General features: G+C 57.0%; 55 protein-coding genes (2 of these 55 only partly in view). 25 read left to right on the top strand and 30 right to left on the bottom strand.

The features are described from left to right. The 10 genes from MED193_RS12830 to MED193_RS12785 all read left to right on the top strand — a co-directional run. Positions 1 to 355 carry the 3' portion of a hypothetical protein gene (locus tag MED193_RS12830; RefSeq protein ID WP_009810159.1) on the top strand. Its footprint begins 263 nt before the window's first position, so only the last 355 of its 618 coding nucleotides appear in the window; its start codon lies off the left edge, out of view; its stop codon occupies positions 353 to 355. After that, complete coding sequence (gene mutM / locus MED193_RS12825) at positions 348 to 1,199, top strand: bifunctional DNA-formamidopyrimidine glycosylase/DNA-(apurinic or apyrimidinic site) lyase (protein ID WP_009810158.1); 852 nt, start codon at positions 348 to 350, stop codon at positions 1,197 to 1,199. The genes MED193_RS12830 and mutM overlap by 8 nt, the downstream gene beginning before the upstream one ends. 63 nt (positions 1,200 to 1,262) lie before the next feature. After that, a complete protein-coding gene (locus tag MED193_RS12820) occupies positions 1,263 to 2,039 on the top strand; it encodes an enoyl-CoA hydratase (protein ID WP_009810157.1) in 777 nt (258 codons plus the stop codon). Between the two features lie 256 nt (positions 2,040 to 2,295). Further along, positions 2,296 to 2,559: a 30S ribosomal protein S20 gene (gene rpsT, locus MED193_RS12815; RefSeq protein ID WP_009810156.1), complete on the top strand. Its 264-nt coding sequence runs from the start codon at positions 2,296 to 2,298 to the stop codon at positions 2,557 to 2,559. Between the two features lie 563 nt (positions 2,560 to 3,122). Continuing rightward, positions 3,123 to 4,541 carry a chromosomal replication initiator protein DnaA gene (gene dnaA / locus MED193_RS12810; RefSeq protein ID WP_009810155.1) on the top strand — a complete coding sequence of 473 codons (1,419 nt, stop codon included), beginning with the start codon at positions 3,123 to 3,125 and terminating at the stop codon, positions 4,539 to 4,541. A gap of 309 nt (positions 4,542 to 4,850) precedes the next feature. Further along, entirely contained in the window at positions 4,851 to 5,972 is a 1,122-nt protein-coding gene (gene dnaN, locus MED193_RS12805; protein WP_009810154.1) for a DNA polymerase III subunit beta, read from the top strand. 45 nt (positions 5,973 to 6,017) lie between these two features. Beyond that, complete coding sequence (gene recF / locus MED193_RS12800) at positions 6,018 to 7,115, top strand: DNA replication/repair protein RecF (RefSeq protein ID WP_009810153.1); 1,098 nt, start codon at positions 6,018 to 6,020, stop codon at positions 7,113 to 7,115. After that, positions 7,112 to 7,912, top strand: coding sequence for a nucleotidyltransferase domain-containing protein (locus tag MED193_RS12795; protein WP_009810152.1), 801 nt, complete (start codon positions 7,112 to 7,114; stop codon positions 7,910 to 7,912). Before recF ends, MED193_RS12795 begins: the two co-directional genes overlap by 4 nt. Before the next feature lie 198 nt (positions 7,913 to 8,110). Then, positions 8,111 to 10,528 carry a DNA topoisomerase (ATP-hydrolyzing) subunit B gene (gene gyrB, locus MED193_RS12790; protein WP_009810151.1) on the top strand — a complete coding sequence of 806 codons (2,418 nt, stop codon included), beginning with the start codon at positions 8,111 to 8,113 and terminating at the stop codon, positions 10,526 to 10,528. 62 nt (positions 10,529 to 10,590) lie between these two features. Beyond that, the gene (locus tag MED193_RS12785) at positions 10,591 to 11,439 is read left to right on the top strand and encodes an alpha-1,2-fucosyltransferase (RefSeq protein WP_009810150.1); all 849 of its coding nucleotides are present in this window, start codon (positions 10,591 to 10,593) and stop codon (positions 11,437 to 11,439) included. A gap of 34 nt (positions 11,440 to 11,473) precedes the next feature. Here the strand turns inward: MED193_RS12785 and MED193_RS12780 are convergent, their stop codons facing one another. Further along, the gene (locus tag MED193_RS12780) at positions 11,474 to 12,127 is read right to left on the bottom strand and encodes an RluA family pseudouridine synthase (protein WP_009810149.1); all 654 of its coding nucleotides are present in this window, start codon (positions 12,125 to 12,127) and stop codon (positions 11,474 to 11,476) included. 125 nt (positions 12,128 to 12,252) lie between these two features. Here MED193_RS12780 and MED193_RS12775 point away from each other — a divergent pair, with 125 nt between their 5' ends. Further along, a complete protein-coding gene (locus MED193_RS12775) occupies positions 12,253 to 12,663 on the top strand; it encodes a nuclear transport factor 2 family protein (RefSeq protein ID WP_009810148.1) in 411 nt (136 codons plus the stop codon). 25 nt (positions 12,664 to 12,688) lie between these two features. On the opposite strand, the gene rarD is transcribed toward MED193_RS12775, so the two are convergent. The 5 genes from rarD to MED193_RS12750 form a co-directional block, all read right to left on the bottom strand. Further along, entirely contained in the window at positions 12,689 to 13,594 is a 906-nt protein-coding gene (gene rarD, locus MED193_RS12770; protein ID WP_009810147.1) for an EamA family transporter RarD, read from the bottom strand. Positions 13,595 to 13,709: 115 nt separating this feature from the next. Continuing rightward, positions 13,710 to 14,504 carry an IclR family transcriptional regulator gene (locus MED193_RS12765; protein WP_009810146.1) on the bottom strand — a complete coding sequence of 265 codons (795 nt, stop codon included), beginning with the start codon at positions 14,502 to 14,504 and terminating at the stop codon, positions 13,710 to 13,712. Between the two features lie 10 nt (positions 14,505 to 14,514). Beyond that, a complete protein-coding gene (locus MED193_RS12760) occupies positions 14,515 to 15,873 on the bottom strand; it encodes a TRAP transporter large permease (RefSeq protein ID WP_009810145.1) in 1,359 nt (452 codons plus the stop codon). Beyond that, positions 15,873 to 16,541, bottom strand: a complete 669-nt coding sequence (locus tag MED193_RS12755) for a TRAP transporter small permease (RefSeq protein WP_009810144.1) — start codon at positions 16,539 to 16,541, stop codon at positions 15,873 to 15,875. Before MED193_RS12755 ends, MED193_RS12760 begins: the two co-directional genes overlap by 1 nt. Positions 16,542 to 16,638: 97 nt before the next feature. Beyond that, a complete protein-coding gene (locus MED193_RS12750; RefSeq protein ID WP_009810143.1) occupies positions 16,639 to 17,871 on the bottom strand; it encodes a TRAP transporter substrate-binding protein in 1,233 nt (410 codons plus the stop codon). Between the two features lie 110 nt (positions 17,872 to 17,981). On the opposite strand from MED193_RS12750, the gene MED193_RS12745 reads away from it, so the two are divergent. Beyond that, positions 17,982 to 19,580 (top strand): GMC family oxidoreductase, encoded by a 1,599-nt coding sequence (locus MED193_RS12745; RefSeq protein ID WP_039966168.1) that lies wholly within the window; start codon positions 17,982 to 17,984, stop codon positions 19,578 to 19,580. A 72-nt stretch (positions 19,581 to 19,652) separates the two neighbouring features. Here the strand turns inward: MED193_RS12745 and MED193_RS12740 are convergent, their stop codons facing one another. The 8 genes from MED193_RS12740 to MED193_RS12705 form a co-directional block, all read right to left on the bottom strand. Beyond that, positions 19,653 to 20,102: a CoxG family protein gene (locus tag MED193_RS12740; RefSeq protein ID WP_009810141.1), complete on the bottom strand. Its 450-nt coding sequence runs from the start codon at positions 20,100 to 20,102 to the stop codon at positions 19,653 to 19,655. A 111-nt stretch (positions 20,103 to 20,213) separates the two neighbouring features. Beyond that, positions 20,214 to 21,047 carry an XdhC family protein gene (locus MED193_RS12735; RefSeq protein WP_009810140.1) on the bottom strand — a complete coding sequence of 278 codons (834 nt, stop codon included), beginning with the start codon at positions 21,045 to 21,047 and terminating at the stop codon, positions 20,214 to 20,216. Then, the gene (locus MED193_RS12730) at positions 21,044 to 22,228 is read right to left on the bottom strand and encodes a VWA domain-containing protein (RefSeq protein WP_009810139.1); all 1,185 of its coding nucleotides are present in this window, start codon (positions 22,226 to 22,228) and stop codon (positions 21,044 to 21,046) included. The genes MED193_RS12735 and MED193_RS12730 overlap by 4 nt, the downstream gene beginning before the upstream one ends. Next, a complete protein-coding gene (locus tag MED193_RS12725; protein ID WP_039966869.1) occupies positions 22,225 to 23,100 on the bottom strand; it encodes a MoxR family ATPase in 876 nt (291 codons plus the stop codon). The genes MED193_RS12730 and MED193_RS12725 overlap by 4 nt, the downstream gene beginning before the upstream one ends. A 54-nt stretch (positions 23,101 to 23,154) precedes the next feature. Next, positions 23,155 to 25,572: an aerobic carbon-monoxide dehydrogenase large subunit gene (locus MED193_RS12720; RefSeq protein ID WP_009810137.1), complete on the bottom strand. Its 2,418-nt coding sequence runs from the start codon at positions 25,570 to 25,572 to the stop codon at positions 23,155 to 23,157. Beyond that, positions 25,569 to 26,063, bottom strand: coding sequence for a (2Fe-2S)-binding protein (locus MED193_RS12715; protein WP_009810136.1), 495 nt, complete (start codon positions 26,061 to 26,063; stop codon positions 25,569 to 25,571). Before MED193_RS12715 ends, MED193_RS12720 begins: the two co-directional genes overlap by 4 nt. Positions 26,064 to 26,075: 12 nt before the next feature. Further along, positions 26,076 to 26,930 (bottom strand): xanthine dehydrogenase family protein subunit M, encoded by an 855-nt coding sequence (locus tag MED193_RS12710; RefSeq protein WP_009810135.1) that lies wholly within the window; start codon positions 26,928 to 26,930, stop codon positions 26,076 to 26,078. A gap of 138 nt (positions 26,931 to 27,068) precedes the next feature. After that, positions 27,069 to 28,265: an MHYT domain-containing protein gene (locus MED193_RS12705; protein WP_009810134.1), complete on the bottom strand. Its 1,197-nt coding sequence runs from the start codon at positions 28,263 to 28,265 to the stop codon at positions 27,069 to 27,071. Positions 28,266 to 28,776: 511 nt separating this feature from the next. Here MED193_RS12705 and MED193_RS12700 point away from each other — a divergent pair. The 3 genes from MED193_RS12700 (at position 28,777) to MED193_RS12690 (ending at position 31,508) form a co-directional block, all read left to right on the top strand. Further along, on the top strand, positions 28,777 to 29,085 hold the full coding sequence (locus tag MED193_RS12700; protein WP_009810133.1) for a hypothetical protein: 309 nt from the start codon (positions 28,777 to 28,779) through the stop codon (positions 29,083 to 29,085). Next, positions 29,073 to 30,653 carry a methyl-accepting chemotaxis protein gene (locus tag MED193_RS12695; protein WP_009810132.1) on the top strand — a complete coding sequence of 527 codons (1,581 nt, stop codon included), beginning with the start codon at positions 29,073 to 29,075 and terminating at the stop codon, positions 30,651 to 30,653. The genes MED193_RS12700 and MED193_RS12695 overlap by 13 nt, the downstream gene beginning before the upstream one ends. A gap of 417 nt (positions 30,654 to 31,070) precedes the next feature. Continuing rightward, a complete protein-coding gene (locus MED193_RS12690; RefSeq protein ID WP_009810131.1) occupies positions 31,071 to 31,508 on the top strand; it encodes a glyoxalase superfamily protein in 438 nt (145 codons plus the stop codon). A gap of 176 nt (positions 31,509 to 31,684) precedes the next feature. Here the strand turns inward: MED193_RS12690 and MED193_RS12685 are convergent, their stop codons facing one another. Continuing rightward, a complete protein-coding gene (locus tag MED193_RS12685) occupies positions 31,685 to 33,124 on the bottom strand; it encodes an aldehyde dehydrogenase family protein (protein ID WP_009810130.1) in 1,440 nt (479 codons plus the stop codon). A gap of 276 nt (positions 33,125 to 33,400) precedes the next feature. Here MED193_RS12685 and MED193_RS12680 point away from each other — a divergent pair, with 276 nt between their 5' ends. Continuing rightward, a complete protein-coding gene (locus tag MED193_RS12680) occupies positions 33,401 to 34,054 on the top strand; it encodes a peroxiredoxin (RefSeq protein WP_009810129.1) in 654 nt (217 codons plus the stop codon). Between the two features lie 194 nt (positions 34,055 to 34,248). On the opposite strand, the gene MED193_RS12675 is transcribed toward MED193_RS12680, so the two are convergent. Next, the gene (locus MED193_RS12675) at positions 34,249 to 35,112 is read right to left on the bottom strand and encodes an SDR family oxidoreductase (protein WP_009810128.1); all 864 of its coding nucleotides are present in this window, start codon (positions 35,110 to 35,112) and stop codon (positions 34,249 to 34,251) included. A 164-nt stretch (positions 35,113 to 35,276) separates the two neighbouring features. Between MED193_RS12675 and MED193_RS12670 the strand changes: the two genes are divergently transcribed. Beyond that, a complete protein-coding gene (locus tag MED193_RS12670; RefSeq protein WP_009810127.1) occupies positions 35,277 to 35,666 on the top strand; it encodes a helix-turn-helix domain-containing protein in 390 nt (129 codons plus the stop codon). A 146-nt stretch (positions 35,667 to 35,812) separates the two neighbouring features. Here MED193_RS12670 and MED193_RS12665 read toward each other — a convergent pair whose 3' ends face one another. The 3 genes from MED193_RS12665 to MED193_RS12655 form a co-directional block, all read right to left on the bottom strand. Beyond that, the gene (locus MED193_RS12665) at positions 35,813 to 36,529 is read right to left on the bottom strand and encodes a glycosyltransferase family 25 protein (RefSeq protein WP_039966867.1); all 717 of its coding nucleotides are present in this window, start codon (positions 36,527 to 36,529) and stop codon (positions 35,813 to 35,815) included. Between the two features lie 391 nt (positions 36,530 to 36,920). Next, positions 36,921 to 39,053: a polyribonucleotide nucleotidyltransferase gene (gene pnp, locus MED193_RS12660; RefSeq protein ID WP_039966167.1), complete on the bottom strand. Its 2,133-nt coding sequence runs from the start codon at positions 39,051 to 39,053 to the stop codon at positions 36,921 to 36,923. Between the two features lie 433 nt (positions 39,054 to 39,486). Further along, complete coding sequence (locus MED193_RS12655) at positions 39,487 to 39,855, bottom strand: helix-turn-helix transcriptional regulator (protein ID WP_009810124.1); 369 nt, start codon at positions 39,853 to 39,855, stop codon at positions 39,487 to 39,489. Between the two features lie 58 nt (positions 39,856 to 39,913). Between MED193_RS12655 and MED193_RS12650 the strand changes: the two genes are divergently transcribed. Next, complete coding sequence (locus MED193_RS12650) at positions 39,914 to 41,263, top strand: pyridoxal-dependent decarboxylase (protein WP_009810123.1); 1,350 nt, start codon at positions 39,914 to 39,916, stop codon at positions 41,261 to 41,263. Positions 41,264 to 41,359: 96 nt separating this feature from the next. On the opposite strand, the gene MED193_RS12645 is transcribed toward MED193_RS12650, so the two are convergent. Next, the gene (locus MED193_RS12645) at positions 41,360 to 41,581 is read right to left on the bottom strand and encodes a hypothetical protein (protein ID WP_009810122.1); all 222 of its coding nucleotides are present in this window, start codon (positions 41,579 to 41,581) and stop codon (positions 41,360 to 41,362) included. Between the two features lie 174 nt (positions 41,582 to 41,755). After that, positions 41,756 to 42,022 carry a DUF6525 family protein gene (locus tag MED193_RS12640; RefSeq protein WP_009810121.1) on the bottom strand — a complete coding sequence of 89 codons (267 nt, stop codon included), beginning with the start codon at positions 42,020 to 42,022 and terminating at the stop codon, positions 41,756 to 41,758. A 209-nt stretch (positions 42,023 to 42,231) separates the two neighbouring features. Here MED193_RS12640 and MED193_RS12635 point away from each other — a divergent pair, with 209 nt between their 5' ends. Further along, positions 42,232 to 43,434 carry a bifunctional 2-polyprenyl-6-hydroxyphenol methylase/3-demethylubiquinol 3-O-methyltransferase UbiG gene (locus tag MED193_RS12635; protein WP_009810120.1) on the top strand — a complete coding sequence of 401 codons (1,203 nt, stop codon included), beginning with the start codon at positions 42,232 to 42,234 and terminating at the stop codon, positions 43,432 to 43,434. A gap of 81 nt (positions 43,435 to 43,515) precedes the next feature. On the opposite strand, the gene rpsO is transcribed toward MED193_RS12635, so the two are convergent. From rpsO to rbfA, 6 genes are all read right to left on the bottom strand, one after another. Further along, a complete protein-coding gene (rpsO, locus tag MED193_RS12630) occupies positions 43,516 to 43,785 on the bottom strand; it encodes a 30S ribosomal protein S15 (protein WP_009810119.1) in 270 nt (89 codons plus the stop codon). 173 nt (positions 43,786 to 43,958) lie between these two features. Beyond that, positions 43,959 to 45,056 (bottom strand): calcium-binding protein, encoded by a 1,098-nt coding sequence (locus MED193_RS12625; RefSeq protein ID WP_009810118.1) that lies wholly within the window; start codon positions 45,054 to 45,056, stop codon positions 43,959 to 43,961. 178 nt (positions 45,057 to 45,234) lie between these two features. Then, positions 45,235 to 45,741, bottom strand: a complete 507-nt coding sequence (locus MED193_RS12620) for a DUF1643 domain-containing protein (RefSeq protein WP_039966166.1) — start codon at positions 45,739 to 45,741, stop codon at positions 45,235 to 45,237. A gap of 71 nt (positions 45,742 to 45,812) precedes the next feature. Further along, positions 45,813 to 46,727: a tRNA pseudouridine(55) synthase TruB gene (gene truB, locus MED193_RS12615; protein ID WP_009810116.1), complete on the bottom strand. Its 915-nt coding sequence runs from the start codon at positions 46,725 to 46,727 to the stop codon at positions 45,813 to 45,815. Positions 46,728 to 46,833: 106 nt separating this feature from the next. Beyond that, a complete protein-coding gene (locus tag MED193_RS12610; RefSeq protein ID WP_157041485.1) occupies positions 46,834 to 47,559 on the bottom strand; it encodes a phosphodiester glycosidase family protein in 726 nt (241 codons plus the stop codon). A 14-nt stretch (positions 47,560 to 47,573) separates the two neighbouring features. Beyond that, the gene (gene rbfA / locus MED193_RS12605) at positions 47,574 to 47,969 is read right to left on the bottom strand and encodes a 30S ribosome-binding factor RbfA (RefSeq protein WP_009810114.1); all 396 of its coding nucleotides are present in this window, start codon (positions 47,967 to 47,969) and stop codon (positions 47,574 to 47,576) included. Positions 47,970 to 48,079: 110 nt separating this feature from the next. Here rbfA and dapB point away from each other — a divergent pair, with 110 nt between their 5' ends. Further along, the gene (gene dapB / locus MED193_RS12600; RefSeq protein ID WP_009810113.1) at positions 48,080 to 48,889 is read left to right on the top strand and encodes a 4-hydroxy-tetrahydrodipicolinate reductase; all 810 of its coding nucleotides are present in this window, start codon (positions 48,080 to 48,082) and stop codon (positions 48,887 to 48,889) included. Between the two features lie 130 nt (positions 48,890 to 49,019). Here the strand turns inward: dapB and MED193_RS12595 are convergent, their stop codons facing one another. The 3 genes from MED193_RS12595 to MED193_RS12585 form a co-directional block, all read right to left on the bottom strand. Continuing rightward, positions 49,020 to 49,352 carry a putative quinol monooxygenase gene (locus tag MED193_RS12595; protein WP_009810112.1) on the bottom strand — a complete coding sequence of 111 codons (333 nt, stop codon included), beginning with the start codon at positions 49,350 to 49,352 and terminating at the stop codon, positions 49,020 to 49,022. Positions 49,353 to 49,390: 38 nt separating this feature from the next. Next, on the bottom strand, positions 49,391 to 50,206 hold the full coding sequence (locus MED193_RS12590) for a hypothetical protein (RefSeq protein WP_009810111.1): 816 nt from the start codon (positions 50,204 to 50,206) through the stop codon (positions 49,391 to 49,393). Between the two features lie 90 nt (positions 50,207 to 50,296). Further along, positions 50,297 to 50,509 carry a DUF1674 domain-containing protein gene (locus tag MED193_RS12585; protein ID WP_009810110.1) on the bottom strand — a complete coding sequence of 71 codons (213 nt, stop codon included), beginning with the start codon at positions 50,507 to 50,509 and terminating at the stop codon, positions 50,297 to 50,299. Between the two features lie 115 nt (positions 50,510 to 50,624). On the opposite strand from MED193_RS12585, the gene MED193_RS12580 reads away from it, so the two are divergent. The 5 genes from MED193_RS12580 to MED193_RS12560 all read left to right on the top strand — a co-directional run. Further along, entirely contained in the window at positions 50,625 to 51,887 is a 1,263-nt protein-coding gene (locus tag MED193_RS12580; RefSeq protein ID WP_009810109.1) for an RsmB/NOP family class I SAM-dependent RNA methyltransferase, read from the top strand. 105 nt (positions 51,888 to 51,992) lie between these two features. Next, complete coding sequence (locus MED193_RS12575) at positions 51,993 to 53,747, top strand: heparinase II/III family protein (protein WP_039966165.1); 1,755 nt, start codon at positions 51,993 to 51,995, stop codon at positions 53,745 to 53,747. A gap of 33 nt (positions 53,748 to 53,780) precedes the next feature. Further along, positions 53,781 to 55,370 carry a bifunctional phosphoribosylaminoimidazolecarboxamide formyltransferase/IMP cyclohydrolase gene (purH, locus tag MED193_RS12570; RefSeq protein WP_009810107.1) on the top strand — a complete coding sequence of 530 codons (1,590 nt, stop codon included), beginning with the start codon at positions 53,781 to 53,783 and terminating at the stop codon, positions 55,368 to 55,370. 17 nt (positions 55,371 to 55,387) lie between these two features. Next, a complete protein-coding gene (gene lspA / locus MED193_RS12565; RefSeq protein WP_009810106.1) occupies positions 55,388 to 55,873 on the top strand; it encodes a signal peptidase II in 486 nt (161 codons plus the stop codon). Between the two features lie 55 nt (positions 55,874 to 55,928). Further along, positions 55,929 to 55,971, top strand: partial view of a DUF3035 domain-containing protein gene (locus tag MED193_RS12560; protein ID WP_009810105.1) — the 5' end (the start) only. 479 nt of this gene lie beyond the right edge of the window; only the first 43 of its 522 coding nucleotides appear in the window; its start codon is at positions 55,929 to 55,931; its stop codon lies beyond the right edge, outside the window.

Below are 55,971 nucleotides of genomic sequence, written 5' to 3'. Positions count from 1 at the left end.
CGTTTTGCCTTTGGGAACGGTCATGTTTAAGTTTTCTTTTGAAATAGTTGCAGCGGGGGCTGGGGTCGCCACGGCCCTATTTGCGGTGTTTGTCGCTGCCATAGGGCTGATCATGATTTATGAAGTGGTCTACTGGTTGTTCACTAAACTACGTTGGAACGAAGAGGCCATAGAAGGGCCAGATTTCTGGGGACGTCAAAAACTTCACCTTTGGAGTGACCTAAGAAAAATCGAGCAAGAGGCCTATCAGGACAAACTACACTTCACTGGTTCGGGTGTTGCGCGCGTCTCGAAATACAGTGCTGGTCATAGCGATATCTTGGAAATTGCAGAGAGCAAGCTGAACAATGCCTGAACTGCCCGAGGTTGAGACCGTGATGCGGGGATTGCAGCCCTCAATGGAGGGGGTGGTGATTGCACAGGCTCATGTGAACCGGCCAGATCTGCGCTGGCCTTTTCCAGAGCGCATGGCCGAGCGGCTGACCGGCGCGCGGGTCGTGGCGCTGCGGCGGCGGTCGAAATACATCCTGGCAGAGCTGGATCGGGGCGAGACCCTGCTGGTGCACCTGGGCATGTCGGGGCGGATGACGGTGTCGGGCGATCCTCTGGGGCAGTTTGTGCACGACCATCCACAGGCAGAGAAACATGACCATGTGGTTTTTGACATGGAGAACGGCGCGCGAGTGACGTTCAATGATCCGCGCCGCTTTGGCGCCATGGATTTGATTGAAACAGCGGGACTGGCGGAGCACAAACTCCTGAAGGTGCTCGGGCCAGAACCCTTAGGCAATGACTTTCATGAGGACCACCTGATTGCCGCCTTCAAAGGCAAGAACACACCGGTGAAATCGGCACTTCTGGATCAGGGAATCATAGCTGGTCTGGGCAACATCTATGTCTGTGAGGCGCTTTTTCGTGCTCAAATTTTGCCCACACGCAAAGCGGGGCAACTCTCGGCTCGTCGCGTTGCCAGCCTGGTTCCGATCATTCGCCAGGTTCTGGAAGACGCCATCAAAGCGGGGGGATCTTCGCTAAAAGATTTCCGCCAAGCCAATGGCGAACTTGGATATTTTCAACACAGCTTTGACGTATATGGCCGCGAGGCAGAGGCCTGTCGGCGACAGGGGTGTGGTGGGACTATTGCCAGAATCACCCAGTCAGGGCGATCCTCTTTCTACTGTGGCAAGTGTCAAAGATAGCTTGAATGCGATGTTTGTCGTGGTAATGACTCGGTTCTGAACGGAACAATGAAAGCATCAATTATGGCCTATGAGACGATCAACGTCGATGTGCAGGACCACGTTTGCCTTATCAAACTGCATCGCCCCGAGGCGTTGAACGCGCTCAATGCAGCGCTCGTGAGTGAGCTTTGCACGGCCCTGGAAGAAGCCGACGCTAGCGACAAGGTGCGCTGCATCGTGCTGACCGGTTCGGAAAAGGCCTTTGCTGCCGGCGCTGACATCAAAGAGATGTCGGAGATGAGCTTTACCGATGTCTATACCAACAACCTCTTTGCGCAGGTCAATGATCGCATCATTGCCATCCGCAAGCCCATCATCGCGGCTGTGGCCGGTTATGCGCTGGGCGGCGGCTGTGAATTGGCGATGTTGTGCGATTTTGTCATCGCGGCGGAAACCGCAAAGTTTGGCCAGCCAGAGATCAATCTGGGCGTTGTCGCGGGTATCGGTGGTACACAGCGTCTGACACGATTTGTAGGTAAGTCCAAATCCATGGATATGAACCTCACGGGTCGTTTCATGGGCGCCGAGGAAGCCGAGCGCGCTGGCCTGGTGTCGCGGGTCGTGCCTGCCAAAAAGCTGATCGAAGAGGCCATGGGCGCGGCGCATAAAATTGCCGAAAAATCCCAGCTGACCGTCATGGCGGTCAAGGAAACGGTCAACCGCAGCTACGAGCTGCCGCTAAGCGAAGGCATGTTGTTTGAACGCCGGGTGTTCCACTCGATGTTTGCGACTGAGGATCAGAAAGAGGGCATGGCGGCCTTCCTGGAGAAACGCGAAGCTCAGTTCCGCGATAAGTAACCTTCTGGGGTTTGCCCCAATGCCAGGGCCTTGCGTTTGTTTGGTCCTGGCGGCTTTTCAGCGGTATGGCTGCCGTTGCAAGGCGAAAGATCAGGTCTTTGGCAAATGGCTTGCATATTGCCGTCCGCCGCATTAAAGACCGCAGCCATACATGCGCGTGCAGCCCGCTTGGCTAGAATCACTCCGAGATCCGATCCGGGTTTGGCTGGCCTGCGCCGATATACACATTCGAACCCGAAGATAAGGTCACAGAGACATGGCAAATAGCCCCCAAGCAAAAAAACGCGCCCGTCAGAACGAAAAGCGTTTCGCAGTAAACAAAGCCCGCCGTTCGCGCATCCGCACCTTCCTGCGTAAAGTTGAAGAAGCCATCGAATCTGGCAACAAAGAAGATGCAGCCGCTGCTCTGCGCCTCGCCGCGCCTGAGCTGATGCGTGGTGTGACCAAAGGCGTCTACCACAAGAACACCGCATCGCGGAAAGTGTCCCGTCTGACCGCACGAGTCAAAGCGCTGGGTTGATTCTCGGACGTAATTTCCGCACAAGCAGGAAATTGAAAATTTTAAAGGCGTCGCATTTTTGCGGCGCCTTTTTATTTTGTCCTTATCTGACTAAGGCCTGCTGCAACTGCGAGAGATTCTTTGTGGGCAAAGCGTGAGTCAACATCATAGTTTGATTGCCGCTGCCCCTCGCAAATTGCTACCACATGTACAGCGATTCACTCGCTGGGGGGACAGGCTGCTCACGGTAATCTTGACGGGCATCAAGGTTGCTGACGCTGCAGGAAGTTACGAAAGGCTATATTCGCCTAACGGCTTCTGTGCCTTGCTGTACTGGATTTTCCAGTCAGCAGCCTCGTTCCCATCTGTGTGCAGAAACGGTTTTTTTGTATCAATATAGAGCCACCGCGTTTTGGTGTTTTTGTTTGGACGATCCGTTGCCCCGAAGGGGAGTGCGGTCAGGAATACCCTGTCCGCAAACACAGAAGCTATGTGTGAAGAGCGGCTCTGAAAGGGGCGCAAAGAAATGATAGGCGAAAGATAAACAGGCCGCTGCTTGTTTTTGGGGATGCATGAGGCGCAGCATGACGGAAGAAAAATGGGGACAGCTCAGAACACGGCTTTTGAAGACTGTTGGCCAGAACAATTTTACGACCTGGATTGAACCACTTGAGTTTAATTCAGTTGACGACGGTGTGGCCGTATTTCACGTGCCAACAAACTTTATGGGCAACTATGTGAGCCAGAACTTTGCAGATTTGATTCTGCATGAGTTCAGTCTGTCTGGCGAGCCAGTTCAACGCCTGGCCTTCCGGGTCGCTGCCAATTCGCCTGCCCGCCCGGTGCGCCAGGTTGAACAGCCCGCAGAGCCATTTGCCGAGATGCAAGAGACGGGAAATACCGGCGCGAGCACAGGTATGTCCTTGTCTGACAAAGCAGCGGCTGCTGCACCGATGGATACCCTGCAAGCGGCTCCTTTGGACCCCCGCTTCACCTTTGACAACTTTGTTGTTGGTAAGCCCAATGAGCTGGCCCATGCCGCCGCGCGTCGCGTGGCTGAGGGCGGTCCAGTGACGTTCAACCCTCTGGTGCTCTATGGTGGCGTCGGTCTGGGGAAAACCCACCTGATGCATGCTATTGCCTGGGAAATCACTGTTCAGAATCCGAGCCTGAACGTGCTTTACCTGTCTGCTGAACAGTTCATGTATCGCTTTGTGCAGGCTCTGCGTGAACGCAAAATGATGGATTTTAAGCACCTGTTCCGCTCGGTTGATGTGCTGATGGTAGATGACGTGCAATTCATCGCTGGAAAGGATTCCACTCAGGAAGAATTCTTCCATACCTTCAACGCACTAGTGGATCAGAACAAGCAGATCATTATCTCTGCCGACCGCGCCCCAGGCGAGATCAAGGATCTGGAAGACCGGGTGAAATCGCGCTTGCAATGTGGCCTGGTGGTGGACCTGCACCCAACAGACTATGAACTGCGTCTGGGTATTCTGCAGACCAAGGTGCAGCTGCAGCAACAGACCTATCCCGATTTGGAAATCGCTGATGGGGTGCTGGAGTTCCTGGCGCACCGCATCTCCACCAATGTGCGCGTGCTCGAAGGGGCGTTGACTCGGCTGTTTGCCTTTGCCTCGCTGGTGGGGCGTGAAATCGATATGGATCTGACCCAGGATTGTCTGGCTGATGTGTTGCGCGCCTCTGAACGCAAAATCACCGTAGAGGAAATCCAGCGCAAGGTGTCGGAGTATTATAATATCCGGATGTCCGATATCATTGGCCCCAAGCGTCTGCGCTCCTATGCGCGGCCGCGTCAGGTCGCAATGTATCTGTGCAAAAAACTCACAAGCCGCAGCCTGCCAGAGATTGGCCGCCGTTTTGGTGGTCGCGACCATACAACCGTCATGCATGGTGTGCGCCGGATTGAAGAGTTGAAGTCAACAGATGGGCAAATCGCCGAAGATGTGGAAATGCTGCGCCGGTCGCTTGAATCCTGATCCGGCACCACTGTCGCATTGATTGTATACGGCCCTGGATTTCCAGGGCCGTTTTTTTTGGCTATTTGCGGGGCTGGGCGGTGATCGTCTGGTTCCCTGGCAACGATTGGGCGGGTTTGACGCTGTTGTGGGATCTGGCCTCTTGACGCTACTGGGATTCCCCTGGAAAACTCAATAAAAAGCCTTGTGCATGAGGGGCAAACCGCTACTTTGCTGGTCCCGAGTATTGCTTTTTCATTGGCTGGGCAGCAGCCCTCAGTTATGGCACGGCAACTCTGACAGAACGGGCGCGACGAAGAGGAAAGCGACATGAAGATCAGCATCGAACGCGGCACACTCCTGAAGGCGGTTGCGCAGGCCCAATCAGTGGTCGAGCGTAGAAATACTATTCCGATCCTGGCCAATGTTCTGATCGAGGCCGAAGGTGACGTGGCCCAGTTCCGTGCCACCGATCTTGATATCGAAGTGGTCGACAAGGCGCCTGCGCAGGTTGAGCGCGCCGGGGCTACAACTGTTGCCGCCACGACGCTGCATGAGATCGTGCGCAAACTTCCCGATGGTGCTCTGGTGACACTGACTGCGGATGCGGCAACAGGCCGTCTGACGGTCGAGGCTGGGCGCTCGAATTTCTCCTTGGCGACCCTGCCACGCGAAGATTTCCCGGTTATGGCGAGCTCGGAATATCATTCGAACTTTACCGCCAATGCGGCCATGCTGCGTCGGCTTTTTGATAAGTCCAAGTTTGCCATCTCCACCGAAGAGACCCGCTATTATCTAAATGGGGTATATATGCATGTCTCGGATGCGGCGGAGGGCGGCAAGGTGCTGCGCTGTGTGGCCACCGATGGACACCGTTTGGCCCGGATTGACGCGTCGCTGCCAGTTGGGGCCGAGGACATGCCAGGCGTGATCGTGCCGCGTAAAACCGTGGGCGAGATGCGCAAGTTGCTGGATGATGATGAGATGGATATTGCGGTCTCGGTGTCTGAGACCAAGGTGCGGTTCGCCACCCCGAATATCACCCTGACCTCCAAGGTTATTGATGGCACATTCCCTGATTACACGCGGGTCATTCCGGCGGGCAATACCCGTCGTTTGGAAGTAGATGCGGATGAGTTCGCCCGTGCTGTGGATCGTGTTGCCACTGTTTCTTCCGAGCGGTCGCGCGCGGTGAAACTGCAGCTGGAAGAGGATCGTCTGATCCTGTCGGTCAATGCGCCGGACAGCGGTGCGGCTGAAGAAGAGCTGGCAGTGGCCTATGCGGATGAGCGTTTGGAGATCGGTTTTAACGCCAAATATCTGTTGGAAATTGCCAATCAGGTTGACCGCGAAAACGCTGTCTTTATGTTCAATTCCTCTGGCGATCCGACCTTGATGCGCGAAGGCAGTGATGAAAGCGCGGTCTATGTTGTTATGCCGATGCGCGTATAATTGGTGGTTTGCGGCTGCGCCGTGTAGCAAAAGGCGCGCCCATTCATGTTGGCCTTAACTGAATTGACTTTGTCCCACTTCCGCTCGCATCTGCGGGCGGAACTGCATTTGGATGGGCGCCCCGTGGCCATTCATGGCAAAAATGGCGCTGGTAAGACCAATATCCTGGAAGCTGTTTCACTGTTTTCGCCGGGGCGGGGGCTGCGACGGGCCAGTGCTGCCGACATGGTGCGCCGTCCCGAAGGGCTGGGCTGGAAGTTGAAGGCGGTGTTGCAGGCGCCGGATCAGGCCTATGAAATCGAAACCTGGTCCGAGGAAGGCGCGGCGCGCCAGGTTCGGATCGACAATAAGGCCTCGAACCAGATCGCCCTGGGGCAGATCTGCCGGGTGGTCTGGCTGGTGCCAGTGATGGACCGCTTGTGGGTGGAGGCCGCTGAGGGGCGTCGACGGTTCCTGGACCGAATAGCCTTGAGCTTTGATCCCAGTCACGCGGAAGCAACGCTGACCTACGAAAAGGCCATGCGCGAGCGTAACAGGTTGCTGAAAGAACAGGTGCGTGATGCTGCCTGGTATCGGGTGGTTGAGGCGCAGATGGGGACGGCTGGCCATCGTATTCATACAGCGCGATGCTCTGCTGTTCAGCGGCTGATTGAGGCGCAAGACAAGGCTGAGACTGCATTTCCAACCGCACATCTGGATCTGGTTCAGTCTGAGGGTGAGATGCCACAGAGCGAAGCGGATCTGGTGCAGGCCCTGGCAGAGGGGCGGATGCGGGACATGAAGGTTGGGCGGAGCCTCGTTGGGCCGCACCGAAGTGATTTGATTGGCACCTATGTGCACAAAGGGATTGCCGCCAAGGAATGCTCTACAGGGGAACAAAAGGCGCTTCTGGTTTCTCTCATTCTGGCCAATGCGCGGGCTTTGACTGCCAGCGAGGGGGCGCCGCCCATTTTGCTGTTGGACGAGGTCGCGGCCCATTTGGATGCCGGACGTCGGGCGGCTCTTTATGATGAAATCTGTGCGCTTGGGGCCCAGGCCTGGATGACGGGCACAGGGGCCGAGCTCTTTGCGGAACTGGGCACACGTGCCCAGGTTCTGGAGGTGGGAGACATGGAAGGAATTTCACAGGTGGTAAGCAGATGACTGATGCGGTGAGTGCCGGAATGCGGGATCTCATTCAGGCAAAGCTGAAAGAGATCGAGGCTGAGGAAGGCCTGCGTATCCTGTTTGCGGCGGAATCCGGGTCACGCGCCTGGGGGTTTCATTCGCCAGACAGCGATTACGATGTGCGCTTTGTTTACAGCCGACCGGTGTCCTGGCATCTGCGCCTGGATGGCAAACGAGACGTTGTTGAATACCCGATTGATGATGAGTTGGACCTGTCTGGCTGGGAGCTGGGCAAGGCGCTGAAACTGGCCTGTAATTCCAATGCCGTGATTGCGGAATGGTTGCAGTCACCAATCGTCTATATGGCAAACCAAGAGGCGGTCTCTGCCCTACGCAGCTTTTGTGGTGGGGTGCTCGATCGACGAGCGGTGACCTGGCATTATCTGCAGCTAATGGAGCGCCAGCAGACACGCTTGCTGGCGCCTGGCGGTGGCAGGCGGCTAAAGCGCTACTTCTATATCCTGCGACCGGCCTTGGCCCTGCGATGGATGCGGCTGCAACAGGCGCCCGTGCCGCCGATGAACATGCAAGAGCTCATGCTGGGCTGCCACTTGGAGGGGGCGCTCACAGCGCAGATTGACGCCTTGACCCGTCGCAAGGCTGAGCTGAGAGAGAAAGCAGAAGAGATTGCGGAGACGCCGTTGATTGATGCCCTGATTACGCTGGAGAGTCAGACAGCAAAAGACTGGTTGCAGGCCACATCTGGTCAACGTCGCAAGGCGGACTGGCAGGCTGCAAATGAACTTCACCTGCGGTTCAGTTCGCAGGGTTAGTCGGCTGTGTTTTAGGGAAAACCTTGGATAAGCCTGATCCCTCAATTGCATGCGTTGTGCGCTTCTGGGTCTTGGATTTGAGGGGATGCGCGCGGCCCACGATAGGGTGTTGTTTCAGGCTAAGAAAAAGGCCCTGTGTGGGTGACATTAGGGGGCAAATTGCGTATAAACTCTGAAAGTTAAAACAGGAAGTCGCGAATGTCTGATAACGAACAGAGCCCAGCCGAATATGGTGCAGATTCCATTAAGGTTCTCAAAGGGTTGGAGGCAGTTCGCAAACGTCCTGGAATGTATATCGGCGACACCGATGATGGCTCTGGTCTGCACCACATGGTCTACGAGGTGGTGGACAACGGAATTGATGAGGCGCTGGCCAAACATGCCGACCACGTTCGGGTGACAATTCACGCTGACAGCTCGGTTTCGGTCTATGATAATGGGCGCGGTATTCCGGTTGGCATTCACGAGGAAGAAGGCGTTTCGGCAGCCGAAGTCATCATGACCCAGCTGCACGCGGGTGGCAAATTTGACAGCAACTCCTATAAGGTTTCCGGCGGTCTGCACGGGGTGGGTGTTTCGGTAGTAAACGCCCTGTCCGATTGGTTGGAACTGCGGATCTGGCGCGAAGGTAAAGAGCATGTTGCGCGGTTTGAACGTGGCGACACCGCAGAGCATCTGAAAGTGGTCGGCGATTGTGGCGATCAGACGGGCACCGAAGTGCGCTTCATGGCGTCTACCGACACGTTTTCGAACCTGGAATACTCGTTTGAGACTTTGGAAAAGCGCCTGCGTGAGCTGGCCTTCCTGAATTCTGGGGTCAAGATCATTCTGGCGGATGAGCGTCCCGCTGAACGGCTGGAATCTGAGCTGTTCTATGAGGGCGGTGTCAAAGAGTTTGTGAAATACCTGGACCGGTCGAAAACGCCTGTGATGGATTCACCCGTCTACATTACCGGTGAAAAGGATGATATCGGTGTTGAAGTGGCGATGTGGTGGAACGACAGCTACCATGAATCGGTGTTGCCCTTTACTAACAACATCCCACAGCGCGACGGTGGTACCCATTTGGCGGGATTCCGCGGGGCGCTGACCCGCACCATCAACAACTATGCCCAGTCCAGCGGTATCGCCAAAAAGGAGAAGGTCTCCTTTACTGGTGATGACGCCCGCGAAGGTCTGACCTGTGTCCTGTCCGTCAAAGTGCCAGATCCAAAATTCTCCAGCCAGACCAAGGATAAACTGGTCTCCTCCGAGGTGCGCCCGGTTGTTGAAAGCCTGGTGAACGAAAAGCTGGCGGAATGGTTTGAGGAAAACCCCAATCAGGCCAAACAGATTGTGGGCAAGATCGTTGAGGCAGCTCTGGCCCGTGAAGCGGCCCGCAAAGCCCGCGAGCTGACACGCCGTAAGACAGCAATGGATGTGAATTTCCTGGCGGGTAAGCTCAAGGATTGCTCAGAGAAAGATCCGTCTAAGACCGAAGTCTTCCTGGTGGAGGGGGATTCCGCTGGTGGATCCGCCCAGACCGGTCGCGATCGTCAAACCCAGGCGATCTTGCCGTTGCGGGGTAAGATCCTGAACGTGGAACGGGCACGGTTTGACCGCATGCTGGGCAGCCAGGAGATTGGCAATCTGGTGATGGCCCTGGGAACCGGCATTGGCCGGGACGAGTTCAACATCGACAAGCTGCGTTACCACAAGATCGTCATCATGACCGATGCGGATGTTGATGGCGCCCATATTCGGACGCTGCTTTTGACCTTCTTCTACCGGCAGATGCCAGAGCTGATCGAAGGCGGTTATCTCTATATTGCTCAGCCCCCGCTTTACAAAGTGGCGCGTGGAAAATCCGAGGTCTACCTTAAAGATCAGGCGGCGCTGGATGATTATCTGATCCATCAAGGTGTCGAGGGCGCGACCCTGAAACTGGGCAGTGGCGAAGAGTTGGTAGGGCAGGACCTCACCCGCGTGGTTGAAGAGGCGCGTCAGCTCAAACGGGTTCTGGATGCCTTCCCGACCCATTACCCACGCCACATTCTAGAGCAGGCAGCCGTGGCCGGCGCCTTTGTGCCCGGTGCTGTTGATGCCGATCTGCAGGGCGTTGCTGACCGGGTTGCGGCACGGCTTGATCTCATCGCGCTGGAATATGAAAAGGGTTGGCAGGGTCGTATCACTCAGGATCACGGCATTCGTCTGGCCCGCATCCTGCGCGGCGTCGAAGAGGTGCGCACCCTGGATGGCCCTATGCTGCGCTCTGGCGAAGCCCGAAAAACCGGCAGCTTTACCAAGAGTTTGCAAGAGGTTTATCGAACCTCTGGTCAATTGCTTCGCCGCGACCGTGCGCAGGCGATCCATGGCCCGCTTGATCTGCTAAAGGCGATCATGGAGGAGGGCGAAAAGGGCTTGTCGCTGCAGCGCTACAAAGGTCTGGGCGAGATGAACCCCGATCAGCTGTGGGAAACCACCCTGGACCCGGATGCCCGCACCCTGTTGCAAGTACGTGTCGATGATTTGGTCGGGGCTGATGATCTCTTTACCAAACTGATGGGCGATGTGGTTGAACCCCGCCGGGAGTTCATTCAGAAAAATGCTCTGAGCGTTGAAAACCTGGATTTCTAGTCCCTGTCTATGGGGTGCAGATACCGCGGCCCAGTTCCGGGGTATCTGCTGAGGAGCCTGCCATGATCACCTCTCGTCTGCATGGTCGTCTTGGCAACCAGATGTTCCAATATGCGGCTGCCCGCGCCCTGGCGCATCGTCTGGGCTGTGGCGTCGCATTGGATGGCCGCGGCGCTGAACTGCGCGGCGAAGGGGTTTTGACGCGTGTCTTTGACCTGCCCCTTAGCGCCGCCCCCAAGCTACCCCCATTAAAGCAGCATGCACCCTTGCGCTATGGGCTGTGGCGTGGTCTCGGGCTGGCGCCACGGTTTCGTCGCGAGCGGGGCCTGGGCTACAATACTGCTTTTGAAACATGGGAAGATGGCTGCTACCTGCATGGGTATTGGCAAAGTGAAAGATACTTTGAAGAGATCAGTGATCTGATCCGAGCGGATTTTACTTTTCCTGACTTCAGCAATCGCCAAAACGCCGAAATGGCGGCGCGGATCATGGAGGATAACGCGATTTCTCTGCATGTGCGGCGCGGAGACTATGTCGCGCTTTCGGCCCATGTGCTTTGTGATCAAGCCTATTATGAGGCCGCACTGACCCGCCTTCTGGAGGGTTTGTCACAAGATGCCCCCACTGTTTATGTCTTCTCAGATGATCCTGACTGGGCTAAGGCCAACCTCCCTCTGCCTTGCAAAAAGGTGGTTGTGGATTTCAACGGGCCGGAAACCGATTTTGAGGATATGCGCCTCATGAGTTTGTGCAAACACAATATCATCGGCAATAGCTCGTTTTCCTGGTGGGCTGCTTGGCTGAACGCCAATCCGCAAAAGCGTGTTGCAGGGCCGGCCAACTGGTTTGGCGACCCCAAGCTCAGCAATCCTGATATTCTGCCGTCGCAGTGGCTGAAAGTGGCGCCCTGATCTGGCGGGGCTGCTGGTGAAGCTGAGGCCGCTTCTAAAACGGTGCTTTGACGCGGAACTTGATCGATTCACCAGTGTCCGGGTGTTTAATCCTCAATTCCTCTGAATGCAGCATCATCCGGGAATACTCTCGATCCTCTCCAGTGGCATACAGCGGATCGCCGAGGATCGCATGACCCAGTGCCATCATATGCACCCTAAGCTGATGCGTGCGACCGGTCTTTGGCGTCAATCTCACACGGGTTTCACCCTCGCCGTATTTCACCACGCGGAAGTCCGTTAGGGCGGGTTTTCCAGTGTCATGGCAGACCATCTGCCGGGGGCGATTAGGCCAGTCCACGATAAGCGGCAAGTCTACTTCGCCAGCACGGGGCTCCAAATGACCCGCAAGGCGCGCGACATAGACCTTGCGGGTTGTGCGCTTTTCAAACTGCATCGACAGATGCCGCTGCGCATGCGGTGTCACCCCAAAGACCATAACCCCGGATGTGTCCCGGTCTAGTCGATGCACGAGCAGGGCCTCAGGAAAGGCGGTTTGCACCCGGCTCAGCAGGCAGTCAGCCAGATGCTCGCCACGTCCGGGCACACTTAGCAGGCCCGCGGGTTTGTTCACCACCAAGATTTGGGCGTCATGATGCAGGATCTCCAATGGGTCCTGCGGCGGGGTATAGTCACTTGAAACTGCCATGTGTGCCTGCCTACTGCGCCTTTCGCTCCCCTGCAAGTTCCCGCAACGTCGCGCTTGCTGTGATAGGGGGAGGAAACGCAGAGTTCAGCCTAGCAATTAAAAAAAGACGTTCAGGGAGAGAGACCATGCATCCAACCATTACCCGCATGCAGGAAGTTGTTGCCAAAGGCGAAGAAGAAGCCATCCTGGAGCTGTTGGCCGAAGATGTGACCTTCCTGCCGCCCACCTATTGGAAAACCTGGACTGGCCGGGCGCCGGTTGCCGCTGTTCTGGGGCATGTCGGCCAGATCTTCTCTGAATTCCGCTATCGCCGTATCATGGGTGAGGGCAAGGATTGGGCGCTGGAATTTCAATGTAAAGTTGGCGAGTTAGACACTGTTGGTGTCGATCTGATCACCCTGAATGATGCGGGTTTGATCCAGAATTTTGAGGTGGTGATGCGTCCACATAAAACCATTGGCGCCCTGCGCGATGCCATCAATGCCAGGGTGATGACTGACGCGCGTTTCCTCGAATTTCGCAAAGCCCTGACCTGACGCCCCAGATGCCCCAATCTATATTCTAGGCCTGGGCCTTGGGGTTTTGACGCAACTGTCGGATCAGCGGAATTGAATAGATCACCAAGGCTGCCCAGATCATTGGGAAGGCGATCATCCTTGCGCGACCAAATTCTTCTCCAAAGACAAAAACCGCGATCAGGAAGATCATCGTCGGTGCGATATATTGCAGGATCCCGATCGTCGAAAGTCTGAGCAGCTTGGCCCCATTGGCATAGACAATCAGCGGCACCGCGGTCACCAATCCGCAGCCCATAAGCAGCCAGATATCCACGCCCTGAAAATGGGTGCCTCCCGTTACCGACATATAGGCCAGATAGCCCAGCGCGGGTGGTGTCAGGATCAGGACCTCAAGCATAAAGCCCTGATTAGGACCAACCGGCAGCTGTTTCTTGAAGAAAGCATAAAAGCCCCAGCTGAGCGTCAATGCAATTGCGACCCAGGGAAGTCGCCCGGCTTCAACGGTCAGGACCACCACAGCGGCTGCGGCCAGGCCAATGGCGAGCAGTTGCGTTGGCGTCAGCCGCTCTCGCAGTAAAACGGCACCCAGCGCAATGCTGAATAGCGGATTGATATAATAGCCAAGAGCTGCATCCAGTGCGTGGCCGGTGGCAATAGACCAAACGTAAATGCCCCAATTCACCGATATAAGTGCGGCTGTGACGCAGGCCATGCCCAACGTGCGGGGGCTCTTGAGTGCAGCGCGTAGCTCCTTAGTGCGCCCCAAGACCACCAAGAGCAACCCCGCCACCGGTACTGACCAAAGCACCCGATGCGCGACCACCTCAGCAGCGGGAATATGCGCCACCAGTTTCATGTAAAGCGGCAGAAATCCCCAGAGCACATAGGCTGAAATGGCAAAGGCTAACCCCTGCGGTGTATCGATATTCTCGCGCGGCATTTGCGTCATCTCGGGTCTCCTCTGACGCGTCTTTATGACAGGTCATGCCAAAAGAAGAAGCACAGTTTCTGTTAGCGTCTCATCACCATTGCTGATGGATCTAATGGCGCCCGCGCCAGCCTCGTCAGCGGCTTTCTTCCTGCGCGCGATTAAGCTCAGTCAGCTGCGCTGCAGCCTTTTGCAGGGGGGCGAGAAATTCCAGGATCTGGCTCAAACCTCGTCGTTGAACCGGCGCATGGACCGACAATGTTGCCATCAGCCGCCCTTGGGGGTCCAGGATCGGCACGGCAATTGCAGCCATTCCGGTCATGAATTCCTCGTCATCTGTTGCATACCCGCGCGCACGGGTCTTTTGCAATTCCGCGCGCAGGGTATCGGGGTCAGTTATTGTCCGCTGGGTCTGTGGTTCTAGGGCACGTGCAGATAGCACACTGTTGAGGGTCGCAGGCCGTAGAGTCGACAGATACATCTTACCGCTTGCGGTACAATGAAACGGCACTTGAGTGCCTATTGGCAATTGGATCCGCAGAGGCCATTTGGTCTCAACCCGGTCCAGATAGGTCATGCCTTCGCGATCTGGGGTGGCCAGATTGCAGGTCTCACCGATTTCTTCTGCTACCGCCCTGAGAATTGTCAATCGCGCCGTGCGCAGATGTTCGGAAGAAATGGTGTTCACCGCAAGCGACCGCAGCCGGGAGCCGGGCCCGTAGGAGCGACCATCAAGATCGCGCTGCAAGAACCCCTCTTCCTCCGCCGTTTGCAGCAACCTGTGCAGGGTGGGTTTGGGCAGCCCCAGGGTCTCAACCAGCTCTGCCGGTTTTATCGCAACACCACGGCGCGCGACCTCCTCGATGATCAGCAGCAATCTCAAATTGGTTGGAATCTGCGTCTCTTTGGCGGAGGTCGGCTCGTGGGGCATGGGACTACATCTATCTGTTGGGCAGCAGGATCAGTGCGAGGTCAGGCACCAGGGCAACCAGTATCCAGACGCTAATCAATGCCGCAAGGTAGGGCACGGTATAGCGCAGCAGGCGGAAGTAGGGAACGCCCGTTACACCAGATGCGACATAGAGGTTGAGCCCATATGGGGGCGTAATAAACCCAATGGAGGCCCCCACCAGGAAGATCACCGAAAAATGGATCGGATCAATCCCCACTGACGCCGCAATCGGCGCGAGGATCGGCGCCAGGATGATCGTCACGGGCAGGCTTTCCAGTACCATGCCAGAGAAGAAGACAATCACCATCGAGGTAAAGAGTACCGCGTGATAGCCGCCCATAGAGGTGACAAAATCGCCGATGGTTTGCTGCGCACCCAGCAGCGACAGGATCTGCTGCATCACCACGGAAATGGCAATCAAGGGGGCCAAAATGCCTGTGATCTGGGCTGAACGTACCACCACCGATGGGATTTGCGGGATGGTAAAGCCTTCGACCACGAGCATCTCGGCGTAGGACTTTTCAGAAATTGGTCTATCTTTCCGCGATCCCATAATCCGGTTGAGCGGATAGCTCACCAGCCCGGCGATGACACAAAAGCCCACAGTGACTCCAGCCGCCTCGGTTGGGGAGAATTTGCCGGTGTAGATCCCCCAAAGCACCAATCCGATGGCAAAGAAGCCAAGCCAGGCACCAAAGGCGGTTTTCAGAACCCGGGTCATTTGCAACGGGATCAGATGACCCCAGCCGTTGATCCGGCAGATCACCCAGCAGGCCAGCTGCATGCCAATCACCATCAGCGCACCGGGCAGGATGCCGGCTACAAACAGCTCTGAAATTGGCAGGTTCAGCAGGAAGCCATAGACGATAAAGATGATCGAGGGCGGGATGATAATCCCCACCGTACCACCCGCCGCTGCGGTCGCCGCAGAAAAGCGTTCATCATATCCGCCTTTGACCATTTCAGGGTGCAGCATAGAGCCAATTGTCGCCGTCGTCGCCGAGTTAGAGCCTGAAATGGCCGCAAACAGCCCGCAAGCGCCCAGCGCTGCCATGGCAAGCCCTCCACGCAGCCAACCCAGACAGGCATAGGCAAAATCCGATAATCTCCGGGCAATTCCTGATTGGTTGATCAGATCGCCGGTGAGGATAAACAGCGGCATCGCCAGCAGGGCAAAACCCTTGTTAAACACATTCAGAAGCTCGGCACCCATATTGTCGAGCGTCAAACCCAGAACAAAAGAGCAGCCAATCACCCAATAGGCAATGACCAGCAAAACCGGCACGCCGAGCATGAACAAAAAGGTGACCCCAAGCGAGATCAGCGTGACCCAAGATCCATCTGTCATCAGATATCCCCCCCGATCACAGCCTGTTTGATCAGCGGTGCCCCAGAGCGCCAGTTCGAAACGTCTTCGATCAGGTTTTCAAACACCCGCGCCACCATCAGAACAAACGACATGGGCGCGGTGATCAGGAACCACCACTGCATGACATTATCGGTGCCCAGAACGATCTGAAAATTTGACGCCGATAGCGCCGTCATCCGCGTTGTTGTCACCAGTACAATCACTGCAAAAATAAACCACAAAACGGCATCCAACATCAGGCAGGCCATCTGTCCAGCCCGTGGCATCATGGAGCGAAACTCTGCAAAGCTGAGGTGGGTGCGCAGTCGCACGTTAAAGGCGGCACCAAACCAGGCCATGATCATGAACAAAAGCGGAGGAATGGTGGTCGACCAGGGCTGCTGGTTCGAGAAAATGAAGCGATCAATAACGCCCCAAAATATGATAAAGGCAATCGCCAGATAGCTATAGACCATCACCGTGCGTTCAAGGTGCCGGTCCAACCAGGGCAGTAGCTTGTAGATCCACAGCATGATCAACCCGCTGAGCGCGGTGGCAACTGTGCCGAACAGCCAAGCGCCTTCGGTTTTGAGCGCATTGCGGATTTCCCAGCTGTCTTGTGATGCAAATGCACGAAATATATCGCCGATCTCTGGCCAGAGTCCCATCTTTTCCTCCCTGTAGTCCGTTGGCGCAGGCCGCTTTATTCGGACAGGTAAGACCGGCGCGCAAAAGCACGCCGGTCTGTCTTCATACTTTTGGGTTTTAGGCTTTCCACCAGCGCCGGGGTTCGACATTCTCTGGTTTCATGTCCTTGGGCACCTGGCGCGCGATGTCATAGATCTCCTGATAGGTATCAATGCCACCGGCCCATTTGTTCAGGCGATCACGCCACTGTTCCCACAGCTGCGGCTGGAACTCGGGCGAGCACATTTCCTCGGCCATTTTGATCTGATCATCTGCCAGGAATGCGTTGCGCACATTGTTTTCGGCAAAGATCGTGCCCGGCATCTGCGGGTCAGAATGGCCGACGGTCTTGACCAGCGCTGCCTCATTCGCCGCCTGGACATGGGTCTGCGCCCAATAGGCGCTCTCCATCACCGCATCCTGCAGATAGCCCTCAAGCCCATCAAAGACTGCCGCACTCATCGAGGTGTGCTCGGTGCCGCAGAAGAATTTGAGATCAACCGACTGGCTAACCACTGGTGACATATTGGCATAGGCCACAGCCGAGGCCCAGGTTTCGGCTCCGTCAATCAGCCCCTGTTTCAGACCATCCAGAGTTTCCTCCCAGGCCACAGGCACCGGGTTTAGGTTCAGCGCCTGCATGGCGATCCGGCCCAGCTGGGTCCCGGTTACCCGGTTCTTAGTGCCGAAGAGTTGCTCCAGTTTGGTCACGGTTGGCTTGTCTTCCCAGCCAAGGCCCAACTGAATGCCGCGCAGCTCACAATGGCTGAACAGGAACTTCAATCCATGACGTTTTTCCAACGGATCCCGCAGAATGCGCTGCGATTCTGGGCTATAGAGGAAGTGGTACTGCGAGGCCCGACCTGGGAACATATAGGCGTAGTCCAGCACATTGAGATAGGGCGCACCGCCGGCGGAATTTTGGGTTGAGGCGGCATAGATATCCACGATGCCCTGCTGGGTTTTCTCTACGCAGGAGGTCTGGCCACAGATCTGGTTATTGCCAATGAATTCAATACGGATCTCCCCATCTGTGCGGCTTTCCAGATCGCGAGCAAATTCCAAGGCACCGGCGCGTTCAATCAGCAGGTTCTGTGCATTGAAACCAGCCGCACCAAACTTAAGCGTGTGCTTTGCGGGCTTGCTAAAACGCTTGTCGTAGGTCGATTCCGCTGCAGATGCGAGATTGGCTAGGCTCATGGCTCCTCCAAAGCCACCCGCCGCCAAAAGTGTCGAGCTCATACCGTAGCGCCCAGCGACGCGGAACAGATCCCGCCGTGAGATATGGTTAAGATTCTCCTTGAGTCCCATGGTCTTCCTCCCTAGATGATCATTATTGAGACGTTTTATCTCAAAAAAAGCTAGCCGAATTCATGCAATCTGCATAGAGTTTTTTTCGTGAGCAATTGGAGGGCCAGGTTTTGGAGGCAGATTATATCATCGTTGGGGCAGGTTCCGCTGGCTGTGTGATAGCCAATCGGCTGAGCGCAGATCCCAGCAAAAAGGTGATCCTGCTTGAGGCTGGCGGGCGTGATAGCAACCCCTGGATTCACATCCCTGTTGGCTACTTCAAGACCATTCACAACCCAAAGGTGGATTGGTGCTACAAAACCGAACCTGATCCAGGTTTGAATGGGCGTTCAATCGAATGGCCGCGGGGCAAGGTTTTGGGGGGATCTTCCTCGCTCAATGGGTTACTCTATGTCCGTGGACAATCCCAGGACTATGATCGCTGGCGGCAGATGGGCAATGAGGGCTGGGGTTGGGATGACGTGCTACCGCTGTTCAAACGCTCTGAAAAGAACGAGCGTGGTCAGGATATGTTCCATGGTGAACAGGGGCCGCTTTCCGTATCTAACATGCGTATCCAGCGCCCTATCACCGATGCCTGGGTCGCGGCGGCGCAGGCAGCCGGATACAAGTTCAACCCTGATTACAACGGCGCTGATCAGGAAGGCGTGGGCTTCTTTCAGCTGACCGCCCAAAATGGGCGGCGCTGTTCTGCGGCGGTGGCTTTTCTGAACCCGGTTAAATCGCGGTCAAACCTGCAGATAATCACCCATGCCCATGTTCAACGCGTTGTGATCGAGGGGACGCGCGCCACCGGGGTTGCCTATAAGGACCGCGCTGGCCAGACCCATGTTATCAAGGCGGGACGTGAGGTGATCCTGTCTGGCGGCGCAATCAACTCACCGCAGATATTGATGCTCTCCGGTATTGGAGAGGCCGAACAGCTGCTGGAACAGGGTATCAAGGTCGTGGCGGATTTACCCGGCGTGGGAAAAAACATGCAGGACCACCTGCAGGCCCGGCTGGTCTATAAGTGTAATGAACCCACCCTGAATGACGAAGTAGGCTCTCTGATCGGCCAGGCCAAGATTGGGTTGAAATACCTGATGTTCCGCGCCGGGCCGATGACTATGGCCGCCAGTCTGGCCACTGGATTTCTAAAAACGCGCCCTGAACTGGAAACCCCTGATATACAGTTTCACGTTCAACCTCTGTCAGCGGAGAACCCCGGCAAAGGGGCTGATAAGTTCTCGGCCTTCACTATGTCGGTGTGCCAGTTGCGACCCGAATCGCGTGGCGAAATTCGCTTGAACTCTGCCGACCCTGCTCGCTATCCAAAGATCATCCCCAATTACCTCTCAACCCAGACCGATTGTCAGACCGTGGTCGAGGGGGTCAATATCGCGCGCAAAATTGCCAGACATGCGCCGCTGACCTCCAAGATCTCCGAGGAGTTTCGTCCCCACGCCAGTCTCGACATGGAAGACTATGATGCAACGCTCGACTGGGCGCGCAATAATACAGCGTCGATCTATCACCCAACGGGGACCTGCAAGATGGGCCAGTCAAAGGATGCCGTTGTCGATGCTAAGCTGCGGGTACATGGAATTTCTGGGCTTCGAGTGGCGGATTGTTCGATCATGCCAGAGATCGTCAGCGGTAATACCAATGCTCCGGCGATCATGATTGGCGAAAAGGCCAGCGATCTGATCCTCGAGGCACATCGATAGGGGCTAAATAGAAATGCCCCAAGGCTAGGGGCCTCGGGGCAAATCTTTGTGGTTTCATGTAGACAGCAGCTGTCAGGCGTCAACGCTGTCGACAACCTCCCCGAAAGATTTGAAGAACTTGCCAGCCAGTTTTTTCGCCGTGCTCTGGATCAGGCGGGATCCCAGCTGCGCCAGCTTGCCGCCAATATCGACCTTGGCAGTATAGGTGAGGGTGGTGACTCCATCTGCTTCGCTCAGGGTGACATCCGCGCCGCCCTTGGCATAGCCGGCTGCACCACCGCTGCCCTGGCCGGTCAGGGAGAAGGCATCCGGAGCGCCAGAGGTATCCAGCTCCACATTGCCGCCAAAGCGCGCTTTGACAGGGCCGATTTTCAGCACCACCTTGGCTTCCAATTCGCTGTCAGAGTGTTTTATCAGTTCTTCGCAGCCAGGAATGCACTGTTGCAGGATCTCTGGGTCGTTCAAGGCCTCATAGACCCGTGCCATTGGGGCGTTGATTGTGATTTCGTCGTTCAGTTCCACGTGCGTATCCTTCTTAACAACAGGGGTGTTTTACAGAGGCCATTATCTCAGCCTGCTCTTTGCTCAATGGAGCCAGAGAGAAGCGCGACTGCAGGTAAGTCATTATGCGTTTCAAGCGCTTGCCTCCTGTTGGCTCTGTTGGTCTGGGGTGATTTGCTCTTCGCTGCGATGGGTGCGACGGCGCACCTGCGTCAGTTGCGCCAAAATGGAGAGGGCAATCTCATCCGGTGTCACCGCGCCAATGGCCAGTCCAGCTGGGGCCTGGATCCGGTCCAGATCTGCCCGCGCGACGCCACGCCCGATCAAAGTCTCTGACAGGGCCGCGAATTTACGATGGCTGCCCACAAAGGCGACAAAAGCTGCCGATGTTTCCAGCGCCTGTTTCAGGCAGGCCAGATCGCCCTTGCCTTGGCTTGCCACCACGATCATGCGGGTCTCTCCCTGCGATAGGGCCAGGGGGGAGGCCTCGGGATCGCCGATGGTTACGGCCCATTGGAATTGTTCGGCGAGCCGCGCCAGGGATTGCGCCACTGGCGCATCGCCATAGATCACCAATTCCGGCAGGGGAAGGATCAGCTCTACAAAGATATCCATTGACCCCTTGGAAGGGCAGCCATTGCGGGCAAAACGCACGCCGTCGACGCTGTCCCCGGCGGTGAGCCCTTTTTCATCCAATAGATCCTGCGGATGTAGCGAGACCAATTGCGGCGTGCCATCTTGCAGGGCGCGTTTTACGGCCTTCACCAAAGCACTGCGCACGCAACCGCCGCCAATCCAGCCCTGCAAGATGGTGCCTTCGCCATCCAGCAGCGCCTTGGCGCCCGGTTTTGCCGCCGTTGCGCCCAGGGTGCGTACCACCGTGGCAATGGCAAAGGGCTCTCCGCGCGCGCGCATTTCTTGAGCCAGGGTTGCCATATCTGTATCGATCATCTCAGCTGGGGTCATAGGCGGGTGAGCTCCTGTTCCAGGGCAGCCAGGTCGGCCAGGGTGTTGGCGGGGCAAAACACATCCAAATGCGGCAGGGCCTGTGCCATGGCGCGGGTCACCGGCTCATAGCCTGCCCAGCCCTTCAGAGGGTTCAGCCAGATGATCTTGCAGCCGCGCTTCTTCAGCTTTTCCAGCGCAGCGCTCAACAGGTCCGGGTGGTCGGTGTCGTAGCCATCCGACAGGATCAGAACCACGGTGCGCCCATCGACAAACCGACGTGCATAGGTTTGGGAGAACTGGGCCAGAGAGACGCCAATTTTTGACCCCCCGCCAAAGCCATCTGCTAGAACAGACAGACGCCCCAGAGCACGCAAAGCGTCCTTATCGCGCAGAGCTTCGGCGATCCGTACCAGCCGGGTGTGAAACAGATAGGCATCCGTGTTTGGATCTGCCCGCATCATTCCAGCCACAAAGGCAAGAAACACCTGCGCATAGGTGGCCATCGACCCGGATACATCGCAAAGCGTCACGATTTTAAGTGGTCGGTCCGGGCGGCGCATCCGGGCCAGATGCAGGGGTTCCCCTCCGGAAGAGAGGCTTTGGCGGATCACCTTTCTAAAATGAATTCGGTCTCCCTTACGGTGTTGCCTGCGCCGCCGCGAGCGACGATCCCGCAATGCCGCGCCCAAACGTTGTGCTACCACCTGGGCCTCTGCAATCTCTTCTGGGCGAACCAGATCGCGCAGATCTGTCTTCATCTTTGCCTGGGTCAGGCTGGCAACCAGCTTGCCCTCCCCATCCGCTTCCGCCGGGTCTTCGCCCGCGCTATCTGGTGTGCTGGGTGTTCCTGCACCTCCTGAATTTTCAGCTCCGGCGGCATCGCGCGAACTATGGATATGGTCTGAAACGGGGGACTGGGTTGGAATGGTTTTTGTCGTGACGCGCCCACCATTCATCCAGAAGGCATCAAATAGGCCATCAAACCGTTCCACCTCCTCAATTGACCCCGTACAAACTGCGCGCAGGGCATGTCGGGTGACGGTGGGGTCCGAAGCGATCACATGGGTCAGCGCCTGCAGGCTCAGCTCTGCCTCACCAACGCCCAGGCGAAAGCCGTTGTCGCGCAGATGGGACATAAAGCCGACCATTCGGGCCGTTGGTCCCGAATCACGGGCGGCGAATTTGGTGACCTGGCTCATGCTGCTTTACCTGCAAGGCGTTGCGCCACCTCGGTGGTGATGTTGAAGCGATCCGTCTCAGTCTTTAGCAAGGTGGCCAGGCAAGCCTGCAGCACCACTGGATCTTGTGTCAGATCGGCAATCCCAAGCCCCATCAGAGCAGCGGCAAAGTCCAGCATCTCAGCAATGCCAGGCTTTTTCTCCAGATCCTCTTTGCGCAGGGACTGGACAAAACCGATGATCTGCCCCGCTAATCTGTCTTCGATTGCCCCGCAGCGTGCCTTGAGGATCGCCAGTTCAGTGGCACGTTCCGGGTAAGAGACATGGGCATAAAGACAGCGCCGCCGCAACGCGTCACTCAGATCGCGGGTGCCATTGGCGGTGAGAATTACAATGGGGCGAGATTTTGCACTTATGGTCCCCAGTTCGGGGATGGTCACTTGAAACTCTGACAGAATTTCAAGCAGATAGGCCTCAAACTCCTCATCGGCGCGGTCGATTTCGTCAATCAACAGCACGGGTGGTGTATCGCGGCGGATCGCTTTGAGCAGGGGACGTTCCAAAAGGAATTCTTCGGAGAAAATACGTTCTTCGACACTGCGCCCGGTTTCGCCATGTTCGGAGGCGGCCCGGATCGACAAGAGCTGGCGCTGATAGTTCCATTCATAGATTGCCTGCGCCGCGTCCAACCCCTCGTAGCATTGCAGGCGGATCAACTCGGTCTCGCGTAGGTTGCTGAGCACCCGAGCGACCTCGGTCTTGCCCACGCCGGCGGCACCTTCCAGCAGCAAAGGACGGCCCAGCGACAGCGCCAGATGCACCGCCATCGCCAAGTCGTCATCGGCAATATAGCCCTGTTCCGCCATGGCGGTTTGAAGCGTGGTCCAGGTCATGATCATCCCCGTTTGGTGAGGAGGCGACCCCATGATGGGATCGCCTCGGTCTCCCTAATCGTGCAGGCCCAGACCATTGGCGGTCTGCCAAATGCGCCAGTGGTCATGGGGCATATTGGTGTGTCGCAACCCGAAGGCGCGGAAGGCATCCTGTACAGCATTCGAGAAGCAGGGCACGCCGCCCACATGGGGGCTTTCGCCGACGCCCTTGGCGCCGATGGGGTGATGCGGGCTGGGGGTGACGGTATAATCCGTCTCATAGTTCGGGACTTCCCATGCGGTCGGCAAGAAGAAGTCCATCAGCGTGCCGGTCTTGACATTGCCCATATCGTCATAGGCAATTTCCTGTCCCAGCGCGACGGCGAGCGCCTCGGTCAGCCCTCCATGCACCTGACCTTCGATGATCATCGGATTGATCCGGGTGCCGCAGTCATCCAGCGCATAAAAGCGGCGGATTTCCGGAACCCCGGTGTCCACGTCGATATCCATCACACAGACATAGGCGCCAAAGGGATAAGTCATATTGGGCGGATCATAGTAGCTGACTGCCTCAAGACCTGGTTCGATCCCCGGAATGGCCTGATTATAGGCGGCATAGGCGATCTCTTTCATTGTCTTGAACCGCTCTGGCGCGCCCTTGACCACAAACCGGTCGATGTCGAACTCTACGTCATCGTCATGCACCTCAAGCAGATAGGCCGCGATCATCTGCGCCTTGGCGCGGATTTTACGCCCCGCCATCGCCGTGGCGGCGCCTGCAACCGGCGTGGAGCGCGATCCATAGGTGCCCAGTCCATAGGGGGCGGTGTCAGTGTCGCCTTCCTCGATGGTGATGCTATCGGCAGAGATACCGATCTCACTGGCGAGGATCTGTGCAAAGGTTGTCGCATGGCCCTGACCCTGGCTAATGGTGCCTAGACGCGCGATGGCCGATCCGGTGGGATGTATGCGGATCTCGCAGCTGTCAAACATCCCCATGCCGAGGATATCGCAGTTCTTAACCGGGCCTGCACCGACAATCTCGGTGAAAAAGCTCAGACCAACCCCCATCAGCTTGCGGGTCTCGCCGCGTTTGAAGGCCGCAACCCGTTCCGCCTGCTCCGCGCGCAGGCCTTCATAATCGACGGTCTCCAGCGCCTTGTCCCAGGCCGTGTGATAATCGCCGGAATCATATTCCCAACCCAGCGCCGCCGTGTAGGGGAACTGCTCTTTTTTGATGAAGTTGATCCGGCGCAGCTCGGCTGCATCCATATCCAGCTCAATCGCCAGGACCTCGATCATGCGCTCAATAAAATAGACCGCCTCGGTCACCCGGAAGGAGCAGCGATAGGAGACACCACCGGGAGCCTTGTTGGTATAGACGCCATCCACGGCCAGATAGGCCACCGGGATGTCATAGGACCCAGTGCAGATATTCATGAAGCCAGCCGGGAATTTGGTCGGATCAGCGCAGGCGTCAAAGCCACCGTGGTCGGCGGTTACATGGCAATGCAGCCCGGTGATCTTACCCTCCTTGGTGGCTGAGATCTTGCCGGTCATGTGATAGTCGCGGGCAAAGGCGGTGGACATCAGGTTTTCCATCCGATCCTCGACCCACTTCACCGGTTTTCCGGTCACAATGGAGGCGACGATGGAACAAACATAACCAGGGTAGACACCAACCTTATTGCCAAAGCCGCCGCCAATATCGGGGGAGACCACGCGAATATTGTGCTCTTCGATTCCCGACAACAGCGAGGCCACGGTGCGCACCACATGTGGCGCCTGGAAGGTGCCCCAAAGCGTCAACTTGCCGTTGACCTTGTCCATCGAGGCCACCGAGCCGCAGGTCTCCAGCGGGCAGGGGTGGGTGCGGTGGTAATACATGGTTTCCTCAGCCACCACCTCGGCATTGTCCAGCACCTGATTGGTGCCTGCCTCATCGCCCTGTTCCCAGGTGAAGATATGGTTGTGGTGTTTGCGCGGCCCATGGGCGCCTTCGGTCTGGCCCTCCAGATCCTCGCGTAGGACCACATCGGATTTAAGTGCCTCAAAGGGATCGGTGATCACCTCCAGCTCTTCGTATTCGACCTCAACCAGCTCTACCGCATCGGCGGCGACATAGCGATCAGAGGCGACGACAAAGGCCACTTCCTGGCCCTGGAACAGCACCTTGCCATCGGCCAGAACCATTTGCTTGTCACCCGCCAGAGTGGGCATCCAATGGAGATTCAGTGGGGCCAGGTCTTCGGCGGTCAGAACGGCAACAACACCGGGCAGCGCCAGAGCGGCGTCCTTATTGACCGACACAACCCGTGCATGGGCATAGGGAGAGCGGACAAAATCTCCGTGCAACATATCGGGAAGTTTGATGTCATCGACATAGTTGCCCTTGCCCTGGGTGAACCGGGCATCCTCGACGCGTTTGCGGGAGCAGCCAAGGCCCTTGAGGTTGGCAGAGCGTTCTTCGCGGTCTGGAGTCATATCGTTCATTGCGCTGCCTCCTTGGCTGCATTGATCTCGCTTGCGGCCGAGAGGATGGATTTGACGATATTCTGATATCCAGTACAGCGGCAGATATTGCCGGCCATGCCAAAGCGCACCTCTTCTTCGGTGGGGTTTGGATTTTCTTCCAGCAGCTTGGTGGCGCGGGTGATCATGCCGGGGGTGCAGAACCCGCACTGAAGCCCGTGATGCTCGCGGAAGTTTTCCTGCAGCACATGCAGGGCATCCGGCGTCCCGATCCCTTCGATAGTGGTGATCTCAGCGCCATTGGCCTGGGCCACAAACATAGTGCAGGACTTCACCGATTTACCATCAATGGTGACGGTGCAAGCGCCACAATGAGAGGTCTCACAGCCAACATGTGGGCCGGTGATATTCAGCTTTTCGCGCAGAGCGTAGATCAGCAGCTCACGCGGTTCGGCCAGGAACTCTTTGTCCTCGCCGTTGACCTTCAGTTTGATATGCATCTTGTCTGACATGTTTTTGCTCCCCTATGCCCGGTCCCAGGCGCGTGTCACCGCGCGTTTCAGGATCACGCCAGCCACGTGGCGTTTAAAGGCAACCGGGCCGCGGTTGTCCTCGGACGGATCAATATCGCCCAGCATGGCCGCTACGGCTGCATCGAGTGCAGCGCTTTCGCAGCTGGTGCCAATCAGAGCGGCGCTTGCCTCTTCGGACCAGACTGGAACGTCGCTCAAGTTGGTCATTGCAATGGAGGCTGTGGCAACTTTGCCGTCAGATTTGGTGATCTGAACCGCCGCAGCAGCCGTGGCATAATCGCCAATTTTGCGCTTTTGCTTTTCATAGGCGTAGCCACCTGTGGGCGCCGTCAAGCTCACCGAGACGAGCACCTCGTCATCTGCGCGGTCGGTCATATAGGCGGCTTCATAGTAGTCGCGGGCTGCAACCGTCCGGGGGCCATCGGGACCTGCCAGATTGATCTGCGCATCCAGGCACTGCATCACGCCTGGCATGTCATTGCCAGGGTCACCGTTGGCGACGTTGCCCCCGATCGTGCCCATGTAGCGCACCTGGGGGTCGGCAATCTGCAAGGCGGCTTCACGCAGGATTGGTACCGCAGCGGCGAGACCGTCGTGGTCGATCAGATCATGCTGCGTCACCATCGCGCCAAGGGTGATCTGACCGTTTTCGATCTCTATCGTTTTGAGGCCTTCAATGCTCTGAAGGTCGATCAGATGCGGCACTTCGGCCATGCGAAGCTTCATCATCGGGATCAGGCTGTGCCCGCCTGCCATCACACGGGCATCATCGCCGTGCTCCTGCAATAAGGCGATTACCTCATCCATGTTCTTGGGGCGATAATAGTCAAACGCCGCTGGTATCATTGCTTGTCCTCCCTGACGTGCAATTTACTTGCTTGAGGGAAGCCTGCGGCGCGCCGTGGTTTTGGCGCATCCGTTTTTCACTGAAAAGAGAGGGTTTGCGCACGAAATGCGAAACTGAAGGCACGAAATGCGTGGTGACTAGACGCCCAACATCTCGCGCACGGCCCGCAATCGTGAGCGGCTTACAGGAACCTTGGAGAGTTTCGCGATGTCAAAATAGCAGACGCCATTGTCCTTGAGCCGTTCAAACCCGGTGACAAAAGCTGGGTTAACCAAGTAGCTGCGGTGGGTCTTGATAAAGCGGGTCGGACCCAGTCGCTTTTCCGCCTCGGTGATAGACCAGACACAAAACAGCTTATCCTCTTCGGTATAGATATGGGTGTAGTGCCCCTCTGCCCGGATGGCAGCCACCTCTTGGCGGTCCAAAAACAGGGTGCGCCCTTCCAGCTCATAGGGGATCTGGCTCTGTGTGGTGGTTGTATGGGGCTCATCGGGGGCAGCAATCGGTGCAGCGGGCTGCGCTGTTGGTTGTTGGGGCTCTTGTTCTTGATCCTGCTCTGGCCCGGTCAGAGGATTTGCAGAGGGGGTCAGGTGGGCCTCTGGCTGTAGCGGTGCCAATTCAGGTGGTGCCAAGAAGGTAACCCCGGTCAGCAGGAAGGCCCCGCATAGAACAAAGCTGCTAAGGACAACAGCAATTGCCATGACCTCATTGCTGATCAACGGACCAACCTCGGTCAAATTATCCACGGCGACAAAGTCGGCGCCACTGATAGCAATGAAATGCACTGCAAAAACAGCAAAGCCAAAGAACAATGTTCCGACAACGATATTGCGTTGGGTTCGCTGACCATAAGCGATGGCAAAGGCCGCAGTATTGAGCGCACAGGAGGAGATGACAGCCAAAGCAATCCCGGTTGGGGTATAGAGTGCCTGGCAGAGCTCCATCGCAGACATGCCCAGATAATGCATGGCCAGGACGCCTAACCCGACAATCACACCCGCAAGAACCAGCGTCCCTGCGGTCCGTTTCCAAAAATGCAGGATAAGCAGCGCACAGCCGACCACCAGAATGGCGATTAGGGCTGAGGCCAGGGTTATGGCGGCATCATAGTAGAACAGAATTGGCAGTTGTAGCCCAAGCATGGCGACAAAATGCATGGACCAGATACCGCCCCCCAGCGCAACCGCAGCGAGTGCGATGAGGATTTTTCGGTGGGCAACACTGCGCTCTGACAGACCCTTGGTCAGCGAGAAACCGGTGAACCCGGCCATTGTCGCGACCAAAAGGGAAGCGAGGACCAGTAGGGTGTTATGGGAGTAATCCAGTATCTGCATGACAAATCAGTACCCAACTGCTTAATTTCTCGCAAGCTTTCCGGGTCAGGCAAAGATCTTGCTCGCGGCTAAGATTAGCACTGATTTGAAAACTTGGCGCCACAATAGCATTGAAGGTGTGGAACATCCTAACACGGTCACGCAGGCGCTTGCTGAGAGTATTGACCTAGTATCGACGTCCCGCATGATGGCTTGGCCGCTTTGAAGATCAGGCCCTAGAAAACCCTCCCAGGGCAGCCCGCGCAACGCCGATCTTTGTATCAAAGCTCAGCAGTAAGGCGGTGGAATAGGGCGCTTAGATAATTGAAATATTTACTATTTCCTGTTTTTGAGGTGATGAATGTAGCCCATTACCGGAATGTAGTTTTCCAAGGCTTTGCCAGTGGCGGCCTGCGCGGTGGGGAACAGTTGTCTTTTCCCACGTTCAATCCGTTAAGATTGTATGGGTTTTGTCCGCGCGGTTTATGCAGTCTTTAGACTTCGTAAGGATTTTTGACGCAAAGCTCCCTTTATGAAATTTGCCGCCCCAGATGTAGCACTCATGTTGACCGCTATGGTTGTTGTGCTGTGTTCGCCGGTCTTGCCGTTGTTGATGCAGGAGCGCCCCCAAGTTGGAGATGTTGCCTTGGTAATCGCATCTCCCTGGGGGGATGCCGCATGGATTGCAGACAAGGCGGGTGTGCAGGAAGTGGCACCAGAGCGCGCTCCATTGGGTGTTTTGGTTGCCCTGGAGACGTCGCAAAGCGTTGCCCAGCTTTATGCACATGGTGCTTGGCTGGTGGTTGATGGAGAGAGAGTGTTAGAACTATGCGCAATATGAAACCTACTGGCGCGAAGCCCGAAGCTGCCAGCTCAATACTCACGAATGAACGCAGCATTCAGCAAATTACCAGCTGGCTCTTGGTGCCTGGGCCTGCTGTTGCAGCCTTCTACCTTAACGGCAACCCAAACTGGTGGGTCTTTGCTTGCCTTAGTCTTGTATTGGGTGTTTTTGCCTATGTTTCAAAGGCACTTCCTCCCTCAACACGGGACTACCTGCTGAGTTTCTGTTTTGTGGCCCACTGCATTCTTCTGACAGCATCCCTGAGCGGTCATGCTTGGCAGTTGGACACGCATATGATGTTCTTTGCCGTTCTGGCCATTGTCTCAACCCTAGCAAACCCCAAAGCATTGATTTTTGCCACCGTTCTGGTGGCGCTGCACCACGTTTCCTTTAGCTTTATGTTGCCCAAAATGGTTTACCCTGGCGGTGATCTGATGGCGAACCTGCAACGCACCGTTTTGCACGCTGTCATTGTTCTGCTGGAGGCGGGCGTTCTACTGCTCAGTCTGCTCAAAAGCCTGGCTGCGGATGCTGAACTCAAACGCCAGCAGGAAGCGGCAAGTGCGCAGACCCTTGTGGCCGAAGAAGCGCAGGCCAAGGCGACGAAGAGCCAGAAAGATGCTGTACTTGTTGTGGACACCGTTGGCTCACATCTGGGTGAAATGGCCAGTGGCCGGTTGGATTGTACCATCAACGAGAGTTTCCCGAGTGAATACGAGCAGCTGCGCACAAATTTCAATGCAACTGTGACTTCGCTCAAAGAGACCATGGAGCAGGTGATTGGTGCCAGTGAGAGCATCAAGAACGGCGCTACTGAGATCAGCCAGGCTTCGGATGATCTGTCACATCGGACCGAAAGCCAGGCCGCTACGCTGGAAGAGACAGCCGCCGCCCTGGAAGAAATGACGGTTTCCGTGAAGTCCGCCGCAGATGGCGCCCGCAATGTTGAAAACACGATGGAAGAAGCGCGCAAGGAAGCCGAGAGCAGTGGTGACATTGTGACCAAGGCCGTGGCTGCGATGTCTACAATCGAGAACTCCTCTGACCAGATTGCGCAGATCATTGGGGTAATTGACGATATTGCCTTCCAGACTAACCTTCTCGCCCTAAACGCGGGTGTTGAGGCGGCGCGCGCTGGGGAGGCTGGCAAAGGCTTTGCGGTTGTTGCTTCCGAAGTGCGTGGATTGGCGCAGCGCTCAGCTGATGCGGCGACCGAGATCAAAACACTGATCACAGAGAGTTCAAAACAGGTGGAACATGGCGTGACCCTCGTAGGTGATGCGGGGAAATCCATCAGTACAATTGTCAGACGTGTGAACGAGATTTCGAGACTTATTTCAGACATTGCAAATGGTGCGGTTGAGCAAGCAACAGGTCTGGGTGAAATCAACACCGGCGTAAGCCAGCTGGACAATGTAACCCAACAAAACGCAGCTATGGTGGAACAGGCGACAGCCGCTGGCCATATGTTGCACACTGATGCGACAAAGCTTTCTGCTTTGATGGCGCGGTTTGAGTTGGACCGACACACAGCAGGTACGACAAGCCTTAACGCTGCCGCTTAGGGGCGAGCCTTCATTGCTCACCTTGCCTTTGACTATGCTGAGATTGCCCCGTTTGTAAGAGCGGGGCAATCGGTCGTTTAGGGGAGGCGGAGCGGGGAATAGAGGCCAGAGATCCAAGCTTGGCTTCAGAGAGTTCTGGGCATGTTATTTGGCGTCTGGCCTATGTTCGAAGAGTCCCTGGCAAAGCCTCTTGCGATCCAGTTATCGGGAAAGCCAATCTCTGAGGCTTGACTGAGCAGAGAGAACTGCCGTAAGCGAAGCCCTAGGTTTGGGTCTCCTGCCTACCGCAGCTCTGATTCGGGGCCATGGTGAAACCCTGATAAGATCAAGACGACATCTATCGCTCACCTCTTGGCGCGCTGGATGGCAATGCGGTGCCCATCGTGATTTGCGTGCCCTTAATGGGACGAGAAACAGATGACTGATTTTTCTAATGTGCCTTCAACGGATGCGTTGAAGCTGCAGGCGAAGCGCCTGCGACAACAATTACACAGTAGCGGTGTTGCGGTTGGCCATTCCAAATCTTTGGAGCTGGTTGCACAGCAATACGGTGCGCGGGATTGGAATACGCTACAGGCCCGTGCCTCCAACCGGTTGCAGCTGCAGGTTGGGGACCGGGTTCGCGGGCGTTACTTGGGACAGGTCTTTAAAGGTGAAATACGCGGGCTTTCCCTGATGGGAGATGGTGAGCATCGCCAGATTACGCTGCATTTTGACACGCCGGTGGACGTGGTGCGCTTTGAGAGCTTTTCCGCGCTGCGCCAGCGGGTCACAGGGGTTATCGGCTGGGATGGTTGTTCCGCCCAGAAGACTTCTGACGGGGTGCCGCAGCTTATTGTCGATGGGCTGGCCTGACAGAGCCTGCCCAAGGTCCGCCCTTGTTCTGGCTTTGGCCAGGGCAACGGGAGGACGCGGGAGAGCCACCTTCGCTTTGAAAAATCCGACCTGTGAACGCACGCGAGGGATCGCCAAAAAGAAAGGCCGCCCGGGGGGCGACCTTTCAAAACGGTCCGTCTTTGCTGAGCCGGGCCTTATTCTGGTGTCCAGCCGCCGACGGATTTCACTTCGAGGAAATCCTCTATTCCCCAGCTGCCACCTTCGCGGCCATTGCCGGATTGCTTCATGCCACCAAAGGGCGCGCCAGCGCTGCGCGACTTGCCATTGATTTCCACCATGCCAGAGCGCAGCACGCGGGCCATGCGATTGGCGCGCGCGCTATCCTGAGTCTGTACGTAGTTGGTCAGCCCATAGGGGGTGTCATTGGCGATTTCGATGGCTTCCTCTTCGGTTTCAAAAGGAATCATCGTCAGAACTGGGCCAAAGATCTCTTCGCGGGCAACGACCATCTGGTTGTTGGCATCTGCAAAAACCGTGGGTTTGACATAGAAGCCTTTGTTCAGCCCATCGGGGCGACCAGTGCCACCGGCCACCAGTTTGGCGCCCTCATCAATGCCCTTCTGGATCAGATCCTGGATCTTGTTCCATTGTAGCTCATTCACCACCGGACCAATGTGGCGCCCCTCTTCGGAGGCGGGGCCCACTGTGATCTTGGAGGCAACTTCGGACGCAGTGGCAACCGCTTGATCATAGATCCCTTTCTGAACCAACATCCGGCTTGGGGCGTTACAGCTTTGGCCGGTGTTGTTCATCATATGCAAGACGCCGCGTTTCACGGCCTTCTCATCGGCATCGTCAAAGATAACATTGGCACCCTTGCCGCCAAGTTCCAGATGTACCTTCTTGAGGGTTTCGGCAGCGGATTTCGAGATCGCGGTACCGGCCCGAGTCGAGCCGGTAAAGGAGACCATATCCACATCTGGATGCGCGGTCAGCTGTGAGCCAACGCCCACACCGTCACCGTTCACCAAGTTGAACACTCCTTTGGGGAAGCCGGCTTCGTCCATCATTTCGGCAAAGAGCATGGCGTTGAGCGGGCTCTGCTCGGAGGGTTTCAGGACCATGGTGCAGCCAGCAATCGCTGCGGCGCCGACCTTCAGAGTCACCTGGTTCATCGGCCAGTTCCAGGGGGTGATCAGGGCGGTAACGCCGACCGCCTCGTGGATGATGCGGTCATTGGGGGCATGGTCGCCCAAGGGCGCGTCAAAGGCATAGGCCTTTGCGGCATTGATAAATTCTTGTAGGTGGTAGCTACCGGCGCCAACTTGCTGACTGCGCGACATTTCGATCGGCGCGCCCATCTCGACGGATATGGCCTGCGCCATCTCTTCGCTGCGATTGCCGTAGACCTCTATCAGCTTTTCGACCAGCGCAATGCGTTCTGCCACTGGGGTTGCCATCCAACCCGGCAGGGCAGCTTTGGCGGCGGCTACAGCTGCATCGGTATCGGCTTGGCCGCCCAATGAAATCACCGCGCAGGCTTCTTCGGTAGAGGGGTCGATTACCTCAAAATCGTTTGCTTGCGCAGGGGCAACCCACGCACCATTGATGTAAAAGTCGCGTTTCTCAATCATGTCCGGTCTCCCATTCAGACGCAGAATCCGGCGCGCTGGCCGGAAGTCATCCGACACCTTGTCACTGCGGTTCCAGCGGGGCAAGCGGTCATGTTAAATAATTTGATCATATTGCTCGAGCGGCAGATGGGCACAAGCAAAGTTTCGCAAAGCTACCCGCATTCCACCATGGGTCTTGCCTTTTGGGCTGGCCAATCCAGCCTCGGGCTGTAACGTTGCGGCATCACAGACAGCGGGCTGTTTTGTGGCCCGGAATTGAAACGAGAGGAGACCGTCATGGGTTTGCGTATTAATGATGTAGTTCCAAATTTCACGGCTGAAACGGACCAGGGGGAGATCAGCTTTCACGAGTGGATCGGTGACAGTTGGGCGATTCTGTTTTCCCATCCCAAGGATTTCACCCCGGTCTGCACCACTGAGTTTTCGGCAGTGGCACAGTTGAATGATGAGTGGGCCAAGCGCGGTACCAAGGTGATTGGCGTTTCCGTAGACGGTGTGGAAGACCACAAGAAATGGAAAGGCGACATTGAGAAATACGGCAATGCTGCCGCCGGTTTCCCAATTATCGCCGATGAAGGTCTGGCCGTGTCCAAAGCCTTTGATATGTTGCCCGCCGAAGCCTATATGCCCGACGGTCGCACTCCTGCCGACAGCGCCACCGTGCGTTCGGTCTTTATCATTGGGCCCGACAAACAGCTGAAACTGTCGATGACCTATCCCATGTCGGTGGGGCGCAATTTTGCTGAAATCCTGCGGGCGCTGGATGGGCTGCAGATGGCCACGGGCAATGGTGTTGCAACGCCGGCAAACTGGGTACCCGGTGAAGATGTGATTATCCCGCCAACCGTGTCGAATGAGGATGCCACAGCCAAGTTTGGCGAATACGAGACCATCTTCCCTTACCTGCGCAAAACCAAAGCGCCCAGCTAAGCCGGAAGATCAGAGACGAACCGGAAAATGGGGCCACTGGCCTCATTTTTTGCGCTTCACTCAGACGGTATTTGTCGATGTGGGTCGATTAACAAGACGGCCGCCCACATCGGTTTTGCAGTGTTTTCTTGAACCTCTAGCCAAAGCCACTCTTGCCTCTCTTACGGGACAGCCAAGAGAGGCTATACGATTGCCTAGTTCGCCATGGCGGCCTGGAGCACTTCCTTAATCGGTGTGGTCGGATGACCAATCAAACGAGAGAGGGTTTTACTATCATCAAACAACCAGCCTTCTGCTGCAACAGCATCGGCATTTGACAACAGCGCCGCCAATGGTTCTGGCAGACCGGCCCCGGTGAGGGCATCCTTGAAAGCGGCCTCAGGCATATCGACATAGGCGATCTGTTTTCCAGACAACTCTGCGATGGTGTCGGCATAATCCGCGTAGGTAAAGGAATAGTCCCCAGCCAATTCATAGGTCTTTCCCTCGTGACCTTCACCCGTGAGCACTACAGCGGCGGCTTCGGCAAGATCAGCGCGGGTGGCTGGGGCAAATTTTGCGTCTCCGGCGGCGCCGAAATGCTGACCCAGTTCGAGGATTTGTGGCAAAGCCATAAGATAGTTTTCTGCGTACCAGCCATTGCGCAGGAAGGTGTAGTCGAGACCAGATCCAGTGATGGCTTCTTCAGTGCCCACATGCTCAGGCGCGAGGCCAATCTTGCTGCTCGTTGCTTTCAACAAAGAGGTATATACGATATATTTGACCCCAGCTTCTTTGGCACCGGCGATTACATTGAAATGTTGTGGCAGGCGTTCGCCCACTTCAGAGCCAGAAATCAGCAGAAGACGCTCAATGCCCGCAAATGCAGCAGCCAATTTGTCCGCATCTGAATAGTCACCCATGCGAACATCGTACCCTTTGCTCTTCAATTCGGCAGCAGCATCCGCGCGGCGAACCAGAACAGCTATGTCAGAATTCAGGATTTTTTTCTCAGAAAGGGCGTTCAGAACAAGTTGCCCCAACTGGCCGGTTGCCCCAGTTACGAGATATTTTGTCATAGGGATTTCCTTTGGTTTTGATTTTGGTCTCGAATCGTATATAGGTCTCGTTTAGAGACCTTGGGCCGCTCTGAAAAGGAGGCACTTTCCCCGCTACAGGTTACGCATAGGTAACCCTTATGGGGCCACCAAGAGGGGGCTGAGCAGACAAGAGAGGACAGATCATGCGCAATACGTTGGCGAAACGGATCGAAGATTGGAAGGCAATGGGATTTGACCCGAGCAATTGCCCTGTGCGCCAGGTTCTGGATCATGTCGCTGCGAAATGGACGTCTTTGATTCTTCTTGAACTGGAGGCCGGGCCGCAAAGGTTCAACGCGCTTGGTCGTTCTTTGCCTGACATCTCAAAGCGGATGCTGACACAGTCGCTTCGCGATCTAGAAAGGGATGGGCTGGTTGCACGTGAGGTGTTTGATACGAAGCCACCTTCGGTTGCCTATAGCCTCACTGATCTCGGTCTGTCGTTTATGGAGCCGCTACATGCCTTGATCGATTGGTCTGCGGACAAGATGAGCGAAATTGAACAGTCGCGGGATGCATTTGACCAGGTCTAAGTCTCTCAGCGAGATTTTCACTCCGGTGCCCATAAGAGTATCGGCCAAACAGCCGGGAAAAGGCGGCTATTGCCCGCACGGCGGCTGTTTAACAGATCTCTCAGCGTAGCGGCCTGTTCTCCGTTGCTTCCAAAGCGCGGGGGAGGTCATCCTGTTTGTGGTCGGGCAGTGATCTGCGCTCGGTAGAACGCGCGTTTTAGCTCGCGGGTCAGCTTGCCTTTCTTTGGCGTCTTTTGCTGAATGGTCGAGCCCCCAATCTGTGCTGCAACCTCTTGGTTGCCCGTGCCCAACAGGGCATGCACAGGCTGCTGGGTGATCCAGTGCATCTGCAAAAAAGTATCAACCGGGCGGTCAATCTCCTTGGTCGCCTGTAGCAGGCGGGCGGCCGCGTGGCGGCCAACACATTGGCAGATACATTGCAGGCCAATCACGCGTGGCAGGATCAACTGCAGGCCGTCCTTGTCTTCGAGCACCTTGGCGGGGGTCTCACGTTGTTTCACGGGGAGGCGGATATAGTGGTCCGGCGTAGCGTGACGCTGTAGCAACTCCAGCGCTTTGGGAAACAGCACAGGGTCGATTTGCAAATCATCCTCGGTGATCAGGGCTAAATCAATGCCCTCATCCACCATCTTTTGCCAGATCCTGCGGTGGCTTTGAAAGACACCGATTTCAGCCGGGCGCAGGGCAAAGGGGTAGTTGGGGGAATGCAGATCGCCACCATGGTATTTGACCGCGCCAATCTGCGCCGGGTCGCGTCCGTTCACTGCGTCAAACAGGGTGCCAGATGGAAGATCGTCACAGAGACGCTCAGCATTGGCCTGGCGCGCGGTGCTGTCTGGCATATGAATAATGAAAGAACGCATGGGCTGCATCTACCGCAGAAAGCGAAGTGGGAAAAGCTCTCTGTTTGGGTCCGGGTGGATGGGGCGAATTTTCGATAGGACGAGGCGCAAGCCCTGGGATAGTCTTGGCTAAACGAAGTAAAGCAGAGGCGAATTCTTTATGCGTTGGAGCATCGTATTGGTGGCGATTTTGGTGTGCACGGGAGGCGTTGCTCTCTGGCTCAACTGGCCAAAGGACTGCGCCTGCCTGCCGCTGCTGGAGGAGGACGGCGTGGTGACAGACGTAGGTGTTGCGGCCTCGCCAGATTGTTTGTGCTAGGCGCCCACCAGAACAGAATGACAGTGGAAGAGCTGAAACGAAAATGGCCCCAGAGCTGAGCTCCGGGGCCATTCTAACAGTCAGAAGACGATATTAGTCTTCTTTTTTCTCAGGAGCCATTTCTTCGCCGGTCTCCTGGTCGATCATTTTCATCGACAGACGGACCTTGCCGCGATCATCAAAGCCCAAGAGCTTTACTTTCACTTCCTGGCCTTCCTTCAGAACATCCGAAGGGTGGTTCAGGCGGCGGTTTTCGATCTGGGACACGTGGACCAGGCCGTCGCGCTTGCCAAAGAAGTTCACAAAGGCACCAAAATCGACGATTTTGACAACTTTACCGGTGTAGATCTTGCCTTCTTCGGGCTCGGCGACGATCGAATAGATCATGTCGTAGGCTTTCTTGATCGAGTCGCCGTTTGGCGATGCGATCTTGATGATGCCTTCGTCATTGATGTCGACCTTGGCGCCGGAGACTTCAACGATCTCGCGGATGACCTTACCGCCGGAACCGATGACTTCACGGATCTTGTCGGTGGGCACCTGCATGGTCTCGATGCGGGGCGCGTGGACAGAGAATTCCGCAGCGCCGGACAGCGCTTTGTTCATCTCACCCAGAATGTGGATACGGCCAGCTTTGGCCTGCTCCAGGGCTTTTTCCATGATCTCGGGCGTGATGCCTGCGATCTTGATGTCCATCTGCAGCGAGGTAATCCCTGCTTCGGTACCGGCCACTTTGAAGTCCATGTCGCCGAGGTGATCTTCGTCGCCCAGGATGTCGGACAGGATCGCGTAGGAACCGTCGTCTTCCAGGATCAGACCCATGGCAACACCGGCAACCGGTGCTTTCAGCGGAACGCCCGCATCCATCATCGACAGGGAGCCACCACAAACAGACGCCATCGAGGAGGAGCCGTTCGATTCGGTGATCTCAGAGACCACGCGGATGGTGTAGGGGAAGTCGGTTGCCGCAGGCAGAACCGCCTGAAGCGCGCGCCATGCCAGCTTACCGTGGCCGATTTCACGACGGCCGGGGCCGCCCACACGACCCACTTCACCAACCGAATAGGGAGGGAAGTTATAGTGCAGCAGGAAGTTGGATTTGAAGTTGCCGTGCAGCGCGTCGATGAACTGCTCGTCGTCGCCGGTGCCCAGAGTGGTCACAACCAGACCTTGGGTTTCACCACGGGTGAACAGGGCGGAACCGTGGGTCCGTGGCAGCATGCCGGTTTCAGAAACGATGTCGCGGATCTCATCGGTGGCACGGCCATCGATACGCTTGCCGGTTTTGACAACGTCGCCACGCAGAATACCAGCTTCGAGCTTCTTCATTGCCGAGCCAAGGTTGGCGTCGTCCAGCTGCTCTTCGCTCAGAGCTGCCTTGATGGTTTCACGGGCAGCGGCAACAGCGGCAGTGCGCTCTTGCTTGTCGCTGATCGCAAAGGCGGCGCGCATCTCGGTGTCGCCTGCGGCTTTCACGGCCTCAAACAGTTCCGAGTAGTCGGGGGCCGCAAATTCGAAAGGCTCGTTTGCGGCTTCTTCGGCCAGCGAGATGATCAGGTCGATCACAGGCTGGATCGCGTCATGGGCGAATTTCACCGCGCCAAGCATTTCTGCTTCGGACAGCTCATAGGCTTCAGATTCGACCATCATCACCGCGTCTTTGGTACCGGCAACAACCAGATCCAAGCGCTGTTCAGGGTTCAGGCGCAGGTCCTGCATGTCATCAACGGTGGGGTTGAGGACGTATTCGCCGCCTTCAAAACCAACGCGGGCGGCTGCGATCGGGCCCATGAATGGCGCGCCGGACAGGGTCAGGGCAGCCGAGGCCGCGATCATCGCCACCATGTCCGGGTCATTGACCAGATCGTGGCTCAGTACGGTGCACATGACCAGGACTTCGTTTTTGAAGCCGGGCACAAACAGCGGGCGGATCGGACGGTCGATCAGGCGCGCGGTCAGTGTTTCTTTTTCGGTTGGGCGCGCTTCGCGCTTAAAGAAACCGCCGGGCACTTTACCCGCGGCATAGTATTTCTCTTGGTAGTGGACTGTCAGAGGAAAGAAGTCCTGACCAGGCTTTTGCTTGCGCGCAAAAGTCACGTTGGCCATAACGCTGGTTTCACCCAGTGTGGCGATGACAGAGCCATCTGCCTGACGGGCAACCTTGCCCGTTTCCAGTGTCAGCGTCTCTTCGCCCCACTGCATCGATTTCTTTGTAACGTTGAACATGTCAGCATCCTAAATGGGAGCACTCCCAGGCGTATCCTGGGTCTCCCGTTTTCATGGCGGCCCCATTGCCGCCGGCCTCTTCCATCTTGATTTCGCGTACCGAGGCCAGGCACGTGTCTCAGATAGGCCGCGCATACAGGAGAATTCCGCCAAAAGAAAGCAAAAGCGGGTCTGGTGAGGACCTTGCTGTCAAAACGGCCAGCGATAGAAAGCCAAAAGGTGAGGACGACCTCCCCCGCGATGGCGCAACAGCGCAGGGGACGGCCCGATGAATGCCCCCTGTGTTCGCAGGACAATAGGCCTTTCAACGCGCGGAACAGCAGACAGAATTCGTCATGCCCTCAGTTTTGAAGGGATCGGCCTATTGGCGATCACCCGTTTTGGGGGCTTGGGCCTTTGGCATCGAGATCCATGCCTTTGTCCATAACTGGATCTACGATCTGATGCTATCCGTCTCGGCATAGGCAGCCGGTGTCTGAGCTGGTGTGCCGACAGAGGCAAAACTGCTTGCGATCTGTTGCAGGGCCTCTTGGTCTGCTTTGTAGAACACCCAGTTTTTGATTTTCTTTGAGCTGACCAGCCCGGCTTGCTCCAAGCTTTTCATATGGCTGGTCACTGTGGGCTGGCTGAGGCCGACTTTGTCGGTGATGAACCCAACACAGACACCATCTGAAACCAGATCTCCATCCCGTTGGGGTGGAAAGTGGGCTTCTGGATTGAGCAGCCAGTCCATGATCTGAACACGATGAGGATTGGCCAATGCACGCCATGCGGCAAGATGGTTGACAAGCAGATCGGGCATATAGGATATCTTCTATATAGATTTATTACGATGTGGAATCGGGTGAGGAGAGATTGCCATGAACGAGGATCAGTTGCTACAGGAAGCCGACAGGCGTGCCCGTGACTATGTGGCAGGCGCGGATGCGCGCCGGGTTTTCCCCACAGAGCAGGCTATTGCAGCGCTTTCCGCTTTTGATGAACCCCTGCCGGAGCAGGGCTTTCCTGCCGCTGAGACAATTGCGCTGATGGATAATATTGGCTCCCCGGCGACTGTGGCCTCCAATGGGCCGAACTACTTTGGCTTTGTGATCGGCGCCAGCCTGCCGGTCGCGGCGGCGGCAGAACGTCTGGCAATCGCTTGGGACCAATGTGCCTCGACCGAGGATGGCAGTCCGGCGGCCTATGCTATTGAGCGTCAGGCCAGCAGGTGGCTGTTGGATGTCTTGGATTTGCCCCGTAGCAGCGCCGTAGCCTTTGGTACTTCTGCCACTGCCTGTGGTCTCAGCTGTCTGGCGGCAGCGCGGGCGGATCTATTGGCGCGGCAGGGCTGGGATGTGGTGAATGATGGGCTATATGGCGCGCCAGAGGTCAAAGTGGTGGTTCCTGCCAGCACCCATGTCACGGTCCGCAAGGCGTTGCAGGTGCTCGGGTTTGGCTGGAACCGGGTGATCAAGGCGCCAGTGGATGACAAAGGACGCATTCTGCCCGAGCTACTGCCTGAAATGGATGCCAATACCCTGCTGATATTGCAAGCTGGTGAGGTCAATACCGGGGAGTTCGATGATTTTGCCAGTGTCATCCCGCGTGCCAAGGCTGCTGGGGCTTGGGTGCATGTGGATGGGGCCTTTGGTCTTTGGGCGCGTGCGGCCCCCCAGCTGCGGCATCTGACTCTGGGGGTCGAAGGCGCGGATAGCTGGACAACGGATGGGCACAAATGGCTCAATACGCCCTATGATGGCGCGATGGCCGTTTGCCGGGATCCGCAGGCGCTGGCGCGGGTGATGAACAGCGATGCTGCCTATTCCAGCGCTTCGGCAGATGCACAAAAGAACCTGACATTGGAGTTTTCCCGGCGGGCGCGCGGGATCCCAATCTGGGCGGCGCTGCGTAGTCTCGGCAAGACAGGCGTAGAGGATCTGGTTACACGCCACCATGCGCAGGCAGCGCGCATCGGTGTCGCATTGGGGGAGGCGGGGTTTGAGGTGCTCAATCGCGTGGTGCTCAACCAGGTTCTGGTCCGTGGCACAGATGACGCGGCTACCCTGGCCATTCTGGCTCAGGTGCAAAACAGTGGCAGGTCTTGGTTTGGGGGGACGGTTTGGCAGGACCGCCCAGCTTTTCGGATCAGCCTCTCATCATTCCGCACAGAGGAGCGGCATGTGGACCAGTTGATTGATCTACTGGTTCGGATTGGCGCCAGGGGCTAGACCGTTGAGAGAGGGGGGCTCAGTTTTAACATTCTGTTTTGACAACTGAGCGGGTTTTTGGTGCATGGGCTCTTCTGATCCTTACAGGGAGAAAGGCTAGGAGGTGTAGCGACTTTTCTCGCGCCCTCGACTGGCGTCGCTCATCGCGTCCAACGCGGCTTGCCAAGCAAGGTCTTGCTGATGTTCGGACAGAGTTGTCACGACGCAGTGCGGGCTGAATGACATATCTGGGTCCGTCTCAACAGCAGCGTTTTTATTGGCCACAGGCTTGTAGTCACGCTGTTTCAGGGACCTGTATAAGCTGATTGAAAAGGTCATAGTGGTTGTCCTCCTTGTTGTGGTGAGACCATTGCTAAAAAGGGCTGCTGGCCTTTTAAAGCTATGCCGGTGGAGAATTTTTGGCGCGATAGAGGGGCTGCATAGCCAAAAGTGTAGGTGGGCTAGACCCTTGAAACACTAGCTCTGAGCTAACGGATCAGAGAATTGGCGCATTCATTTGTCACGCGCCAGGGTTGCCGCTTCGGCCCGGTCCAAACTGGCCAGGGTCTGTTCCAAACTATCACCTCTGGCTTTGGTTTTGAGCCAGACTTTGCGGCAGGAGGCAGGCGACCAGGGCAGTTTCGCGCTTTGAACCCAGAGCCGCAGCTCGCGCGGCAATCGATCGTAGGCCTGCATGGGGTCTTCCTTTCGTTTGCGGCGTTTTAGTTTGGTTTCCCCAATGTTCCTGATGCGGCGGCTGTGGTGAGCGATCTGTGTCATGCTATCTGTTGTTATGATATATCATTCATGGATTGGTAGCAATTTCGGCTCCTGTTCACAAGAGAGTTCGCGGGGTAAGTGCTTCATCACAGGATCTGCCAATATGGGCGAGGTTGCGCTTGTTGTTCCATGGCAGTTAGGGAAGGGTACCTGAAATTTTACCCCCCCCCTATTGCGAAGTAGGTGATTTCCAAAGCGAGCTGCGATCCATGAACGATCTCCTTAATAGCGCGACATTCCAAAACAGATTCAACCAAGCACAGCGCTTTATTGCGCCAACCCTGCGCCAGGCCGGTCTGGACCTCAGCAAAATGCGAGCGCTGGAAATCGGGTGTGGCGAGGCGGCGAAAGTCTGCGCTTTGGCGCCGTTGTTTGAGACCTATGTGGGTATCGATCTGGATCCCCATGATCTGGCTATTGGGCGGGCCAATGTTGAGGCCCGCGGGATCCAGAATGCAGAGCTGCGGTTGCAGGCGGCCAATGACCTGCCGCAGCTTTTGGCACAAGAGAGTTTTGACGTTATTTTCCTCTATGCGGTCATTGAACATCTGACGATCGAGGAACGGCTCAACACCTTGAAAACCTGTTGGGACGCACTTCCGCCCCATGGGTTGTTGTATATCGGTGAGGCCCCAAACCGGATCGCGCCAATCGATTACCATTCGTCCAAAATGCCCTACTACAACCTGCTCCCCCGCGAGTTGGCCATCAAACTGGTTGATCGGTCCGGCCATGAGAAATGGCGTCAAAGGGTTTGGGCACAGGAAACCACCGAACTTGGGCTGTATCGCAATGGCCAACACGTCGGGTTTGAAGACTTTGATCTTGGGCTGATGCCGATGGATCAATTCGAACGCCATCTGATCGTCGACAACTGGTCAGAGGCGATGATGAATCTCTATCCCCTGCGCTGGTTCGAGCCGCGTAATTTGGAGGATTTTGAGTTTTTCGCCGCCTCTGGTACGTCAGAGTATCCAATCCCCCAAATGTTTGGGCGCTATTGGATCGAAGGAATACTGGCAAAGACGCCCACGGCGAAACCTTTGCCCAGTGTACGGTTCCTACAGTTGTCCGGGGTGGATCAAAAGCGCATTCACCGGGATCGTCTGGGGGTGCCAATTCATGGGGTTCATTTCAACTCCACCGCGCGGGTCACAGTGGCACCCGAAGCGCGTGAACTGTCCCTCGGTATCTCAGACAAAAGCTATGGCCGGTTCCAGCTGCTTTGGGGAGAAGAGGTGATCGGAGATTATGCCGTGGAGGATATCCGAGCGGCCAACCTCGGCATCTGGACATTGCAATCCTGGAAGACCGTAAGGTTGCCACAAGCGGAGGAAGGCAAAGCGGTTGAGGTGACAATCCGGCCCACAGAAGGTTCCTGGCTTGGGTTGTGTCCGCCATTTACGCGCTAGTCCTGCAAGCGGCGGGTGTTTCACAAAAAAACGCCCGCTCAAACCTGAGCGGGCGTTGATAATCCAAAAGGATTGGTATTCTTAGCGACGGATGCCAAGGCGTTTGATCAGGTCCTGGTAGCGGGCCACATCTTTGCCTTTGGTGTAGTCCAGAAGCTTACGACGCAGAGCAACCATTTTCAAAAGGCCACGACGACCGTGGTTGTCTTTCTTGTGGGTTTTGAAGTGCTCGGTCAGGGTGTTGATGCGCGAGGTGAGGATCGCAACCTGTACTTCGGGCGAACCGGTGTCGCCTTCTTTGGTTGCGAATTCTTTCATCAGGCGTGCTTTTTCTTCAGCTGTGATCGACATCGGGGTCTCCTTTAAAAGGTTAGAGTGATGGCACAGGCCGGGATGTCGTCCAGCGCAGGCCCATGGAGGAAATCCGCCGCGAATCTGTACAGGACCCAAGGCAGATGCGGGCGTATAGGCGGTAATGAGAGAAAAGGCAAAGGAGAACTGCAGAGCAGGCCTCTTTCTTGCCTCTAGGGCGCGTTGCCAGTCTGCGCATCGACCAGCGCGATATCCGCAACGCTCAATCCTTCGGCCCCGGTGAGGCGCAGTACTTCGTTGCCATTGACACGGATGACTTGTTGGTTGGGGCTGTTGCTGTCGGTTTCAATCGTGATTTCGGGTTTGGCCTCGGTATCGGGGTTCCAGAACACCACCAGTTGATCTTCGGAACTGTCAAAATCCATCAGTTGCACGGCCTCTCCGCTGCCGGATAGATCCTCAGCCCAGATCTCGTCGGCCCCCTCGCCAGAAGTTACGATATCTCCTGCGCCAGCCACCAAGGTGTCATCCCCATCGCCCCCATTCAGGTAGTCGACCTCGGTGCCGTCATCTGCCCCCCAGACAAGATCATTTCCGGTTCCACCAAACAGGCTGTCCTGCCCGCTACCGCCCTGCAGGCTGTCGTTGCCGTCATTGCCATGGAGGGCGTCATTCCCAGCCTCGCCATTGAGGGAATCATCGCCCTGACCACCGTGCCCCTGGTCGTCCCCCGCTCCGCCAAGCAGGGTGTCGGCGCCAAAATGGCCAAACAGGCTATCGTCGCCTGCGTCGCCTGACAGGTTGTCATCACCATATTCACCATGCAGCAGGTCAATGCCGCTGCCACCGATCAAACTGTCGTCGCCGCTGCCACCGTGCAACTGATCATCGCCTGTTCCACCCACAACGGAATCATCGCCAGCATAGCCGTTGAGCTGGTCGTCGCCTTCCAGGCCGGTGATATGGTCGCCAATCTCCGTTCCGATGAGGATATCTGCTTGATCCGTGCCGGTGACCTGATCTCCATCAAACAGCTCAGGCTCTCCTGTGTCACTGGTGCCGAGGCCGGTGTTTTCGCCGGTCTCGCCGCTGTCTGTGTCGATAAAGTCGCAAATTTCCAGCCCTTGATCCGTGCCGCTGGTCGCGCCGTCTAAAAATTCGTCGGCAGGAATCACAGGGGTGTCGTCAGGGGCGCTGGGATCGCCGCTACCGCTGGCTGGCGACTCATCAGCTGGCAGATCGTCGCCAAAATCCAGCAGAGCAGCCCCGCCTATCCCCATGAGGCCCAAAAGACCTGCTATCCACAACATGGCATTTCTCCAAAACCAGCCTGATGCAAAGGGCAATCAGTCAGCCAATTGGTGATCAGTGTGCCATATTTTGCTTAATTGTCTCCAAACAAATCAAGAACACTAGCTAACGCGACTTTCAGCTCGGACTTCAATGGTTTGAGTTTTGTTTCGCGATTTTTCGGCCGTAAAAAATGCGTTAAGTCCACAATAAAGGGCGCTGGCTATAGGCAATATAAAGCGGATGTTTGGGGTGGCCGTGTTTGCTGAGGCCAAGATGATGCAGAGGTTTCCCTGTCTCGCGTAACAGGGCTTCAATACTGCGCCCTTGGTCGCGATGGGCCCCATGGGTGCCCCAGGCGCAGATCACCATATCCGCCCAGTCCAGCCCTGCACGGATTGCCACTTTGTTATCGGGCCCCTCCGGATCGGCGGCCTGGCGCATCACCCTTGGGTCGGTGGCGCGAATGCCAAAGATATTGGTGGCCTGAAAGCCACCAAATCCCAGCGCGCGGGCGCGGCGCTCGCAGCGCTCAATCGTGGGGTCATTCTGTACTTCGGTGGCCTTAGATGGATTGAGCATCACAAACATCACCCGCTTATCTGCCGGATCCCACACCCGGGTCAGGCTATAGCGAAAGGTTTCACAGTCGGAATAGACGGCAGTGGAGGGCGCGTCGCCCTTGGTATGGCTGCGAGTAATCATCGCTTTGTCCTGCCAGCCCCGCTGACATCTTGCAAGCTCAGTCGCAACAAGAAGACCTGCCAAGCCACCGCTCAATCAGGCTGTACAAAGACCCGGCTGGGGTGCAGTTCACCTGCTTTGTAGATACCAACGGCGACGGCCTTACCATTGATCGATGCCCAGGCCTCGTCCCCGTATTCCACATCTGCGGCCAGAACCATGCCAGGGTTGCCATTGCGCAGACGGGTGGCGCCTTCGGGGGTGCACTTTAGCTCCGGCAAATCGGCCAGACCCTGTTCCAGTGGGCGCAAATGAGTATCGAGCTCAGGCGTGCGCTCCATGCGCAGCACATCCTCGAGGCTCAGCCCATCGGCGGCGTCAAATGGCCCAGACCAGATACGGCGTAGCACTTTCACATGGCCATGGCAGCCCAAAGCAGCGCCTAGATCACGGGCGATGGAGCGCACATAACCGCCCTTGCCACAGGTCATTTCCAGCACCACGTGATCGGCATCGGGACGATCTAGCAGAACCAGTTCCTCGACCCACAGGGGGCGGGCGGCGATTTCAAAATCTTCATCGCCATCGCGGGCCAGTTTATAGGCGCGTTGTCCGTCGATCTTAACAGCGGAAAACTTGGGCGGGATCTGTTGGATATCGCCAATGAACTGCGACAGCGCGTCTTTGATCTCGTCGTCCGTGGGGCGCAGATCGCTGGTAGCAATGATCTCACCCTCTGCATCATCTGTATTGGTTGCCTGCCCAAGCCGGACGGTGAAGGAATAGGCCTTCAGTGCGTCGGTAATATAGGGAACGGTCTTGGTGGCTTCGCCCAGTGCAATGGCCAATACGCCAGTAGCTTCGGGATCCAGGGTACCGGCATGGCCGGCCTTTTTGGCCTCCAGCGCCCAGCGCACCTTGTTCACGACAGCGGTAGAAGTTAGCCCGGCGGGTTTGTCCACCACCAGCCAACCAGAAATATCGCGGCCTTTGCGTTTGCGTGCCATGCCTGTTCCCCAAATCCAAGTGAGGCGCGCGGCGTATCCCAAGGAACAAGCCCTGTCAATTCTGCTCTAGGGGTCTGTGATAGACCCATTCATGGACATTGGACGGTTACTCGATCACACCGACAACCGGACCCATCATGAAACCAGCATCCGAGCGCCCGATCTGTGGCGCATGTAAGCGCGAGATATTGCCGTCAAAATAGAGAGCGTTGGGCAGCTTCAGGTGGTCGCGAAACAGGCTACCAAATTGATGGAAGGTGACAGCGTTGCGTGAGATGGCAAAGACGACACGGGTGCCATCGGCTGAGGTGCCAACACCATTGCGAATGTAATAGGAGGTTGAATCGGGCAGAAACCTTGGATGTAATTCACCATTGATCACCAGCATCGGTCCCGATTGTGTAGCAGAGGTGCAGCGGATGCCCGCATCGCGAAAGCTCAGCGTTTCAAACACATCGGCGCGGCCTTCTCGCAGGCAGAACACCCCATTGGGCAGCAGGCCAAAATTGCCGGGGCCTGCGTTGGGGACCAATCTCATCTCTTCCTTACCGTCTTCGATATACAGGCCAACTGGGGCGCGATTGGCGTGATACATCCCGGCATTGGTGGCAAAAACCAGCTCTTTGCCCTGGCTTTTGAGAGCCTTCTCGATAGTTGAGAAATGGCCAAAGACCTGCTCTTTGTCATCGCGCAGGAACAGCTTTAACTGCGCCCGCGCCGCATCGACCTCACAGATCGTATAGCGATTGTCCTGGTAGCTGAGGTCAGAGCAGCTGACGGCACCGGAACCGGACCCAACCGCTGGCAGGGCCCAGAGGGCTGCCAGCAGTATGAGGGCCCGCCGGATCAATCCTCGATGTCGCGGCGCACCGCGTCCTGTTCCAGCATGCGCCGGGTGGCGTCCATCTGGTCATAGGTGAGATCCAGTTGGAACCGTAGGTCGGGGGTGTATTTCATCCCCAGTTTCTTGCCGGCAAGGGTGCGCAGCTCCCATTTGTTGCGGCCCAGCAGTTTCAGCAGGTCGTCCTGCCCCTTGCCACCCAGGGGCAGCACATAGGCGGTTGCGATGCGCAAATCAGGGGTGACCCGGACTTCGCCGACTGTGATGGACATGCGGTTCAGCTCTGGGTCATGCAGTTCCCCACGTGAAAGCACTTCGGACAGGGTCCGGCGGATCAGCTCGCCGACGCGCAGCTGCCGTTGGGAGGGGGCGCGCCCCTCAGGAGATTTGTTCTTTGCCATATCTTGGATCTAAGCCGAAACCAGCCCTTTGCCAAGTCACCGCCAAGAGGGTAGGAGAAAACCAGCAGAGATTTTTACGCTCCATCCATGTAAAGGCGAGGACCACCGCAATGACCCAGACACCAAGTATCGTGATTACGGGGGCTTCTGGCCGTATGGGGCAGATGCTTATCAAGACGGTATTGGAGAGCGACAAGGCACGGCTGGTTGGCGTGGTGGAGCGTACTGGACACCCCTGGGTTGGTCAGGATCTTGGGACGGCCATGGGCGGGGCCGCGATTGGGGTGGTGGTCACCGATGATCCTTTGGAGGCCTTTTCTAAAGCGCAGGCGGTGATTGATTTTACCTCTCCCGAGGCGACGCTGGCGTTTTCAAAACTAGCGGCGCAGGCCCGGGCGGTGCATGTGATTGGCACCACGGGCATGTCCGAGGCACAGATCGCCCAGCTGGAACCCGCGGCGCGTCATGCGGTTCTGGTCCGGGCTGGCAATATGAGCCTGGGGGTGAACCTGTTGGTGCAATTGACCAAAAAGGTTGCTGCAGCTTTGGATGAGGATTTTGATATCGAGGTGATCGAGGCGCATCACCACCACAAGGTTGATGCGCCTTCGGGCACTGCGTTGATGCTGGGAGAGGCCGCCGCCGAGGGGCGTGGTGTGACGCTGGCAGAGGTCTCGGATTCTGGCCGCGATGGGATCACGGGGGCCCGCAAACGGGGCGATATCGGGTTCAGCGCCATTCGCGGTGGCGATATCGTTGGCGAGCATGACGTCTTGTTTGCTGCGGCTGGCGAGCGCATCGTGCTGCGCCATATGGCGACAGACCGCGCCATCTTTGCCCGCGGAGCGCTAAAGGCGGCCCTCTGGGGGCAAGACAAGGCACCCGGCGAATATGACATGCTGGATGTATTGGGGCTTTGAAGCCCTAGGGCGCCCCGTTGGGGCGCCGCATGTTCTTGGGCGGCAAAGCCGCCTGTGTGCCTCCGGCGGGAATATTTATGGAAAGATGATGAGAAAGGGGCTTTAGGGAGCCCGTTGCTGAACGCTGCTGTCAGAGATCGGGAGTTTCTCTGAATCCTTCAAAACCCTTGGTGGTTTCCACAACGGAGGCCTCGAAATGGGCGATCAGCGGCATCACCAGAGGCTCGACCTCCTGCGCCCAGACGGGGCCGTCGTAAAAGGCCTGTTTGACCGCATCGCGTTGTTCCAGGCTTTCGAAGGCGCGGAACCAATGGACTTTGTCTGGGTCATCAAGATCGCGCATAGGGCCAAAGACCAACATTCCCGCCTCGCGTAGCGCCGCGCGGTTCACCTCTTCAAAGAAGTCTATAAAGGTCTCGCGCTGGCCGGGGTGCAGGGTGTAGCGGCGTATTTCCAGAATCATCTTAGGTCCTCAACGCAGAAGGGCTGTAGTCTGCTGTTTTACCTGCAGTTGGCTTGACTATGCTTTAGCAGGGCCTTGGCAGTTTCGCGGGCTCGGTCTTCGGATGCGACTGTAAACCGGACCTGGGTGGGGAACTCCAAACCGCCAAGTATCAGGGTGTCGCGCGCGGCTGTCTCTGTGTTGAAGATCAGATTGAAACTATAGCCGACAAGTGTTGAATCGGCTTCAACGGCCTGCACAAAGTCAAAGAGTGCAGGGGCATCTTCATGGGGTTGAATGTCTACCGTGGCCTGTCCCGGTTCTGTATCGGGGAGAGACGCTCCGAGCTGAAAGGTGAGTTTCCCATTTGGCTGCTCCAGGAGGCGGCGCAGATCGGTCTTTGGCCAATGGCCTGCCTGCCCGGGTGGGAGAGGGTTGTTCTGCGTAACCCTGCCGTCATTATGGAACATCGTCAGGGTATGGCCCGTTTTGTCTCGCATACTGGGTGGAATTTTGGACAAAAGCCTTTGAGCCAATACAAGCTGCTGATCCGAAATTGGCTTGGGTATTAAGGACAGGACCGCGCGTCCATCGTTGATCGGTAGGATATTTACGGTGTCTTTGCGGAAGTCGGAGAGATCCGTGACCAAACGGGATCGACGCAGCCCAGTGCCGTTAGGTTGAACCTGCCTGATGGAAATATCCAATCGGCAGGCGTCCAGCCGAATGTCCACATCTGCGCCCTCAGCAGCCCATTGGGCATCACGGAGGGTATCCAGCGCCAGTTCCTGTGGGCTTTTTAGGGTGAAGAGGTAGTAAACAGCGACAGCTGCGAGAAGAACGCAGGCAACACCAATAATATTGCCGATTTTCAAAGTGAATATCCTAACATTGAAGCAACCAACCACGCGTTCACACGCCGAAAAAAAAGCGCGATGTTCCGCGATCCAAAAGGCGCAAACGGCTCAGAAGTCGATTGCGATGCCTTTTTTCTCCCAGTCACCATATCGGGCCGGGTCCAAGCCGTCGCGGCCTCCTAGTTCCACCGGCGGTTTGGCTTTGGCATCGGCTGCCTTGCGGCGTTCAGCTGCTTCGGCCAGGGCGCGCTGCGCGGCGGGGGGCAGATCGGGATTGATCTGTGGTTCAGCCTCTTTGGGGCCTGGGGTTTCGTCGCTCATGGCGGGTTCCTTTATGCTGTGGTCATGATATACGCCCCTTTTTGGTGGGGACAAGCCACCAGAGGCGTCGGCGCATTGGCAAGCGGGGCGCGTGTCTATGCCAAGGAGAGCAGCAATGTCCGATGGAACGCAGGCCCGCCGCACGGCGATCTATCTACTGGATCAGGTTCTGGGGGAGGGACGTTTGCTGGCAGAGTGCTATGCGGCGGGGGCTTTGGAGCGTCTGACCCCTGAGGATCGCGCGCGGGCTCAACGGCTAACCCTTCAGACCCTGCGCAGCCTGGAACGCGCAGATCGCGTGCTGCAAAAACACCTAAAGAAGGCAACGCCGCTGACGGTGCAAAATGTCCTGCGTTTGGGCACGGTGGAGCTGTGTCACGGTGCTGCGGCCCATGGGGTGGTCAATGATATGGTGGCAATCATTTCCAAACACCGCCGTCATGGGAAGCTCAAAGGGTTGGTCAACGCGGTCTTGCGCAAAGTGGCTGAGCAAGGTCAGGCGGAATGGGCAAAGCTGCGCGTGCCGCGCCTGCCCAAATGGCTGCGTAAGCCTCTGGTCGAGGCTTGGGGTGCCGAGGCCATGCTAGAGATTGAAGCCGCGCATTATGAAGGTGCACCCCTGGATATCACAGGCAAACGAGGGGCAGATCTGACTGCTTTGGGAGGCGTGGCACTGCCCACAGGGTCGCATCGTTTGAAAAATGCGGGACAGGTTTCGGCCCTGGCTGGATATGAGGTTGGCGACTGGTGGGTGCAGGATGCTGCTGCGGCGCTGCCTGCCCAGATGCTCCAGGCCCAAAGCGGCGAGCGCATACTTGATCTCTGCGCCGCACCTGGTGGCAAGACCATGCAGATGGCGGCGAGCGGTGCCAGTGTGACGGCGGTGGATACTTCGGCCTCCCGGATGGAACGGTTGCAGGAAAACCTGACCCGGACTGGGCTGGCAGCGGATCTCGTGGTGGGTGACGCTTTGGAACAGAGGGGGCAGTTTGACGCGGTTTTGCTGGATGCGCCTTGTTCCGCGACTGGCACCATTCGCCGCCACCCAGATCTACCCCATGCCAAGGACGGTAGCGCATTTGGTGCGTTGATTGAGCTGCAAGCGCAGATGCTGGCCCATGCCTGGAGTCTGGTCAAACCGGGGGGGCGTATGGTGTTTTGCACCTGTTCATTGCTGCCAGACGAGGGCGAATGCCAAGTCGAGGAAGCTCTGGAGATGTTTCCTGATATGTCCGTGGATCGCGATGTCTTAGCTGCGCTGGGGGTTGATTCCGCCTGGATCACGGAGGAGGGCGGGTTGCGGTTGCGCCCGGACTATTGGGCCGAGCAAGGGGGAATGGATGGGTTTTATATGGCGCTTTTGCGCAAATCTGCCTAGCGCTGCGCTCTGAGGTCGCATTCATCGGTGACTTGACGCCTTAAGGCGGTTATCCTTTTGCCAAAACGCCGGCACTCCATAGCCCAAAGGCGTGAGGCAGAGAGCATGTCCAGATACGACAGAGTGGCGAGTCGCGGGACTCGCATGATGAATAGGCTATACGCCTGGCGCGCCCACAAGCAGCCGGCGGCAACTGGGTTTGTGTCGCAGCCCGAACCGCGAACCATTGGCAGTTTTGCCCGTGGGCGCCAGCTGGTGGCAGGGAATCTGTTGTTTGCTGGCTTTCTCGTCGAATCGGAAACCACTGGTCTGTGGGATGTTAATGCGCCGGATGCCTCCTTCGATGCCGAGCGCCAGGGCTTTGGTTGGTTGGACGATCTGGCCGCAGTTGGCGATATCAAGGCACGGGTCAAGGCGCAGAAATGGGTTTGGGGTTGGATCAAAACCCATGGATCAGGGGTCGGACGGGGATCGGCTTTGGCCTGGTCGCCAGATCTGACGGGGCGACGGGTGATCCGCTGGATTAACCATGCTCTGTTTCTGCTGAGCAGCAAAGACCGGGCTGAGACCGAAGCCTTTTATCAGTCTTTATCGCAGCAGACCTGGTTCCTATCCCAGCGCTGGCAAGGGGCATCGCCGGGATTGCCCCGGTTTGAAGCCCTCACTGGGCTGATTTATGCCGGTCTGGCTCTGCAGGGGCGCGAGGAGCTGGCGGATCCAGCGATCCGAGCTCTGGCCCTGGAGTGCGAAGCCCAGATTGATGCTGAGGGCGGCGTGCCCACACGCAATCCCGAAGAATTGCTGGAAGTTTTTACTCTGTTGACCTGGGCCGCCGCAGCCCTGCATGAGGCGGGCCGCACGGTGCCTGCGGCACAGACGGCGGCGATTGAACGGATCGCCCCGGCGCTGCGTACGCTGCGCCATGCCGACGGTGGATTAGCAAGGTTTCATGGAGGGGGACGGGGCCTAGAGGGCTGGCTGGATCACGCTTTGGCGGCCAGTCATGTCGCGGGCCATCACCGTGACGGGTTGGCCATGGGCTATGCGCGCCTGGCGGCGCGCCGCACTTCGGTGGTGATTGATGCCGCAGTACCGCCAAAAGGGGCGGCCTCGAGCAATGGTCATGCCTCTACGCTGGCCTTTGAGCTGACTTCCGGGCGCCGACCGTTGATTGTCAATTGCGGCTCTGGTGAGACTTTTGGTCTGGAATGGCGCCGTGCGGGGCGGGCAACGCCCTCCCATTCGACCCTGTGTCTCGCAGGCCATTCCAGTGCTCGGCTGGCCACGCCTGATCGCACCACGGGGCAAGAGATGCTGGTGGATGGTCCCAAGGAGGTTCAGGTGGCCCTGGATGATTTGGCCGATGGCCGGCGTTTTCAGGGCGGGCATGATGGGTATCTGCGTGATTTCGGTCTCACCCATGCGCGAACCCTCGAATTGTCCGATGATGGGCGTGGGTTATCAGGTGAAGATCTCTTGGTAGCCGTCGAAGACCCAGCCAAGAGGGCGTTTTCGAAGGTCCTGGATCGCTCGGGCACCAAGGGAGTTGAGTTTGAACTGCGGCTGCATCTCCATCCTGAGGTAGATTCTGCGTTGGATCTGGGGGGGGCGGCAGTGTCGATGGCGCTGAAGAGCGGCGAGATTTGGGTGTTTCGCCACGATGGAAGCTGCGAATTGAAGCTGGAACCCAGTGTTTATCTGGAAAAAACGCGATTAAAGCCTCGTGCGGCAAAGCAGATCGTTTTATCTGGGCGCGCAATCGAGTATGCGACACGCGTCCGGTGGACGCTCAGCAAGGCGCAGGAGACTGCCATTGCCGTGCGCGACCTGAATCGGGATGAGCCCGAAATTTTTGAATGAGCCTCTTGAGAGCCTACAAAGGACCGCCCTGCCATGACCGACCTTCACCCTGTACGCCGCGCGCTGCTTTCCGTTTCCGATAAAACCGGCCTGATTGATCTGGGCAAGGCGCTGGCTGCGCGTGGCGTTGAATTGCTGTCGACCGGTGGGTCCGCCAAAACACTGCGCGACGCAGGTCTCACCGTGAAGGATGTCGCCGAGGTGACTGGGTTTCCAGAAATGATGGATGGCCGTGTCAAGACACTGCACCCGATGGTGCATGGTGGTCTGCTGGCGCTGCGCGACAATGACACCCATGTTGCTGCCATGACTGAACACGGCATTGGCGCCATCGACTTGTTGGTGGTGAACCTCTACCCCTTCGAGGCCGCCCTGGCGCGTGGGGCCGGATATGACGAGATGATCGAGAATATCGACATTGGCGGCCCGGCGATGATCCGTGCGGCCTCCAAGAACCACCTGTTCGTGAACGTGGTGACCGATGTCGAGGATTATGACGCTCTGCTGGCGGAACTGGACGCCAACGACGGTCAGACCTCTTATGGCTTCCGTCAGCGTTTGTCGCAGATCGCCTATGCCCGGACCGCGGCCTATGATGCGGCCGTGTCGACCTGGATGGCTGGTGCCATTGATGAGCAGACCCCACGTCGCCGCGCCTTTGCTGGCGAGTTGAAGCAGACCCTGCGCTATGGCGAGAACAGCCACCAGCAGGCGGCCTTTTACACCGATGGATCCAATCGCCCCGGTGTGGCGACTGCTGTGCAGCTGCAGGGCAAGGAACTGTCCTACAATAACATCAATGACACTGATGCCGCCTATGAGCTGGTCGCGGAGTTCGACCCGGCGGAAACAGCCGCTGTGGCCATTATCAAACATGCCAACCCCTGCGGTGTGGCCAAGGGCGCGAGCCTGACTGAGGCCTATCGGAAGGCCTTTGATTGCGACCGCACTTCGGCTTTTGGTGGCATTGTTGCCCTGAACCAACCGCTGGATGCAGCGACCGCGACCAAAATTGTAGAGATCTTTACCGAGGTGGTGATTGCCCCTGGTGCCTCTGATGAGGCCAAGGCGATTTTTGCGGCCAAGAAGAACCTGCGTCTTTTGCTGACTGATGGTCTGCCCGACACCCGCGCGGCGCAAACAGCCTACAAGCAGGTGGGCGGCGGTGTGCTGGTACAGGACAAAGACGTTGGCTACGTTGGGATGGAGGATCTGAAGGTTGTCACAGAGAAGGCACCCACGGATGAACAGATGCAGGATCTGCTCTTCGCCTGGAAAGTGGCAAAACACGTCAAATCCAATGCCATCGTCTATGTCAAAGGCAATGCGACCGTTGGCGTTGGCGCCGGCCAGATGAGCCGTTTGGACAGTGCCAACGTGGCGGCCTCAAAAGCGCAGCGCATGGCGGATGAGCTGGGGCTGGACGAAAGCCTTGCCAAGGGCTCAGCCGTGGCTTCTGACGCGTTTTTCCCCTTTGCCGATGGTCTGCTGGAAGCGGCGGCTGCTGGGGCGACCTGCGTGATCCAACCCGGTGGCTCGATGCGCGACGAAGAGGTGATCGCGGCGGCCAACGAGCAGGGCATTGCGATGGTCTTTACCGGCATGCGCCACTTCCGCCACTAAGCAAAAGAAACGAGAAAATGGCTGCAGCACGTATGATATTCTGGGGCGCCTTTTGGGCTTTCCTCCTGGATCAGGCCAGCAAATACCTGGTCATCCACTGGATGGGCCTGTCGCGTCGTCTCAGCATTGATGTGCTGCCGCCGCTGCTGAATTTTCGCTATGGCGAAAACACAGGCATCAATTTTGGCCTCTTTGGCGACGGGGCAGACAGCGCCCGGTGGATCTTGATAGGCCTGTCTCTGGCGATCTGCTTGGCGCTGGTGCTCTGGGTTGGCCGTGGGCACGACAAGGGCGGGCTGATGCAGGTCTCGGCAGGGCTGGTCATTGGCGGCGCCCTTGGAAATGTGGCGGATCGGCTGCTCTATGGCTATGTGCTCGATTTTCTTAATATGTCCTGTTGCGGGCTGAACAATCCTTATGTCTTTAATCTGGCGGATGTGTTCATCTTTGCTGGAGCGGCGGGATTGATCCTGTTCGAGGGGCGCATCAAAAAGCCTGCGTGACCTCCTTTGGGAAATAGGCTAAAACCGCGTTGAAACTGACGGGAGTATTGGGGAAATGCGAATTCCTCTGGCGATTATCGGGCTGATCTGTGCTGTAG

Origin of the sequence: Roseobacter sp. MED193, from assembly GCF_000152965.1 — a bacterium.
In the GTDB taxonomy this organism is placed as follows: Bacteria; Pseudomonadota; Alphaproteobacteria; order Rhodobacterales; family Rhodobacteraceae; genus Pseudophaeobacter.
The sequence above is the reverse complement of the archived record's forward strand: the minus strand, read 5'-3'. Positions and strand labels throughout refer to the sequence as shown.

Coding starts and splice junctions, on each gene's coding strand:
- mutM (WP_009810158.1), top strand. CDS start 348: ATGCCTGAACTGCCCGAGGTTGAGACCGTGATGCGGGGATTGCAGCCC.
- MED193_RS12820 (WP_009810157.1), top strand. CDS start 1,263: ATGGCCTATGAGACGATCAACGTCGATGTGCAGGACCACGTTTGCCTT.
- rpsT (WP_009810156.1), top strand. CDS start 2,296: ATGGCAAATAGCCCCCAAGCAAAAAAACGCGCCCGTCAGAACGAAAAG.
- dnaA (WP_009810155.1), top strand. CDS start 3,123: ATGACGGAAGAAAAATGGGGACAGCTCAGAACACGGCTTTTGAAGACT.
- dnaN (WP_009810154.1), top strand. CDS start 4,851: ATGAAGATCAGCATCGAACGCGGCACACTCCTGAAGGCGGTTGCGCAG.
- recF (WP_009810153.1), top strand. CDS start 6,018: ATGTTGGCCTTAACTGAATTGACTTTGTCCCACTTCCGCTCGCATCTG.
- MED193_RS12795 (WP_009810152.1), top strand. CDS start 7,112: ATGACTGATGCGGTGAGTGCCGGAATGCGGGATCTCATTCAGGCAAAG.
- gyrB (WP_009810151.1), top strand. CDS start 8,111: ATGTCTGATAACGAACAGAGCCCAGCCGAATATGGTGCAGATTCCATT.
- MED193_RS12785 (WP_009810150.1), top strand. CDS start 10,591: ATGATCACCTCTCGTCTGCATGGTCGTCTTGGCAACCAGATGTTCCAA.
- MED193_RS12780 (WP_009810149.1), bottom strand. CDS start 12,127: ATGGCAGTTTCAAGTGACTATACCCCGCCGCAGGACCCATTGGAGATC.
- MED193_RS12775 (WP_009810148.1), top strand. CDS start 12,253: ATGCATCCAACCATTACCCGCATGCAGGAAGTTGTTGCCAAAGGCGAA.
- rarD (WP_009810147.1), bottom strand. CDS start 13,594: ATGACGCAAATGCCGCGCGAGAATATCGATACACCGCAGGGGTTAGCC.
- MED193_RS12765 (WP_009810146.1), bottom strand. CDS start 14,504: ATGCCCCACGAGCCGACCTCCGCCAAAGAGACGCAGATTCCAACCAAT.
- MED193_RS12760 (WP_009810145.1), bottom strand. CDS start 15,873: ATGACAGATGGATCTTGGGTCACGCTGATCTCGCTTGGGGTCACCTTT.
- MED193_RS12755 (WP_009810144.1), bottom strand. CDS start 16,541: ATGGGACTCTGGCCAGAGATCGGCGATATATTTCGTGCATTTGCATCA.
- MED193_RS12750 (WP_009810143.1), bottom strand. CDS start 17,871: ATGGGACTCAAGGAGAATCTTAACCATATCTCACGGCGGGATCTGTTC.
- MED193_RS12735 (WP_009810140.1), bottom strand. CDS start 21,047: ATGACCCCAGCTGAGATGATCGATACAGATATGGCAACCCTGGCTCAA.
- MED193_RS12730 (WP_009810139.1), bottom strand. CDS start 22,228: ATGAGCCAGGTCACCAAATTCGCCGCCCGTGATTCGGGACCAACGGCC.
- MED193_RS12725 (WP_039966869.1), bottom strand. CDS start 23,100: ATGACCTGGACCACGCTTCAAACCGCCATGGCGGAACAGGGCTATATT.
- MED193_RS12720 (WP_009810137.1), bottom strand. CDS start 25,572: ATGAACGATATGACTCCAGACCGCGAAGAACGCTCTGCCAACCTCAAG.
- MED193_RS12715 (WP_009810136.1), bottom strand. CDS start 26,063: ATGTCAGACAAGATGCATATCAAACTGAAGGTCAACGGCGAGGACAAA.
- MED193_RS12710 (WP_009810135.1), bottom strand. CDS start 26,930: ATGATACCAGCGGCGTTTGACTATTATCGCCCCAAGAACATGGATGAG.
- MED193_RS12705 (WP_009810134.1), bottom strand. CDS start 28,265: ATGCAGATACTGGATTACTCCCATAACACCCTACTGGTCCTCGCTTCC.
- MED193_RS12700 (WP_009810133.1), top strand. CDS start 28,777: ATGAAATTTGCCGCCCCAGATGTAGCACTCATGTTGACCGCTATGGTT.
- MED193_RS12695 (WP_009810132.1), top strand. CDS start 29,073: ATGCGCAATATGAAACCTACTGGCGCGAAGCCCGAAGCTGCCAGCTCA.
- MED193_RS12690 (WP_009810131.1), top strand. CDS start 31,071: ATGACTGATTTTTCTAATGTGCCTTCAACGGATGCGTTGAAGCTGCAG.
- MED193_RS12685 (WP_009810130.1), bottom strand. CDS start 33,124: ATGATTGAGAAACGCGACTTTTACATCAATGGTGCGTGGGTTGCCCCT.
- MED193_RS12680 (WP_009810129.1), top strand. CDS start 33,401: ATGGGTTTGCGTATTAATGATGTAGTTCCAAATTTCACGGCTGAAACG.
- MED193_RS12675 (WP_009810128.1), bottom strand. CDS start 35,112: ATGACAAAATATCTCGTAACTGGGGCAACCGGCCAGTTGGGGCAACTT.
- MED193_RS12670 (WP_009810127.1), top strand. CDS start 35,277: ATGCGCAATACGTTGGCGAAACGGATCGAAGATTGGAAGGCAATGGGA.
- MED193_RS12665 (WP_039966867.1), bottom strand. CDS start 36,529: ATGCGTTCTTTCATTATTCATATGCCAGACAGCACCGCGCGCCAGGCC.
- pnp (WP_039966167.1), bottom strand. CDS start 39,053: ATGTTCAACGTTACAAAGAAATCGATGCAGTGGGGCGAAGAGACGCTG.
- MED193_RS12655 (WP_009810124.1), bottom strand. CDS start 39,855: ATGCCCGATCTGCTTGTCAACCATCTTGCCGCATGGCGTGCATTGGCC.
- MED193_RS12650 (WP_009810123.1), top strand. CDS start 39,914: ATGAACGAGGATCAGTTGCTACAGGAAGCCGACAGGCGTGCCCGTGAC.
- MED193_RS12645 (WP_009810122.1), bottom strand. CDS start 41,581: ATGACCTTTTCAATCAGCTTATACAGGTCCCTGAAACAGCGTGACTAC.
- MED193_RS12640 (WP_009810121.1), bottom strand. CDS start 42,022: ATGACACAGATCGCTCACCACAGCCGCCGCATCAGGAACATTGGGGAA.
- MED193_RS12635 (WP_009810120.1), top strand. CDS start 42,232: ATGAACGATCTCCTTAATAGCGCGACATTCCAAAACAGATTCAACCAA.
- rpsO (WP_009810119.1), bottom strand. CDS start 43,785: ATGTCGATCACAGCTGAAGAAAAAGCACGCCTGATGAAAGAATTCGCA.
- MED193_RS12625 (WP_009810118.1), bottom strand. CDS start 45,056: ATGTTGTGGATAGCAGGTCTTTTGGGCCTCATGGGGATAGGCGGGGCT.
- MED193_RS12620 (WP_039966166.1), bottom strand. CDS start 45,741: ATGATTACTCGCAGCCATACCAAGGGCGACGCGCCCTCCACTGCCGTC.
- truB (WP_009810116.1), bottom strand. CDS start 46,727: ATGGCACGCAAACGCAAAGGCCGCGATATTTCTGGTTGGCTGGTGGTG.
- rbfA (WP_009810114.1), bottom strand. CDS start 47,969: ATGGCAAAGAACAAATCTCCTGAGGGGCGCGCCCCCTCCCAACGGCAG.
- dapB (WP_009810113.1), top strand. CDS start 48,080: ATGACCCAGACACCAAGTATCGTGATTACGGGGGCTTCTGGCCGTATG.
- MED193_RS12595 (WP_009810112.1), bottom strand. CDS start 49,352: ATGATTCTGGAAATACGCCGCTACACCCTGCACCCCGGCCAGCGCGAG.
- MED193_RS12585 (WP_009810110.1), bottom strand. CDS start 50,509: ATGAGCGACGAAACCCCAGGCCCCAAAGAGGCTGAACCACAGATCAAT.
- MED193_RS12580 (WP_009810109.1), top strand. CDS start 50,625: ATGTCCGATGGAACGCAGGCCCGCCGCACGGCGATCTATCTACTGGAT.
- MED193_RS12575 (WP_039966165.1), top strand. CDS start 51,993: ATGTCCAGATACGACAGAGTGGCGAGTCGCGGGACTCGCATGATGAAT.
- purH (WP_009810107.1), top strand. CDS start 53,781: ATGACCGACCTTCACCCTGTACGCCGCGCGCTGCTTTCCGTTTCCGAT.
- lspA (WP_009810106.1), top strand. CDS start 55,388: ATGGCTGCAGCACGTATGATATTCTGGGGCGCCTTTTGGGCTTTCCTC.